At 68.7% G+C, this 41,600-nt stretch carries 43 protein-coding genes and 2 pseudogenes; 16 read left to right on the forward strand and 29 right to left on the reverse strand.

Annotation, left to right across the window (positions count from 1 at the left end):
* Positions 1 to 703, forward strand: a 703-nt coding sequence (locus J0695_RS03480) for a MaoC family dehydratase (protein ID WP_206960052.1), incomplete at its 5' end; no start/stop codon positions are given.
* Here J0695_RS03480 and J0695_RS03485 read toward each other — a convergent pair.
* The 3 genes and pseudogenes from J0695_RS03485 to J0695_RS03495 all read right to left on the reverse strand — a co-directional run.
* Positions 666 to 1,301, reverse strand: a complete 636-nt coding sequence (locus tag J0695_RS03485; protein WP_206960118.1) for a TetR/AcrR family transcriptional regulator — start codon at positions 1,299 to 1,301, stop codon at positions 666 to 668. The two genes, J0695_RS03480 and J0695_RS03485, sit on opposite strands and share 38 nt — an antisense overlap.
* Before the next feature lie 45 nt (positions 1,302 to 1,346).
* Positions 1,347 to 2,552 carry a sulfite oxidase gene (locus J0695_RS03490; RefSeq protein WP_206960054.1) on the reverse strand — a complete coding sequence of 402 codons (1,206 nt, stop codon included), beginning with the start codon at positions 2,550 to 2,552 and terminating at the stop codon, positions 1,347 to 1,349.
* Between the two features lie 219 nt (positions 2,553 to 2,771).
* A pseudogene (locus J0695_RS03495) lies at positions 2,772 to 2,930 on the reverse strand (dicarboxylate/amino acid:cation symporter); the annotation flags it as partial.
* A 57-nt stretch (positions 2,931 to 2,987) separates the two neighbouring features.
* Between J0695_RS03495 and J0695_RS03500 the strand changes: the two are divergent.
* Positions 2,988 to 4,427 carry a recombinase family protein gene (locus tag J0695_RS03500; protein ID WP_206960055.1) on the forward strand — a complete coding sequence of 480 codons (1,440 nt, stop codon included), beginning with the start codon at positions 2,988 to 2,990 and terminating at the stop codon, positions 4,425 to 4,427.
* Here J0695_RS03500 and J0695_RS03505 read toward each other — a convergent pair.
* The 5 genes and pseudogenes from J0695_RS03505 to J0695_RS43640 form a co-directional block, all read right to left on the reverse strand.
* Complete coding sequence (locus tag J0695_RS03505; RefSeq protein WP_206960057.1) at positions 4,424 to 5,032, reverse strand: hypothetical protein; 609 nt, start codon at positions 5,030 to 5,032, stop codon at positions 4,424 to 4,426. The genes J0695_RS03500 and J0695_RS03505 overlap by 4 nt on opposite strands.
* Before the next feature lie 182 nt (positions 5,033 to 5,214).
* A complete protein-coding gene (locus tag J0695_RS03510; protein ID WP_307798390.1) occupies positions 5,215 to 5,904 on the reverse strand; it encodes a replication initiator in 690 nt (229 codons plus the stop codon).
* A 468-nt stretch (positions 5,905 to 6,372) separates the two neighbouring features.
* Positions 6,373 to 6,570 (reverse strand): hypothetical protein, encoded by a 198-nt coding sequence (locus tag J0695_RS03515; RefSeq protein ID WP_206960059.1) that lies wholly within the window; start codon positions 6,568 to 6,570, stop codon positions 6,373 to 6,375.
* Positions 6,567 to 6,911, reverse strand: a pseudogene (locus tag J0695_RS03520) (FtsK/SpoIIIE domain-containing protein); the annotation flags it as partial. The pseudogene J0695_RS03520 and the gene J0695_RS03515, both read right to left, overlap by 4 nt.
* 7 nt (positions 6,912 to 6,918) lie before the next feature.
* Positions 6,919 to 7,101: a hypothetical protein gene (locus tag J0695_RS43640; protein ID WP_242552156.1), complete on the reverse strand. Its 183-nt coding sequence runs from the start codon at positions 7,099 to 7,101 to the stop codon at positions 6,919 to 6,921.
* Positions 7,102 to 7,355: 254 nt separating this feature from the next.
* Between J0695_RS43640 and J0695_RS43645 the strand changes: the two genes are divergently transcribed.
* Positions 7,356 to 7,874: a hypothetical protein gene (locus J0695_RS43645; protein WP_242552157.1), complete on the forward strand. Its 519-nt coding sequence runs from the start codon at positions 7,356 to 7,358 to the stop codon at positions 7,872 to 7,874.
* A gap of 123 nt (positions 7,875 to 7,997) precedes the next feature.
* A complete protein-coding gene (locus J0695_RS03530) occupies positions 7,998 to 8,582 on the forward strand; it encodes a GNAT family N-acetyltransferase (protein ID WP_206960061.1) in 585 nt (194 codons plus the stop codon).
* Positions 8,583 to 8,820: 238 nt separating this feature from the next.
* On the opposite strand, the gene J0695_RS03535 is transcribed toward J0695_RS03530, so the two are convergent.
* The 6 genes from J0695_RS03535 to J0695_RS03560 form a co-directional block, all read right to left on the reverse strand.
* Positions 8,821 to 10,149, reverse strand: coding sequence for a dicarboxylate/amino acid:cation symporter (locus J0695_RS03535; protein ID WP_206960062.1), 1,329 nt, complete (start codon positions 10,147 to 10,149; stop codon positions 8,821 to 8,823).
* Positions 10,150 to 10,423: 274 nt separating this feature from the next.
* On the reverse strand, positions 10,424 to 10,720 hold the full coding sequence (locus J0695_RS03540) for a DUF4229 domain-containing protein (RefSeq protein ID WP_307798394.1): 297 nt from the start codon (positions 10,718 to 10,720) through the stop codon (positions 10,424 to 10,426).
* Between the two features lie 72 nt (positions 10,721 to 10,792).
* Positions 10,793 to 11,314 carry a GNAT family N-acetyltransferase gene (locus J0695_RS03545; RefSeq protein WP_206960065.1) on the reverse strand — a complete coding sequence of 174 codons (522 nt, stop codon included), beginning with the start codon at positions 11,312 to 11,314 and terminating at the stop codon, positions 10,793 to 10,795.
* 127 nt (positions 11,315 to 11,441) lie between these two features.
* Positions 11,442 to 12,605, reverse strand: coding sequence for an aminofutalosine synthase MqnE (gene mqnE / locus J0695_RS03550; RefSeq protein ID WP_206960067.1), 1,164 nt, complete (start codon positions 12,603 to 12,605; stop codon positions 11,442 to 11,444).
* A 94-nt stretch (positions 12,606 to 12,699) separates the two neighbouring features.
* Positions 12,700 to 13,155: an Lrp/AsnC family transcriptional regulator gene (locus tag J0695_RS03555; protein WP_206960069.1), complete on the reverse strand. Its 456-nt coding sequence runs from the start codon at positions 13,153 to 13,155 to the stop codon at positions 12,700 to 12,702.
* A 64-nt stretch (positions 13,156 to 13,219) separates the two neighbouring features.
* On the reverse strand, positions 13,220 to 13,888 hold the full coding sequence (locus J0695_RS03560) for a UbiX family flavin prenyltransferase (protein WP_206960071.1): 669 nt from the start codon (positions 13,886 to 13,888) through the stop codon (positions 13,220 to 13,222).
* Between the two features lie 80 nt (positions 13,889 to 13,968).
* On the opposite strand from J0695_RS03560, the gene J0695_RS03565 reads away from it, so the two are divergent.
* Together J0695_RS03565 and J0695_RS03570 are read left to right on the forward strand one after the other, a co-directional pair.
* A complete protein-coding gene (locus J0695_RS03565) occupies positions 13,969 to 14,589 on the forward strand; it encodes a rhomboid family intramembrane serine protease (RefSeq protein ID WP_206960073.1) in 621 nt (206 codons plus the stop codon).
* A gap of 176 nt (positions 14,590 to 14,765) precedes the next feature.
* Entirely contained in the window at positions 14,766 to 15,719 is a 954-nt protein-coding gene (locus J0695_RS03570) for a hypothetical protein (RefSeq protein WP_206960075.1), read from the forward strand.
* A 97-nt stretch (positions 15,720 to 15,816) separates the two neighbouring features.
* Here J0695_RS03570 and mqnP read toward each other — a convergent pair whose 3' ends face one another.
* Both mqnP and J0695_RS03580 read right to left on the reverse strand, forming a co-directional pair.
* Complete coding sequence (gene mqnP, locus J0695_RS03575; protein ID WP_206960076.1) at positions 15,817 to 16,719, reverse strand: menaquinone biosynthesis prenyltransferase MqnP; 903 nt, start codon at positions 16,717 to 16,719, stop codon at positions 15,817 to 15,819.
* The gene (locus J0695_RS03580) at positions 16,716 to 18,176 is read right to left on the reverse strand and encodes a menaquinone biosynthesis decarboxylase (RefSeq protein ID WP_206960079.1); all 1,461 of its coding nucleotides are present in this window, start codon (positions 18,174 to 18,176) and stop codon (positions 16,716 to 16,718) included. The genes mqnP and J0695_RS03580 overlap by 4 nt, the downstream gene beginning before the upstream one ends.
* Before the next feature lie 204 nt (positions 18,177 to 18,380).
* On the opposite strand from J0695_RS03580, the gene J0695_RS03585 reads away from it, so the two are divergent.
* Entirely contained in the window at positions 18,381 to 18,767 is a 387-nt protein-coding gene (locus J0695_RS03585; protein WP_206960081.1) for a PLD nuclease N-terminal domain-containing protein, read from the forward strand.
* Between the two features lie 110 nt (positions 18,768 to 18,877).
* A complete protein-coding gene (locus tag J0695_RS03590; RefSeq protein WP_206960083.1) occupies positions 18,878 to 20,281 on the forward strand; it encodes a purine-cytosine permease family protein in 1,404 nt (467 codons plus the stop codon).
* Here the strand turns inward: J0695_RS03590 and J0695_RS03595 are convergent.
* The gene (locus J0695_RS03595) at positions 20,278 to 21,522 is read right to left on the reverse strand and encodes a PucR family transcriptional regulator (protein WP_206960084.1); all 1,245 of its coding nucleotides are present in this window, start codon (positions 21,520 to 21,522) and stop codon (positions 20,278 to 20,280) included. The two genes, J0695_RS03590 and J0695_RS03595, sit on opposite strands and share 4 nt — an antisense overlap.
* A gap of 94 nt (positions 21,523 to 21,616) precedes the next feature.
* On the opposite strand from J0695_RS03595, the gene J0695_RS03600 reads away from it, so the two are divergent.
* From J0695_RS03600 to J0695_RS03615, 4 genes are all read left to right on the forward strand, one after another.
* Entirely contained in the window at positions 21,617 to 22,588 is a 972-nt protein-coding gene (locus tag J0695_RS03600; RefSeq protein ID WP_206960085.1) for an isopenicillin N synthase family dioxygenase, read from the forward strand.
* Between the two features lie 101 nt (positions 22,589 to 22,689).
* A complete protein-coding gene (locus J0695_RS03605) occupies positions 22,690 to 23,304 on the forward strand; it encodes an ADP-ribosyltransferase (protein WP_206960086.1) in 615 nt (204 codons plus the stop codon).
* Positions 23,305 to 23,457: 153 nt separating this feature from the next.
* Positions 23,458 to 24,915: an argininosuccinate synthase gene (argG, locus tag J0695_RS03610; RefSeq protein ID WP_206960088.1), complete on the forward strand. Its 1,458-nt coding sequence runs from the start codon at positions 23,458 to 23,460 to the stop codon at positions 24,913 to 24,915.
* 98 nt (positions 24,916 to 25,013) lie between these two features.
* Complete coding sequence (locus J0695_RS03615; protein ID WP_206960089.1) at positions 25,014 to 25,538, forward strand: AAA family ATPase; 525 nt, start codon at positions 25,014 to 25,016, stop codon at positions 25,536 to 25,538.
* Positions 25,539 to 25,581: 43 nt separating this feature from the next.
* On the opposite strand, the gene J0695_RS03620 is transcribed toward J0695_RS03615, so the two are convergent.
* The gene (locus tag J0695_RS03620; RefSeq protein ID WP_206960090.1) at positions 25,582 to 26,157 is read right to left on the reverse strand and encodes a DinB family protein; all 576 of its coding nucleotides are present in this window, start codon (positions 26,155 to 26,157) and stop codon (positions 25,582 to 25,584) included.
* A 136-nt stretch (positions 26,158 to 26,293) separates the two neighbouring features.
* Between J0695_RS03620 and J0695_RS03625 the strand changes: the two genes are divergently transcribed.
* Both J0695_RS03625 and J0695_RS03630 read left to right on the forward strand, forming a co-directional pair.
* Complete coding sequence (locus J0695_RS03625; RefSeq protein WP_206960091.1) at positions 26,294 to 28,351, forward strand: hypothetical protein; 2,058 nt, start codon at positions 26,294 to 26,296, stop codon at positions 28,349 to 28,351.
* The gene (locus J0695_RS03630) at positions 28,348 to 29,883 is read left to right on the forward strand and encodes an ABC transporter substrate-binding protein (protein ID WP_206960093.1); all 1,536 of its coding nucleotides are present in this window, start codon (positions 28,348 to 28,350) and stop codon (positions 29,881 to 29,883) included. The genes J0695_RS03625 and J0695_RS03630 overlap by 4 nt, the downstream gene beginning before the upstream one ends.
* Here the strand turns inward: J0695_RS03630 and J0695_RS03635 are convergent.
* From J0695_RS03635 to hemL, 10 genes are all read right to left on the reverse strand, one after another.
* Positions 29,853 to 30,371, reverse strand: a complete 519-nt coding sequence (locus J0695_RS03635; RefSeq protein ID WP_206960101.1) for an SRPBCC domain-containing protein — start codon at positions 30,369 to 30,371, stop codon at positions 29,853 to 29,855. The two genes, J0695_RS03630 and J0695_RS03635, sit on opposite strands and share 31 nt — an antisense overlap.
* A gap of 47 nt (positions 30,372 to 30,418) precedes the next feature.
* Positions 30,419 to 31,342 (reverse strand): CU044_5270 family protein, encoded by a 924-nt coding sequence (locus J0695_RS03640; protein WP_206960103.1) that lies wholly within the window; start codon positions 31,340 to 31,342, stop codon positions 30,419 to 30,421.
* Positions 31,339 to 31,944, reverse strand: coding sequence for an RNA polymerase sigma factor (locus tag J0695_RS03645; RefSeq protein ID WP_206960104.1), 606 nt, complete (start codon positions 31,942 to 31,944; stop codon positions 31,339 to 31,341). Before J0695_RS03645 ends, J0695_RS03640 begins: the two co-directional genes overlap by 4 nt.
* Positions 31,945 to 32,027: 83 nt before the next feature.
* Complete coding sequence (ccsB, locus tag J0695_RS03650) at positions 32,028 to 33,113, reverse strand: c-type cytochrome biogenesis protein CcsB (RefSeq protein WP_206960106.1); 1,086 nt, start codon at positions 33,111 to 33,113, stop codon at positions 32,028 to 32,030.
* Positions 33,110 to 34,798, reverse strand: a complete 1,689-nt coding sequence (resB, locus tag J0695_RS03655) for a cytochrome c biogenesis protein ResB (protein ID WP_206960107.1) — start codon at positions 34,796 to 34,798, stop codon at positions 33,110 to 33,112. Before resB ends, ccsB begins: the two co-directional genes overlap by 4 nt.
* 4 nt (positions 34,799 to 34,802) lie before the next feature.
* Positions 34,803 to 35,576, reverse strand: a complete 774-nt coding sequence (locus J0695_RS03660; protein ID WP_307798398.1) for a cytochrome c biogenesis CcdA family protein — start codon at positions 35,574 to 35,576, stop codon at positions 34,803 to 34,805.
* A gap of 4 nt (positions 35,577 to 35,580) precedes the next feature.
* Positions 35,581 to 36,201: a TlpA family protein disulfide reductase gene (locus J0695_RS03665; RefSeq protein WP_206960108.1), complete on the reverse strand. Its 621-nt coding sequence runs from the start codon at positions 36,199 to 36,201 to the stop codon at positions 35,581 to 35,583.
* A gap of 67 nt (positions 36,202 to 36,268) precedes the next feature.
* Positions 36,269 to 37,519: a polysaccharide deacetylase family protein gene (locus J0695_RS03670; RefSeq protein WP_206960122.1), complete on the reverse strand. Its 1,251-nt coding sequence runs from the start codon at positions 37,517 to 37,519 to the stop codon at positions 36,269 to 36,271.
* Between the two features lie 108 nt (positions 37,520 to 37,627).
* Positions 37,628 to 38,344: a histidine phosphatase family protein gene (locus J0695_RS03675; protein WP_206960109.1), complete on the reverse strand. Its 717-nt coding sequence runs from the start codon at positions 38,342 to 38,344 to the stop codon at positions 37,628 to 37,630.
* Complete coding sequence (gene hemL / locus J0695_RS03680) at positions 38,341 to 39,663, reverse strand: glutamate-1-semialdehyde 2,1-aminomutase (protein WP_206960111.1); 1,323 nt, start codon at positions 39,661 to 39,663, stop codon at positions 38,341 to 38,343. The genes J0695_RS03675 and hemL overlap by 4 nt, the downstream gene beginning before the upstream one ends.
* Positions 39,664 to 39,917: 254 nt before the next feature.
* Here hemL and J0695_RS03685 point away from each other — a divergent pair, with 254 nt between their 5' ends.
* Complete coding sequence (locus J0695_RS03685; RefSeq protein ID WP_206960113.1) at positions 39,918 to 40,355, forward strand: hypothetical protein; 438 nt, start codon at positions 39,918 to 39,920, stop codon at positions 40,353 to 40,355.
* Between the two features lie 62 nt (positions 40,356 to 40,417).
* Entirely contained in the window at positions 40,418 to 41,008 is a 591-nt protein-coding gene (locus tag J0695_RS03690; RefSeq protein WP_242552160.1) for a GNAT family N-acetyltransferase, read from the forward strand.
* Positions 41,009 to 41,026: 18 nt separating this feature from the next.
* Here J0695_RS03690 and J0695_RS03695 read toward each other — a convergent pair whose 3' ends face one another.
* Positions 41,027 to 41,464 (reverse strand): GNAT family N-acetyltransferase, encoded by a 438-nt coding sequence (locus J0695_RS03695; protein ID WP_206960116.1) that lies wholly within the window; start codon positions 41,462 to 41,464, stop codon positions 41,027 to 41,029.
* Positions 41,465 to 41,600: the final 136 nt, after the last annotated feature.

Consider the following 41,600-nt stretch of genomic DNA (forward strand, 5'->3'; position numbering starts at 1 on the left):
CCCCTACCCCCACGTCCTCGCCTTCCCGCTCGCCATGCAGCTCATGGCAGGCCCCGGCTTCCCGCTCCCTCTCCTCGGCCTCGTACACACCCGCATAGAGATCACCGCCCACCAGCCCCTGCACCCCACCGACGAACTCGAACTCACCGTCTACGCAGCCGAGTTGAGCCCCCACCGCCGCGGCACAGAAGTCACCATGGTCACCGAGGCCCGCCGCACAGGCGACCTGGTCTGGGAGTCCCGCAGCAAATACCTCGCCCGGCACACCACCACCGGACAGCGGGACCAGGCCGCACTCCCGGAGTCCCTCCCCGCAACCGCAACCGCAACCGCAAGCACAACCGCAAGCACAACCGCAACCGCAACCACCACCTGGGAGCTCCCCGCCGGCCTCGGCCGCCGTTACGCCGCCGCCTCCGGCGACCGCAACCCCATCCATCTCCACCCGCTCACGGCCCGCCTCTTCGGCTTCCCGCGCGCGATAGCCCACGGCATGTGGACCTTCGCCCGCTGCCTGGCCGAACTGGAGACCCAACCCACCTACGTACGCGCCGAGTTCACATCCCCCGCGCTACTCCCCAGCACGGTCGCCTTCGCCACCGAAGGCACAACTTTCCAACTCCTCAGCGGCAACAACAGCGACAGCGGCGGCACCCGCATCCACCTCACCGGGCAGACGGCACCCACCGCACCCCACGCATAAGGTTCCCGAGCCCCGCCCACGCGAAGTTCATCAGCGTCGCGGCGGCCTCCTTCGCGGAGACGCCTTCCGTGTCGTTCGCCCAGCCCGCCAGCGACTCCGCCGCGCCCACCAGCGCCTGCGCAAGCCCCGCCACATCGCGATCGAGCAGCTCGGCATCCCGGTCCGAAGGGCCCCCGTGCGCCTCCCGCGCAGCCGCCCCGATCAGCCCCGTCACGAACTCCACGATCTCGTCCCGCATCACCGCGACCTCACCGGCGAACGGCTCCCCGTGCGTACGGGCCTGCCGGTGCAGCACCGCCCACCCGTCCGGGTTCGACGCCGTGTGCTCGAAGAAGGCACCGAGCCCCGACCACAGCTGCCGGTCCGCCGTCGCCCCGGACTCGACCCCCGCCTGCACCGCCGCCACCAACGCCGCCGCCTCGCGCCGGATGCACGCGGTGAAGAGCTCTTCCTTGGAGTTCAGGTACAGATACACCAGCGGCTTGGAGACCCCCGCCAGCTCGGCGATCTCGTCCATCGACGCGGCCCGGTACCCGAGCTGCCCAAAGGTCCGTACGGCAGCGTCCATCATCTGCTGCTCCCGTACGGCCCGCGGCATCCGCTTGCCCTTGGCAGTGCTCACGTGACAGCCCCTTCCGCCCGCTTACCCCCCGGTAAGGGTACGGACCGTCACCGGGTGCCTCACCACCGCATCGAAGAGATATCCCTGGGTGTTGGGCACGGCCCGCTCCGGCTGGGTGTTGCCCGCCGCGTCCGTCGCCCGTGCGAGCAGCTGCACCGAACCCGCCTCGCGGGGCCGCCACGGCACCGACCACCGCACCCAGCTGTCCCGCCGCGGCGCGTCCCGCAGCTGCACGCGCCGCCACCGCGCACCCCCGTCCGTACTGACCTCGACCCGCCGCACCGGAGCCTTCCCCGACCACGACCGCCCCGTCAGCTCATGCGTCTCGCCCGCCGTCAGTACGGCCCCCTGCGCCAGCTCGAAGGCGGACTTGATGGTCTGCCGGGTCAGCGGAGCGCTGCCCTCCGCCGGATAGCCGGACCCGAAGAGCCGGTAGAAGTCGGTGTTCCACGGCGAGTACAGCGGCTCGGCGCTCACCTCGATGTCGCCGACCCACTTCACGGAGGCGATCCCGATCCAGGAGGGCACGATGACGCGCACCGGGAAGCCGTGGTCGTACGGGAGGGGCTCGCCGTTCATCTCGTACGCGAGGATCACGTCGTCCAGCGCCTTCCTGACGGGCAGCGGCCGGCGCACATGGCCCAGGTTCACGCCCCCGGTGACGTACTCGTCGTCGAGACCGCGCGGCATCACATCCACCGCGTCCCGGCTTATCCCGGCCCGGCGGAGCACGTCCGAGAGCCGCACCCCGCGCCAGTGGGCCACACCGACGGCGCCCAGCGTCCATGCCGTACCGGTGACGGTGTCGCCCTGCTGGGAGGTGTAGAAGCTGCGGCCGTTGCCCGCGCATTCGACGGCGGCGGTGCGGGTGACGGAGGGGAGTCTGCGCAGCTGGTCGTAGGTGAAGCGGACGGGTGCACCGCGCAGACCGCTGCCCCAGACGGTGAGGCCCCAGGTCTTCTCGTCCAGCACCGGGGTCGAGGTGTGGTTGCGGACGAAGAAGCGGTCCACAGGGGTGTGCAGACCGGTGGAGCGGAGGGCGGCGAAGTTGGTCTCGGCGTTGGTGCCGCGGACGGTGAACAGCTCGGGCGGCAGTGGCTTCACAATGCCGGGGGCCGCGATGCCGGGAGCCGCAGTGGCGGCGAACGAAGGTGCCGCGTAGCCGAGTTGGGCGGCGACGGGGGCGGCTGCGAGCAGCTTCAGGACAGCACGACGGGCAGGGATCATCGCAGGACTCCTCAGCAGGAAAGGCTCAACGGAATTACCGGAACGCGAAAAGTGCAGGCGTCAGCGACAACAACAGCGGCGCGACAGAGGGCGCGACATGACAGCCATGCGGTGATCCTAGAGCGCGCCCCCGCACCGGGTCAGCTCTTCGCCCGCAAACGCAGGAGTGCCCCCGGCCGAGACGGCCGGGGGCACTCCTGTACTGATCTGGCGTTGCGGTTACGCGGCGACCGCGACCGGCGTCTTGTCCTCGACCGGCTCGGCCGAGCCGATGGAGTCGATCGGCGACGACGAGGCGGAGTTGTACGCGTCGAGGTCGAGGATCTTCTCGCGGGCCGAGACGATCACCGGGACCAGCGACTGGCCCACGACGTTCGTAACCCTACTGTCTGTATATACGTTGGCACTGCGGTGACACCGACAGAGGGGGCCAGCGTGGCCAAGCCGAAGCGCGTGGCGATCTACGTCCGCATCAGCAAGGACCGCAAGGGGCAGGAACTCGGCATCCAGCGCCAGGAGAAGGCATGCCGCGAACTCTGCGAACGGCTCGGGTGGGGCGTCTACAGGGTCTACCCAGAGAACGACGTATCAGCATCGACAACGAGCAAGCGCAAGCGCCCGGCGTACACGGAGATGATGCGTGACGCACGCGATGACCTGATCGACGGCATCGTCGTCTACTCCATCGACCGTCTGACGCGACGCATCACCGAGCTGACCAACTTCCTGGAAGAACAGAAGGAACACGGCTTCGCCTTCGCCACCACGGAGGGCGAGGACACTTCCTCAGCCAATGGCCGGATGATCCTGACGATCAAGGGCGCGGTGGCCCAGCAGGAGACCGAGCGCATGTCAGAGCGGATCAACAGTTCCTTGCTCCAGCGCCGGGAGAAGGGCAAGCCGCACGCAGGCGGCCCCCGCGTCTTCGGATTCGAGCCAGGCTCGAACTTCCAGCGGGTTGTTCCTGGCGAAGTCGAGCTGATCCGGCGCGGATACGAAATGCTCATGGGAGGCGAGAAGACCCCGGGCGATGTGGCGCGCCTCTGGACCGGGGCGGGGGCACAGACACCAGGGGCGACCGCTTGGACCATCCAGAAGGTCAAGCGCGTGTACCGGTCCGAGCGTGTCGGCGGCATCGTCACCTACAAGGGCCAGGACATCGGAGACAGCGTCTACCCCCACCCGCTGAACCGCGTGGAGTGGGAGAACATCCAGACCGTCCTGGACGAGCGGGCCACACCTGCCGCCCAAGGATCCGGCAAGCGGAAGCACGTCTATTCGGGCTTCCTGAAGTGCGGCAACTGCCAATCGAAGATGCGCGTGCAGTGGGCGACCGTACAAGGCCGAACCTTCCGCCGGACGCTCTGCCACTCCGGGCAGGTAGGCAAGGATGGCCAGCTTGGATGCGGGAAGGTCAGCCGCTCATACACATGGATAGAGGAGCGGTTGGACGAGGTAATCGAGGCCGCCATACGGAGGCGCCAGCCGCAGGCGCAGGCAGCCCCCACCGAGGATCTGACCGGAGCCATCTCCGTGCTGGAGGAGCGCATCCGAGGGCTGCAAGGCCGCTGGAAGAACGGCCAGATGGAGGACGAGGACTACTTCGACTCCCTGAAGCATCTACGGGCGGAGTTGACCGCTCTCGGTGCGCGGGAGGCGGCTCAGGCCGTCCGACGCTCGCGCACGACAGCCGACGCGCTCACGGTCTGGCTGGACAAGGACGCAGAGAACCTTGAGCGTCGCCGAGCCATCGTCGCGAGCGTGATCAAAGAGGTCGCGGTATTCAGTGTCGGTCGAGGGCGAAGGAAGCCCCCGGAGATCGATTCCATCAAGGTCACGCCGCTCGGGGACGAGAGTCAGACGGCGGAGAACTAGGCAGTTTCGTTTGGATCATCAGGCGGATCAGGGGCGGATGCCCGCGCATGAGTCGGGCTGGAGGGGGCCTCGGCGGGCCGGCACCAGACTTCTGCCTCGGCTATCGCAGCCGAGGAGTAGAGCGGATCCTGGGTGATCAGCGGCATGCCCTCGATGCGTTTCCCGTCGACCGTGATCGCTCCGGTGCGGCACGGCATCCACACTGTCGAAAGCACATGTGGCTCACCGCCGAGGTCGTACGCCTCGTTCCGAGTCAGTTGGCGGTCGAAGGGATCCGTCACCTCGACCTCGATGCCACCGGCCGCCGCACGCATTCCGGAGGCGAGGTCGAGGTCCCATTCCACCGGCGCCGTGGTCAGCTCCGGTTCGTGCCAGGGCAAGCCCGCCGTCACGTCGGCGAAGTGGCGGTTGAACGAAGTCGCCAGCCACTGGCTGAGTTCCGGATCGGGACCGACCACCCGGACCCGCTCAGCATCGCCGTACACGAGGGCATGGCCAGTGCCTCGCTCCGACCAGTCCACCCGCCAGACCGAGGCGTACGCGACAGCTTGTTCGCCGCAATAAAGCGTGAGGAACGGATTGGCACCGATCAATCGAACCCGCATGAGGCGACCCTACCCACCACACGCCTTCCGGCCCCCTCGATGATCCAAACGAGACCGACTAGTGCGACCAACGAGGCAGCTGTCCACCACGGCCGCCAGCCGTTGTTCGTAGTCAGCCGGAGGATGCCACCGATCAAGGATCTCAGCGATCCACTCCGGGACTTGAGGGGGAGGCCCGTCATTCAAGGGCTTCCCCCCTCTCGCTCGCGGAGCAGGGCTTCACGGGCAACCTCACGGTTGGCGTGCAGGTCGTCCGCGATACCAGCGGCGATTGCGGCGGCCCCAGGAGCGTGGCCGGAGCCGACGTAGCGCCACTGCACCTCGGTGATCAAACTCGGATCGTTGGCGCCCTGTTCACCGTGCCCAAGATGCTCCGCTCGGTCGGCACGCAGGGCCGCGTATGTCGTCGAGTAGGCGCGGGACTTGGTGAGGATGTGGCCCCGGTATCCAAGGGTGTGAGCCCAAGCCCGCAGGTGCAGGGGCGCGTACTCGGGCAGTCCGCCGAGGTTCCAGCAGGTCCGCATGAGCGTGCGCACGTGGTCCGTGACCGGAGCGGCGTCGATGTCGTCCGAGGTGGTGAGCCTGTGGTCGGTGCCGGCGCCGGTCTCGCTCGCTCCCTTGGTCACGCACTTCGCGACGTACGCGGCTACAGCTTCGTCATCCGGGCCAAGGCCGTCACCCCGCAGAGGACGGGCGTCGACCTGAACACCCCAGCGGAGGGCGAGTTCACCGACCGCGGGGCTGTAAGCCGTCCGGACCACGACCCGAGACGCGGACGCACGCACGGCGTCGGCCATCAATTCCGCGGTGCCCCATGCCGGGGGTTCGTCGTCCGGTCCGGCCGGGCCATCGAGGCGGACGACCGCATGCATAGTGGCGCAGGATCTCGCCCGTGGCCGCGTCTCGCGTGGTGGATGAGCCGGACAGGTGCACCGGGTGTGCGCATCCACCGGTGGCTGCGATCTGCTCCAACCAGCGGGAGAATTGGGGGTCTTGGGCAAGTCGGATCGCGTCGCGATCTGCTTCGGAGAGCTGACGCAGGCGCGTCGCGCGGTCGAGGGCGGCGCGCCTGTCAGCCGGAGCGGAGTTGGGTGTGATGGCGGGGACCTTCCGCGGTGGGCCGCCGAAGCGGCACGCTGGGTGGGTGGTGGCGCGCTGTCGTCCATGGCTTGTGCTCCTTTGCTTGTGTGGCCGGTCGTGTCGATCTCAGGTCAGCGGATGGTGCCGGTACCCCGGCAGACGCGGCAGCGGTGGCGCATTCCGGTCCAGGTCCTCCGGGCTCCTTCGCCCTTGCAGTGGGTGCACCTCACGCGACTCATGGGCATGTCTGTCCTTCCAGTTCAGGTGTGGGAGAAGCCGCTGATGACCCAGGTGACAAGGCCGTGGATGGTGAAGATCACGGGCGTCTGTCCGAGGTAGACCCCGAAGAGCCCGACGCAGACCGCTTCCCAGGGCCGTACCTCGCGGGAGCGGACGAGGAGGACGGTGATGATTCCGAAGATCACCGCGAGGCCGGACGCTGTACCTTCGTTGATCATTTGTCGTCTCCTTCCAGTGCCGCGAGTACGCGGTCTATGACGGGGAGTTCGGGGGTCATGGCCGAGTACTTCCGGGACATGGCCATGGCTTCGGCGGTCGTTGTCAGATGGGATCGCGCGCGGCTCCAACCGCCGTCCGACCCTGTGCAGACCGCCACGCCCTGTTCCTCAGCAGCGATCGACTGGGCCACGGCTACGGCGTCTTTGTTGAGGTCACCGAGCGCCATTTCCGCTGTGCCGGGGTCGTTGACCCGGTGGCAGACCCGGCCGCCGAGTTGGGCGCGCAGGGCGGTGACTCCGGGCCCGAGGTCGGAGCCGACGCGTTGCCCGGCAACGACCAGGTCCGAGCTACTGCGGCGGACGGATATGTCCAACATCAACAGCGCCGCTCTGGAGTCGATCGAGCAGGGCATCGACCAGTTGGCCCGCGCCTACCCGTACGCCGATGCCGACTACCTGCACCAGCGCACCCGGAACGGCTTGCAGTTCGTCACCAAACAGCTTGAAAGCCGGATGACGCTGCGCCAGCACCGAGAACTACTCGTTGACGCCGGGTGGTTGTTCCTCCTGAACGCATGTGTCCAGTACGACCGTGGCCAACGGGAGGCCGCTAACCTCAGCAAAGCCGCCGCGCTCAGGATCGGCGAAGATGCCGGGCACGGTGAGATCAAGGCTTGGGCGTGGGAGATCGAGGCATGGTTCTCCCTCACCCAGTGCCGATGGCAAGACATGCTCAACGCTGTGGAGGCCGGGCACGTCGCCGACCAGACGCACTCTCAGTCGGCGTGCAGTTGTATGCCCACAAGGCACGCGCCGCCGCCCGGATGGGAGACGCCCGCATGGTCCGCGACTCCTTGGACGCCGGGCGCGCACGGCTGGACCGGCTGCCCCGCCCGGATCACCCCGAACATCACTTCACCATCGACCCGGACAAGTGGGACTTCTACGAGATGGACGCGTACCGGCTCCTCGGAGACGACGAGCGCGCCGCCGGCCACGCCCGATCGGTCATCCGGATGAGTACCGGCCCCGACGGAACCGAGATCTCCCCCATGCGTGCCGCAGAAGCGCGGCTCACACTCGGAGTCGCCGCCGCCCGCACCGGTGAGATCGAAGAGGCCGTAGGCATGGGCACAGCAGCCCTCGCAGCCGATCGGAAGTCTCTGCCGTCCCTGCTCTTGGTCGCCAACGAGTTGGACAAGGAACTCCGCGCCCGCTTCCCCCGCGAGGCCTCCACTCGCGACTTCGACGAGCGGATCTTGACCATCACGCGTGGAGCGAGCTCGCCAGAACTCCCGTTCTGACCTGGCTACGCAGGTGAGTAGCCGCTCTGGTCCACTTCTTGTGGTGGAGTCGCAGTGCGTGATGGAGGCGGCATGTCTCCACCGAGGCTTTTGCGGTGGCGATCATGGGACTACGGTGCGGTGATGAGCAAGGACTCTCTCTCGGGCCGCGTTGTCCGCCTCATCCCGTTGTCCGCGGACCATGCGGAGGTGCTGTTCCCGTCGGCATCGGATCCCGAGGTCTGGCGTTGGATGCCTCGACCTCGCCCTGGCACCTCGGATGAGATGAGGGCGATGATCAGTCAGATGCTGGCGGATGGGGCCCGACGGTGTTTCACAGTCCAGCGTTTGGCAGACGGGGCGGTGGTCGGGTCAACCAGTCTGTATGAGCTGGACCTCCCCGAGGGCCGAGCTGAAGTCGGTGCCACCTGGTTCGACCGATCCTGTTGGGGCGGCCCCTTTAACGCCGAGTCCAAGCTCCTACTGTTTGGGCACGCCTTCGACGATCTGGGCCTTGCCCGGATCGCGTTGCGCACTGACAACCTCAACGTGCGGTCCCAACAGGCCCTGACCCGCCTGGGACTGGCTTATGAAGGAACGCTGCGCAGCCACATGTTGCGCCAGGACGGCACGCGTCGCGACTCGCTGTACTACAGCCTCCTTGCCGACGAATGGCCATCGGTGCGCGAATCGCTGCGCACCCGGGTCGCGACCAAGGCCGCTTCCTGACCTAGCGCCAGGCCGCGAGCGTGTCCGCCTCCCTTTTTCGGGCTACCGCAGCCACCATCACGAGAAGATCGGCAGTCACGCTGCGTACGCCACCACACGAAGTGGGCCAGAGCCCGCTTTCGCGTGCACGGCCACCGACCAACCACCTGCGGGATCAGGCCCATCTGCCGCCGGACGAACGACGCCGCCCGTACCCCCAGCTGACCGGGGACGCGGGCGGCGCTCATACGCGTGCCGCTTACGCAGCGACCGGAACGGATACCTTCTGCTCCGCCTCACGCACGTCGTACTCATCGTCAACCGGCGAGACCCGCACCGAGTTGAACATGTCTCGGTCCAAGATGTTCTCCCGAGCAGCCACAATCAACGGTGATACAACTTGTCCGGCGACGTTCGTGGCCGTACGCATCATGTCCAGGACCGGGTCGATCGCCATCAGCAGACCCACACCCTCAAGGGGCAGACCCAGCGTCGAGAGGGTCAGGGTGAGCATGACCGTCGCGCCGGTCAGACCGGCCGTGGCGGCCGAGCCGATCACCGAGACGAAGGCGATCAGGATGTAGTCGCCGATGGAGAGCTGCACGTCGAAGATCTGCGCGATGAAGATCGCGGCCAGCGCCGGGTAGATCGCGGCGCAGCCGTCCATCTTGGTCGTGGCGCCGAACGGGACGGCGAAGGAGGCGTACTCCTTCGGGACGCCGAGGCGCTCGGTGACCTTCTGGGTGACCGGCATCGTGCCGACCGAGGAGCGGGAGACGAAGGCGAGCTGGATCGCGGGCCAGGCGCCCTTGTAGAACTGCAGCGGGTTGACCTTGGCGACCGTGGCGAGCAGCAGCGGGTAGACGCCGAACATCACCAGGGCGCAACCGACGTAGACGTCGGCCGTGAAGGTCGCGTACTTGCCGATGAGGTCCCAGCCGTAGTCCGCGATGGCGAAGCCGATGAGGCCGAGCGTGCCGAGCGGGGCGAGGCGGATGACCCACCACAGCGCCTTCTGCAGGAGTTCGAGGATCGACTCCGAGAGGGTGAGGATCGGCTTGGCCTTCTCGCCGAGCTGGAGAGCGGCGATACCGGCGACCGCGGCCATGAAGACGATCTGCAGCACGTTCAGTTCGGTGAACGGCGTGATGATGTCGGTCGGGATGATGCCGGTGAGGAAGTCGATCCAGGAGCCGGCGTGCTCGGGGAGCTTGCCGTCCTTGGGGGTGAGTCCTGTGCCGGCGCCCGGGTTGGTGATCAGGCCGATCGCGAGGCCGATGGCGACCGCGATCAGCGACGTGATCATGAACCAGAGCAGCGTACGGGTGGCCAGCCTGGCAGCGTTGTTGACCTTACGCAGGTTGGTGATCGACACCAGGATGGCGAAGAAGACCAGCGGGGCGACGGCCAGCTTCAGCAGCTGGACGAAGATGTCGCCGATCTGGCCGAGGGTGGTGTGCAGCCAGCTGATGTCCTGGCTGCGGGCGAGCCAGCCGAGGAGCACGCCGAGGACCAGACCGATGAGGATCTGGGCCCAGAACGGGACCTTGGGTACTCGGACGCGGGAAGTTGACGTCACGGACGACACGTAAGTACTCCGGTGGGGACGGCGGGAGGGAAAAGACCGGGCCGGGTTCAGACGCGGCGGCAACAGACCGCGGACATGCAGCGGCAGAGATCGACATGCAGGCGCGCCACGAGCGCGGGGCTCATGGCATACGTGTGCGCAGCTGCAGTCTTCATGTCGAACACGTTAACACTTGCACTTTGAGAAGCTCAAAGCTTGTCTTGGGGTCTGAGACACAGAAACGCCGAAGCCCCTGGGCGGGACTTCGGCGTGTGTGACGAACCTTACGGCGCGCTTACTGCGTGATGCCGTCTTCCTGGGACCGGTTGGCCTCGAGCTTGGCCTTGGCACGGTCGACTCGGGAGACGAGCTGCTGGGACATCTGGTCACGCTGCCTGCGCAGCAGTACGAAGCTGAGCGGCGCGGAGATGACGAGCGCGAGCAGGATCGTCCAGACGAAGTCGGAGCCGCCGAGGCCCTTGGGGACGATGCCGAAGTGGACGAGGACAGCGACGAGGACGAGGCAGCCCATGAAGATGCCCACGCGCGCCATCGTGTACTGGATCGTGGCGCCGGGCTTGGCTACGGACACGGCTGAGGCCTCTCTCTTCGTACCGCTTCGGAACCTGCCCGACCAGTGAAGCATGCCCCACTATTGATCAGTTCAGAGGGGCAGCAGCATCGTGATGTCGTCGCGGTCGTCACCGGGGGCCACGCGGATGGCGTCGGGCACCCGTCCGTACTCCTTGTAACCGCAGGCGGCGTAGAAACTGTCGGCGCCCGTGCCGCCCCGGCAGGTGAGGCGGATGGCCTCGATCCCCTCGGAGGTGCGGGCCGCGTCGGCGGCGGCCGCCATCAGGTCGCGGCCGTACCCCTTGCCCTGGTGGGAGGGGTGGACCATCACCGTGTAGAGCCAGAGCCAGTGGGTCATCAGGCGGTGGCTGTTGTACGCGAGGAAGGCAGTGGCCGCCACGGTCCCGTCCGCGTCGCGCCCGACCAGCAGCCTGGTGCGGCCGTCGGCCATGGCGGCGAAGTGCTTGAGCAGCTCCGGGCGTATCGCCTCGGGGGTCACGGGCGGGACGAAACCGACGGCGCCGCCTGCGTTGGAGACATCGGCCCAGAGCGCGAGGACGCCGTCCCGCAGCTCGGGGTCGATGGACGGGTCCACCTCAAAAGTAAGGGTCATAGATAAAGATTAACTATTACTCTGCCTGGATATCAACCCCGTCTCGACACGCGAGAAGCCCCAGTGCACGGCAGGCACTGGGGCTTCTCGGGCGTTCGCTTCGCCGCGGTCGGCGCGTTCGCTTCGGTCAGAACCGCATGAGCTGCGGGGTCTCGCGGCGGGCCGCGTCCGGGCCCTCGAATTCGCGGACGATCTCGTAGTGGGTGTTCCGCTCCACCGGGCGGAAGCCCGCGTCACGGATCAGCTCCAGAAGGTCCTCACGGCTGAGCTTGTTGGGCGTGCCGTAGTTGTCCGCGTCGTGCGTGATCTTGTACTCGACGACCGAGCCGTCCATGTCGTCCGCGCCGTGCTGGAGCGCGAGCTGCGACGTCTGGACGCCGTGCATCGGCCAGAAGACCTTCACGTGCGGGACGTTGTCGAAGAGGAGACGCGAGACCGCGAAGGTCTTCAGCGCGTCGACACCGCTCGCCATCGTCGTCCGCGCCTGGAGCCTGTTGCGGATCTTGCCGTCCTTCATGTCCTCGAAGTCGTGCTGGTAGCGCAGCGGGATGAAGACCTGGAAACCGCCGGTCTCGTCCTGCAGCTCACGCAGCCGCAGTACGTGGTCCACCCGGTGGCGGGGCTCCTCGATGTGTCCGTACAGCATCGTGCACGGGGTCTTGAGACCCTTCGCGTGCGCGAGGCGGTGGATGCGCGACCAGTCCTCCCAGTGGGTGGCGTGGTCGACGATGTGCTGCCGGACCTCCCAGTCGAAGATCTCGGCGCCGCCGCCGGTGAGCGATTCGAGACCTGCCTCGATCAGCTCGTCGAGGATCTCGGAGGCGGACATCCCCGAGATGGTCTCGAAGTGGTGGATCTCGGTGGCCGTGAACGCCTTCAGGGCGACCTGCGGGAGGGCTTCCTTCAGGGCACTGAGCGAGCGCGGGTAGTAGCGCCAGGGCAGCGTGGGGTGCAGGCCGTTGACGATGTGCAGCTCGGTGAGGTTCTCGCCCTCCATCGCCTTCGCGAGGCGGACGGCCTCCTCGATGCGCATCGTGTACGCGTCCTTCTCGCCCGGCTTGCGCTGGAACGAGCAGTACGCGCAGGACGCGGTGCACACGTTGGTCATGTTGAGGTGGCGGTTGACGTTGAAGTGGACGACGTCGCCGTTCTTGCGCGTCCGCACCTCGTGCGCGAGGCCGCCGAGCCAGGCCAGGTCATCGGACTCGTAGAGTGCGATGCCGTCCTCGCGGGACAGCCGCTCGCCGTCCCGGACCTTCTGCTCCAGCTCGCGCTTGAGTCCCGCGTCCATCGTCGGCCGCCTCCCATTTCTCCACGTATTTCAGGCTCCGCCCACGGTACTCCCCCACCTTTCGGGCGAGCGGGGCCCCCTTTGACGCTCCGCGTCAGCTTTCTTCGGGCAGCTCCCCGACCCGGTTCTCCCACTTCGTGGAGAGCACGATGGTCGTACGGGTCCGCGAGACGCCCCGTGTCCCGCTCAGCCGGCGGATCGTCTTCTCCAGGCCGTCCACGTCACTGGCGCGGACCTTGAGCATGAACGAGTCGTCGCCCGCGATGAACCAGCAGTCCTCGATCTCGGCCAGGTCCTTCAGCCGCCGCGCGACGTCCTCGTGGTCGGCCGCGTCCGAGAGCGAGATCCCGATCAGTGCCGTCACCCCGAGCCCCAGCGACTTGGCGTCGACGGTGGCGCGGTAGCCGGTGATGACACCTGCCGACTCAAGGCGGTTGATGCGGTCGGTGACACTGGGGCCGGAGAGCCCGACGAGCCGGCCGAGCTCCGCGTAGGAGGCCCTGCCGTTCTCTCTGAGGGCCTGGATGAGCTGCCTGTCCACCGCGTCCATGTGCCTGAAGCCTTCCTTTGTCCACCCGTAAAGCGCCTGAGTAACTTAACCGGAGCCCGCTATGTCAGCTCCTGCGGGAGCCCCCGCCGAGCTCGCCCTCCCAGCGGCGGTACAGCTGGTGCTCCACCCCCGCCGCGTCCAGTACGCGCCCGGCGACGAAGTCCACCAGGTCCTGGATGTGCGTCGCTCCCGCGTAGAAGGCGGGTGAGGCGGGCAGCACCACGGCGCCCGCCTCGTCCAGCGCCACCATGTGCTTGAGCGTCTGGCCGCTGAGCGGTGTCTCGCGCACGACGACGACCAGCTTCCGCCGCTCCTTGAGCGTCACGCTCGCGGCCCGCTGCAGCAGGTCCTTCGACAGCCCGAGCGCGACCCCGGCCACCGAGGCCGTCGACGCGGGCACGATCAGCATTCCCCTGACGGGGTACGAACCGGACGACGGGCCTGCGGCGAGGTCGCCGGCGGCCCAGTGCCGTACACCCGAGATGTCCACGTCGAAGGTGCCCGGCTTGCCGTCCGCGCCCCTGGCCAGCCACTGGGCCAGATCGTCCTGCCAGTGCGCGTCCCGAAAAGCGATCCCGGTCTCGTCGAGCAGCGTCAGCCGCGAGGCCCGGCTGACCACCAGGTCCACCGTCTCGCCCGCATCGATCAACCCGCGTACGACGGCCGCCGCATACGGGGTCCCGGACGCCCCGGAGACCCCGACGACCCAGGGGATGCGCTTACCGTCGTTCATGGGTCCGAGCCTATCCGGCGCCTGTCCCCGGGAACCGACCACGGTGTGCCGCACGTTCTAAGGAACAAGGGGGGCCTGTGATGGGGAACAACGGGTGGGAGAAGCGGTGGGACGGCCGGGCCAAGGCCGCCGCCCTGTTGATGGCGGGCTGGGTGGCGCTGCTCTGGCTGCTCGAAGTGATCGACGTGTCGACGGGACACGCGCTGGACGCGGGCGGCATCACCCCGCGCAGGGCCGACGAGCTGCCTGACATCCTGTCGGCGCCGTTCCTGCACGGCAGCTTCGGCCATCTCGCGGGGAATACGGTGCCGCTGCTGATCCTCGGTTTCGTATCGGCGCTCTCCGGCATCCGGCGCTTCGCCTCCGTCGTGCTGACCGTGATCCTCGTCAGCGGCCTCGGCGTCTGGCTCATATCCCCCGCGAACTCCATCACGCTGGGCGCGTCCGGGGTCGTCTTCGGCCTCTTCGGGTATCTCCTCGTGCGCGGCTTCGTGAACCGCTCCCCGGTGGACGTGGTGGTGGGTGTGGTCGTGGCCGCGGTGTACGGCTCGATCCTGTGGGGCGTACTGCCCACCGACGCCGGCATCAGCTGGCAGGCGCATCTCTTCGGGCTCGTCGGGGGCGTGTCGGCGGCATTCGTCTTCCGGCGCCCGACCACCCGCGCGGCAGTGACCAACAGCACCTCGCCGCACCGCTTTTAACCATTTCACGGGTTGAACCTTCACAGATACTTTTCATCTGCATCTGTATCTCCATTCCGCCTGACGAGGAGCCAGACATCAACACGAAGCGCAGGGGCCTTGCCGCCGCCGGTTGCATAGCCCTGATCACCTCTCTGTCCGCCGCCTGCGGCACCGCTGAGAACATCAGCGCGGGCATGAAGGTGCAGAACGCCTTCGACAAGCTGAGCGAGCAGAAGTCGTTCAGCGCCGAGCTGGGCTTCGCCGGCAGCGCCGACGACATCTACGCCGCCATGAAGAACGAGGACGACTTCGAGCGCGCGGACGCCACGATGCTGGCGGGCCTCAAGGTCAAGTTCAGCGCCGCGTCCGACACACAGCTCAAGGACACCAAGAACCTGGGGAAGGGCTCCGTCAGCTTCGCGCTGAGCAACGGCTCGGCGGACCTGATCGAGGTCCGTTCGGTCGGTCAGATGGTGTATCTGCGCGCGGACCTCAAGGCGGTCAGCGCCCTGGACACGAGCAGCAAGGGCTCCGACTCCAAGGAGCTCGACACCATGCTCAAGCAGGCCGACCAGCTGCCGGCCTCGATGTCCGCCGTGAAGAACGCCCTCAAGGGCAAGTGGATCGGGCTCGACCCGAAGACCTTCGCCGCGTTCATCAAGCAGAGCGGCCTCGACAAGGAGGCCGGACTGCCCGACACGGGCTCGGCGCTCGACCCCGCTCAGCAGAAGAAGGCGATCGAGGCCGTCAAGAAGGCGCTCGGCGAGAACGCGAAGTTCAAGGACGCCCCGGGCAAGGACGGCGTCGACCATGTGACGGTCACCGTGGCCGGGCGCAAGGCGGCCCAGGACCTGGTGGACGCGCTGAAGCCGTTCCCGCAGTTCAAGGACGCCTTCAAGGACTTCAAGCCGTCCGACGTACCGGACAAGGACATCGCGATCGACCTCGCGGTCAAGGACGGCATGCTCTCGGGCATCTCCCTGGACGTCGCCCAGTTCGACACGAAGTCCACGGGCAAGCTCCCGCTCTCGATCACGATCGACGGCAAGGCCGACCCGGTCACGGCCCCGTCCGGTTCGGTGGAGCTGAAGCCGCAGGACCTGATGAGCGCGATGATGTTCCTGGTCGCGGGCCAGGAAAAGGCGTAAGCAGCAGACAGACGACGAAGCGGGGCCCGCACCTTTCGGTGCGGGCCCCGCTTCATGTCCGTAACGGCGTCGGAAACAGTGTCAGACCGTCAGACCGTCAGACCGTCAGCCCGCGCACCAGCAGGTCGAGCAGGGCGCAGACGAAGAGCGCGATCCCGATGAAGCCGTTGACCTGGAAGAACGCCCGGTTGAGGCGGGAGAGGTCATGGGGCTTGACGATCTGGTGCTCGTAGAGGAAGGCGGCTGCGACGATCAGCAGGCCCAGCCAGAGGAAGAATCCGCCGTCGGTGGCCAGGGCGTACCAGACGAGCAGGGCCATGGTGATCGCGTGGCAGGTACGGGCGCCGTAGATGGCGGCCGGGATGCCGAAGCGGGCCGGCACCGACTTCACGCCTTCGCCGCGGTCCGCCTCCACGTCCTGGCAGGCGTAGATCAGGTCGAAGCCGCCGATCCAGATGCCGACGGCGAGGCCGAGGAGAACCGCGTCCCACGACCAGCTGCCGGTGATCGCGAGCCAGGCGCCGATGGGGCCCATGGCCTGGGCGATGCCGAGGATCGCCTGCGGGAAGTTCGTGAACCGCTTTCCGTAGGGGTAGACGACCATCGGGATGACCGCGATGGGCGCGAGTGCCAGACAGAGCGGGTTGAGCGCGGCTGCCGCGCCCAGGAAGACCACCAGTGCGACGCCGGCGCCGGTCCACGCGGACCGTACCGAGACGGCACCGGTGACCATCTCGCGGTTCGCCGTCCGCGGATTACGGGCGTCGATCTCGCGGTCGATGATCCGGTTGCACGCCATCGCGAAGGTGCGCAGGCCCACCATGGCGATCGTGACCAGGAGGAGCCGGCCCCAGTGGATGTTGCCGTCCATCAGGAACATCGCGGTGAGGGCCGCGGTGTAGGCGAAGGGCAGCGCGAAGACCGAGTGCTCGATCATCACGAGCCGCATGAACGCCTTGGTCCGTCCGGGCTGCGGCACTGCTGCTGCGGCGCTGCTCACGAGAGTCCGTACTCCTTCCAACGGCGGTCGACCTTCGCCGCCGTCCGCGGGTCGGACTCGACCATGTTCGGCCAGCCGCCGTCCCGCGTGTAGCCCTCCTCGGGCCACTTCTTCGTCGCGTCGATTCCCGCCTTGCCGCCCCAGAACTGCTGGTAGGACGCATGGTCGAGATGGTCGACCGGACCCTCGACGACCGTGAGGTCGCGCGAGTAGTCCGTATTGCCGAGGGCCCGCCAGGAGACCTCGTGGAGATTGTGGACGTCGCAGTCGGCGTCCACGATCACGATCAGTTTCGTCAGGGACATCATGTGCGCGCCCCAGATCGCGTGCATCACCTTCTGCGCGTGCTTGGGGTACTTCTTCTCGATCGAGACGATCGCGCAGTTGTGGAAACCGCCCGACTCGGGGAGGTGGTAGTCCACGATGTCCGGGACGATGATCTTGAGGAGGGGGAGGAAGAACCGCTCGGTGGCGCGGCCGAGAGGTCCGTCCTCGGTGGGCGGCCGGCCGACGACGATCGACTGGATCAGCGGGCGCTTGCGCATCGTGATGCAGTCGATGGTGAGCGCGGGGAACGGCTCCTGCGGCGTGTAGAAGCCGGTGTGGTCGCCGAAGGGACCCTCGGGGAGCGTCTCGCCCGGCTCCAGCCAGCCCTCGATGACGACTTCGGCGTTGGCCGGGACCTGGAGCGGGACCGTCTTGCAGTCGACCATCTCGATCCGCTTGCCCTGCACGAAGCCGGCGAACAGGTACTCGTCGATCTCCTCGGGGAGCGGCGCGGTGGAGGCGTACGTCACGGCGGGCGGCGCCCCGAAGGCGATCGCGACGGGCAGCCGCTCGCCGCGCTTGGCGGCCACCGCGTAGTGGTTGCGGCTGTCCTTGTGGATCTGCCAGTGCATGCCGATGGTGCGCTTGTCGTGGCGCTGGAGGCGGTAGAGGCCGAGGTTGCGGATGCCGGTCTCGGGGTGCTTGGTGTGCGTGAGGCCGAGGTTGAAGAAGGAGCCGCCGTCCTCGGGCCAGGTGAAGAGGGCCGGGAGCTTGTCGAGGTCGACGTCGTCACCGGTGAGGACGACCTCCTGGACGGGGGCGTTCTCCGACTTCACCTTCTTCGGCGGTACGTGCACCATCGTGCCGAGCTTGCCGAAGGCCTCGCGGACCCCGACGAAACCCTGGGGGAGCTCGGGCCGGAGCAGGCCACCGATCTTGTCGCTGATCTCTTCGTACGACTTGAGGCCGAGCGCCTTCAGGAGGCGCCGGTCCGTCCCGAAGACGTTCATCGCGAGCGGCATCGAGGCGCCCTTGACGTTCTCGAAGAGGAGGGCGGGGCCGCCGGCCTTGTTCACCCGGTCGACGATCTCCCCGACCTCCAGGTGCGGGTCGACTTCGGCCTTGATGCGCTTGAGGTCGCCCTCGCGTTCCAGGGCGCGGAGCAGCGAGCGGAGATCGTCGTAAGCCATGGTGTCCAGTCTGTCATCCCCGGCGTACGCGACCTTCGGCCGCGTGTCCTCAATCGCCGGACGGGCTTGTTTTCCGAGCCCCTCCGGCGATTGAGGAGCGGGGGTCCGGGGGCGGAGCCCCCGAGAAGGCGGGGACCGCTACCCTGGCCGCGTCACCGGGGCGCTCACGCGTCCCGCCACCATCCCCGGGGGGATCGCTCGACCATGCTCAGGTACATCCCGTTTCTGCTGGTCCTCGCGCTCTGGATCTACGCGTTCATCGACTGTCTGAACACCCCGGAGGAGGAGGTCCGCGGCCTCCCCAAGGTGATCTGGGTCATCATCATCCTGCTCTTCGGCGAGGTCCTGATCGGCCCGATCGCCTGGCTCGTCGCGGGCCGCAACCGCCGCGCCCCGGCCGGCGGGTCGACCCCGTCCGAGTGGCACCGCAATCAGCGTCACACCATGACCGCCCCCGACGACGACCCCGAGTTCCTGCAGTCCCTCAAGTCCGACAACAAAAAGGACGAGGCGCTCCTCAAGGACTGGGAGGCGGACCTGCGCCGCCGCGAGGACGAGCTCAAGCGCCGTGAGGACGGCGACCAGAGCTGACGGAGGGCGGGACAGGGCACGACGGCGTACACCCTGTACGCCCTCGTGCCCCCGGAAGCGGACACTGCGCCCCTGTCCCCCGCCGCGGCACAGCCGGACACTTACGGGGCATGACGACCCTTCCCACCAGCGCTCCGGCGCCCACCACCGCCACCGACTACGGCGACAAGGTCATCGCCGTGGAGACGGCGGGCTCCGATCCCATCCCGCTCACCGAGCGGCACGGGCATCCGCGCCAGCTGCTGTGGACCTGGGCCTCGCCCAACATCGAGTTCGCGACCGTCTACATCGGCGTCATCTCGGTCCTCTTCTTCGGCCTCAGCTTCTGGCAGGCCGCGGCCGCGATCGTCCTCGGCACGGCGGTCGGCTCGCTCACCCAGGGCATCCTCTCCACGGACGGCCCGCGCTTCGGCGTCCCGCAGATGGTGGTGGGCCGCCTCTCCTTCGGCCACCGCGGCAACGTGCTCCCCGCCGGAGTGAACGCGCTGGTGGCGGGCGTCGGCTGGTTCGCGGTCAACAGCGTCAGCGCCGCCTTCGCCCTCAACACCCTCACCGGCCTGCGCCCCCTCCCGAGCCTCCTCGTCGTGGTGGTCGCGGAGATCGCGATCGGCTTCATCGGCCACAACTTCGTCCATGTCTTCGAGCGGTACGCGCTCCCGCTGCTCGCCGCCGTCTTCGTCCTGGCCGGCTTCTGGACCTTCGACCACGCGCACCTGTCCGCCCCCGCGTCCGGCGGCGGCTCCCTCGGCGGTTTCCTCCTGGCGACGAGCACCGCCTTCGGTTACGCGGCGGGCTGGAACACCTATGCCTCGGACTACACGCGCTATCTCCCGAAGTCCGCATCGCGCCTCAAGACAGGCCTCTACCCGGCGCTCGGCCTCTTCGTCTCGATCTCGGTCGTCGCCCTGATCGGCGCGGCCTCGGCGACGATCGTCGCCCCCAAGGACGCGACCCCGACGGCCGCCTTCACCGGCCATCTCCCGGACTGGCTCGGCAACCTGACGCTGCTCGCGATCATCCTGGGCGGCATCTCGGCGAACGCGCTCAACATCTACTCCTCGTCGATGTCCCTGACGTCCCTCGGCCTGAACCTCCCGCGCTGGCTGGGCCGCTCCACGCTGGTGGTGGTGTCTGGCGTGGCAGGTACGGCGGCAGCCTGGGCGTCGCTGTCGGACGCGGGCCATGCGTACGAGGCGTTCCTGCTGGTCATCGCGTACTGGGTGGGGCCGTGGCTCGGTGTCGTACTCCTGGAGCGGTGGCTGTCGGCGCGCACGACGCCGGACGAGGAGCTGGCGCTCCGTATCGTCGACCGCAATGCCGCCAACTGGCCTGGTGTGGCAGCCCTGTTGGCGGGCGTGGCCATCTCGGTCCCGCTCTTCTCGAACCAGGAGAAGTACGTCGGCTGGGCGGCCGAGCAGTGGCCGTCGCTGGGTGACATCACATGCGCGGTGGGCTTCGTGGTGAGCGCGCTCGTGTACGTGGGGACGACGACGCTGCTACGACGCCGCGCCTAGGCCACGGACCGCACGGCCCGCACCCGTGCCGCCCCCACCCCCTGCACGATGCGCTGCGCGCAGGCCGCGGCGAGCAGCTCACCCAGCAACTCAGGGTCCGCGACCTCAAGACCGAGCAGCGACTCGATGCGCTCAAGGCGCTGGTAGAGCGACTGCCGCCCGATGTGCAGCAGGGCGGCGGTCCGCGTGGGGCTGCACCCGTTCCGCAGGTGCACCTCCAGCGTCCGTACGAGATCCGACCCGTGCGCCGCCTCCCACGCCAGCAGCGCGCCCAGCGTGTCCTGCGCCAGATGCGCGAGCCGGTCGCGGTTGGCCTCGATGCCGCCCCTGGTGAGCTCCCGCTCCAGCGCGAGGGCGCGCGACGACGTGATCAATGCCCCCTGTACGACGCCCTGTTCGGCAGGAGCGACCGTCAGCGCCAGCTCCAGCGCGACCCGCGCGGCCCGCAGCGTATCGCTCCACCGCAGCCACCCGGCGTCCCCCGCCACGGCAGGCCCGACGGCGGCGACCACACCCGCCCCGCAGTCTCCCAGTGCCTCCTGCACGGCCCGCACCGGATCGCGCCGCCCGCCGGGGACGGCGACGAGCGCCAGCGTGTCCCCGGGAAAGGCGGCACACATCGCCGCATGCACGCCGAGCCGCCGCACCGCGCCCCCGAGCCCCGCGTCGACGCCCTGCGCGGACACCCCGACCAGTCGCGCACCGGCCCCAGGACGGAACCCGGCCAGCGCCGAACGCGCGGAAACCTCGGGCTGGTTGAGTGCCCGCCCGTCCGCCAGATCGGCGAGCAGCCCCGCTCCATGGTCGCCGCCCCAGGGCCGTACGGCAGGACCCGTCAGCCCTTGCGCGACGATGGCCCGGTTGGCGGCCTCGGTGATCCGTACGAAGGGAACGACGCGCCGCAGCGCCACGAGCGGAAGCCCCACTTTCCCCGCCTCGTCGACGACTTCGCCCGGCATGACGGCGAGCGCCCGCCCCACCTCGACGACGAGCCCGACCGCACCCCGGGCCGCGAGTTCGCGCACGTACCGCCGCCGGAACTCCTCGCCCACGTCGGCGAGTCCGAAGCCGTTGGTGAACAGGAGCTCGCCCCCGTCGAGGAAGTTCGCGCCTTCGTACACCTCACTGGAGTGCACCCACCGGACGGGCCGGTCCAGCGCGTCGGCCCCGGCGAGCAGCATCGGCGAGGCGTCGCGCACCGCGTCGAGGGACAGAATCTCGCGGAGGGTGAGCGCAGGCATTCGGGGCCTCCCGACAGTTCGTCCGGCTTCCGGCTGCCCGGAGAGTACTTTCCGCACGTTGCCCCGGTGTTTCCCCGCCAGGAGAGTGAGAGGCATGGCCCACACAGAACCCCGTATCCCCACGATCGACCTGAAGCCCTGGCTCTCCGGCGACGAGACCGCCCGCGCGGAGATCGCCGCGACCGTCGACAGGGCGCTCCAGACGGCCGGCTTCCTCCTGGTGACAGGGCACGGGGTCGACCCGTCCCTGCGTACCCTGATCCGCGAAACCGCCCGCGAGTTCTTCCGCCTCCCGCCCGCCACGAAGCAGCCGTACGCGGTCCAGGTCGGCGGCCGGGGCTGGCTGGGCCCTGGCGCGGAGGCCAACGGCTACTCGGAGGGCACCCCGACGCCGCCCGACCTGAAGGAGTCGATCTCCTTCGCGGCGGAGGAGGAGACGGGTGACGCGGAGATCGACGCGGAGTGGTTCGCCCCGAACACCTGGCCGACGGAGTCCCCGGCGCTGAAGCCCCTGGTCGATGCGTACCTGACCCGGATGCGCGCGCTCTCGGACCAGCTCCTGGAGCTCCTGGGCGTGGCCCTGGGCCAGGAACCCGACTTCTTCACACGCCACACGGCCCACCCCACCTGGGGTTTCAACATCAACTGGTACCCGGGCACGGAGGTGACCGGCACCCCGGAGCCGGGTCAGTTCCGTATCGGCCCGCACACGGACTTCGGGACGGTGACGGTCCTGGACCGGCAGGCGGGCAAGGGCGGCCTGCAGGTCTTCACGGACGAGGGGGGCTGGGAGGACGCCCCGTACGACCCGGACGCGTTCACGATCAACATCGGCGATCTGATGGCCCGCTGGACGGGCGACCGCTGGCGCTCGGGCCGCCACCGGGTGCTGCCCCCGCCGGCGGACGTACCGGCGGAGGAGCTGATGTCCCTCGTCTACTTCTACGAGTGCGACCCGCGCACGACGGTCGCCCCGGTCCCGGCGCCGACGGGCCGGGTGGCGCACGAGCCGGTGGACAGCCATGTGTACCTGCGGTCGAAGCTGGACGCGATCACGGTCGTCTGATGCGTCCGAGCCGTCTGATGCGTCCGAGCCCCGGCCCGGACACGCCGCCGATCGAGTGACGGTGCCGTTCCTGGGCGCCCGGATCCTTGATCGTGAGCCGCATGATCACGTCTCGCATCAGGCTCCGGTTCACGGCCGCCGCACTGACCATCGGCGCCCTGCTCGCCACCGCATCGACCACGGCCACGGCCACGACCACGACAGGTGCGGCGGCCGGGGCTCCTTCGGCTTCGTCGGAGTGTCCGGCGCCGCAGCCGCTCTACGCCGCCGCCGACAGCCGTGTCGACCTCGGCGCGCTCAGCCCCGAGCCCTCGTACCGCGTCAACTGCGCGCCGCTCTACCGCGCCGACGGCCGCGCCCCCGAGGTCGTCTTCGATCAGGGCTTCCGGCCCAAGGACGTGGTGCACGGGCAGTACGACCTGGCCGCCTACGTCGACAGGAACCAGCCCTCGCCGTTCGTCTCCACCTCGTACGACCACGACCTCTACAAGCAGTGGAGGTCGGCGTACAACTACTACATCGACGCCCCCGGCGGCATCGACGTCAACGAGACGATCGGTTTCACCCACCGCTGGGCGGACCAGGTGGAGGTCGCCTTCCCCGGCGGGGTGGCCCGTACCTTCATCGTCAAGGCGTGCCCGATCGACAAGCCCACCAAGACCGAGATCCTCGCCAAGTGCGTCGACAACCCGAACTACACGCCCTGGCGCGACTGACCTTCCCGGCAGATCGCCGGAAGCGAGGCCGCCGTGGAACCACACGGGCGTCCCGCACCACTCGGCACCGAGGGCCGCTTCCCCATACGGAGGCGGCCTTTTCGTCGCCCACCCCGAGTTGCATAATCATGTGGAGTCTTGCATAATATTGCCATGTCCAAGGTCCTCACCTCCCTCCCCGCCGGCGAGCGCGTCGGCATCGCCTTCTCCGGCGGCCTCGACACCTCTGTCGCCGTCGCCTGGATGCGTGACAAGGGCGCCGTCCCGTGCACGTACACCGCCGACATCGGCCAGTACGACGAGCCGGACATCGAGTCCGTGCCCGGCCGTGCCTCCGCGTACGGCGCCGAGATCGCGCGCCTCGTCGACTGCCGCGCCGCGCTGGTCGAGGAAGGCCTTGCCGCCCTCGCGTGCGGTGCCTTCCACATCAGGTCGGGCGGGCGTCCGTACTTCAACACCACCCCGCTGGGGCGCGCCGTGACCGGCACGCTCCTGGTGCGCGCCATGCGTGAGGACGGCGTCCAGATCTGGGGCGACGGCTCCACGTTCAAGGGCAACGACATCGAGCGGTTCTACCGGTACGGGCTGCTCGCCAACCCGCACCTGCGGATCTACAAGCCCTGGCTGGACGCGGACTTCGTCACGGAGCTCGGCGGCCGCAAGGAGATGTCGGAGTGGCTCGTCGCGCACGAGCTGCCGTACCGGGACTCGACCGAGAAGGCGTACTCCACGGACGCCAACATCTGGGGCGCCACGCACGAGGCCAAGACCCTGGAGCACCTCGACACCGGTGTCGAGACGGTCGACCCGATCATGGGCGTCAAGTTCTGGGACCCCTCGGTGGAGATCGACACCGAGGACGTGACGATCGGCTTCGACCAGGGCCGCCCGGTCACGGTCAACGGCAAGGAGTTCTCGTCCCCGGTCGACCTCGTCATGGAGGTCAACGCGATCGGCGGCCGGCACGGCCTGGGCATGTCCGACCAGATCGAGAACCGGATCATCGAGGCCAAGAGCCGCGGTATCTACGAGGCGCCCGGCATGTCGCTCCTGCACATCGCCTACGAACGCCTCGTCAACGCGATCCACAACGAGGACACCCTCGCCGCGTACCACAACGAGGGCCGCAGGCTCGGCCGCCTCATGTACGAGGGCCGCTGGCTGGACCCGCAGGCGCTGATGATCCGCGAGTCCCTGCAGCGCTGGGTCGGCGCGGCCGTCACCGGCGAGGTGACCGTACGGCTGCGGCGCGGCGAGGACTACTCGATCCTCGACACCAAGGGCCCGGCGTTCAGCTACCACCCGGACAAGCTCTCCATGGAGCGCACCGAGGACTCGGCGTTCGGCCCGGTGGACCGCATCGGCCAGCTCACCATGCGGAACCTGGACATCGCCGACTCGCGTGCACGCCTTGAGCAGTACGCGGCTCTCGGCCTGGTCGGCGGCGGCAGCGGCAACCACCCGACTCCGATCGGCGCCGCGCAGGCGGCCTCGACCGGCCTGATCGGCGCCATGGACCAGGGCGGCGCCGAGGCGATCGCCTCGCGCGGCGAGGCCACGGCCGAGGAGACGATGCTGGACCGCGCCGCGATGGAGTCCGGCACGGACTAGGACCGGTCACTGGTCGTACGCACCTGAGCGGCGGGCCCCGGCGGATTCACTTCCGCCGGGGCCCGCCGCGCTCCCGGGCGACTGCGTATCCTGCCCCGGTGCAACGCATCCTCGTCGTCGGCAGCACCGGTGCGGGCAAGTCCACGATGGCGCGTGGGATCGCCCGCCGGCTCGGCCTGCCCTTCCACGAGATGGACGCGCTGCACTTCATCGGCCCGGACTGGCAGGAGAATCCCGACCTCGTGGAGCAGGTCACGGGGATCGTCCGCGGCCCGGACGGCTGGGTCTTCGACTCCATCGGCCATCCCCGCGTACGGGACCTGCTCTGGGAGCACGCCGACACCGTGGTGTGGCTGGACTATTCGCGCCACGTCGTCCTGGCCCGGGTGCTGCGGCGGTCGCTCCGGCGGACCCTGCTCAGGGAGCGCATCTTCGGGGGCAACCGTGAGGGGGTGGCCGAGTGGTTCCGGGCGGACCACCCCGTGTGGTGGGCCATGTCCCAGTACAACGGCCGCCGCACGGAGATCCTCCGGCGCACCCGCGACCCGCGGTTCGCGCCACTGCGGGTGATCCGTTATGGAAGCCCGCGCTCCGTCCGCCGACCGGCCGACGCACTCCTCTGAGCTACGTCTTCCGAGCTACGTCCTCTGAGCTAAGTCCTCTGAGCTAAGCCTCCTTCGCCGCGCGCTCCACCCGGCTGCGGTACTCCGCCCACCAACCCGCGTCACCGGCCGCCATGTTGTCGCTCCCGGTGCGCAGACCCGTGGTCCCGTCGATGAGTTCGCGGACGATGTCCGCGTGGCCGGCGTGCCGGTCCGTCTCGGCGATCATGTGGACGAGGCTGCGGTGGAGCGTCACCTCCGCGCCGCTCCCCCAGGCGATCCGGCCGATCGCGTCGAGCGGGAGCGAGTCGATCGTCTCGTCCGAGTGGGCGCACACCCGGCGGTACGCACCGACGATCTGCTCACGCGTCTCGTCGGCCCTCGCCCACAGATCCGCGTTCGGCTCGGCGGCTCCCGTGATCCAGAGCGGCGGCGCCTCGACCGGGCGGCCGTAGGTCTCGCCGAAGTACATCGCCTCGGCACCCGTCAGGTGCTTGACCAGCCCCAGCAGGTTGGTGCCGGTCGGGGTCATAGGGCGGCGGATGTCGTACTCCGCCAGGCCCTCCAGCTTCCAGATCAGGGAGTCGCGGGCGTCCTGAAGGTAGAGATGAAGGTCGGCCTTGGGATCCGTTCCGGTCATTCGGTCAGTCTGCCGATCGATCGATTCCTGTCCACCGGATTTTGGATGATCCGAAAGCATGTACTGATCGCAACATCCCCCCGATAAAGTGATGTTGACGCAGCGACAGCTGCCTACCCCTGGCACGGGAGGTGCTGTGGACAGAGAGCTGTTCGGCCGCGAGGCCGTGCTCGAAGGGCTCGCGCCACGGCTCGTCGGGCTGCCGTCCAGCGGGTTTCAGCAGGTCAGGACCGAGCATGCGGAGGATCTGCCCGTCGTCGTCCTCACCGGAGGACGCGGTACGGGCAAGACCGTTCTGCTCAAGCAGCTGCGCACCCACTACCGCGGGCGCACCCCCGTCGCCCTCATCGACTGCGAGCACCGCGACTTCGCCGGGCTGCCCTCAGGGGATCCGCGCGCCCCGTACTGGTCGCCCGTGACCGAGGCGCTCTCCGTGCTCGGTGAGCAGCTCGGGCCGCCCGTGCACGGAGCCGGGCACATCGAATTCCCGCGGCTGGCCGCCGGGTTGGTGGCCATCGCCTCCACCGGGTGGGACCCGAACAACGGGCAGCGCGTACGCGACGAGGCGCTGCGGCTCGGGATGCTCGTCGAGTCCGGGTCGCGGCTCAAGAGCACGGGGCGCGGCTGGGTAGTCAAGGTCGCGGCCAAGTTCGCCGCGCTGTGGACCGGGGTGCCGCCGGGGCTCGACGTCATCGTCGAGTCCACCGTCGAATCCCTCCTGGAGGACCTCTTCAACCGGGGGCAGCGGCAGGCCGCCAACTGGTACGGGGAGTATCCCGGCGCCGGCGGCAACGCCAAACGCGGCCTCAATCTCCTGGCGCTCCAATTCCACCGCGAGCGGGACGCCGACGCCCGCGCCCTCGCCGAGCGGCATCTCGTCGGGGCGCTGCGCGCCGATCTGAAGTCCGCCTACGCGGGGATGGGCAAGCTGCGGCACGTCGGGCGGCCCCTCGTACTGCTCGACAACGTCCAGGCGCCCCTGGGGCGGCGCCTGTTGGAGCCCGTGCTCAGGGACCGCGCCGAAGGCCGGCTCGATCAGGCCGTCGTCATCGCCGCGTTCCGGGGTTACGACCATCCGGCACTCCGCGCCGCACGCCGCTGCCTCCTGCCCCAGGTCACCAACGCCACCCCCTGGACGCGCTCCACCGAGGTCGCCTCCGGTGCGCTCGCCGTGGAACTCACCGGGCTCGAACCCGAACACGTACGGCAGATGCTCGACCGCGAGGACCCCGGGATGCGCACCCCGCCGCTGCTCGCGCGCGGGATCCACCGGCTGACCGAAGGGCGGCCGCTCGGGGTCGCACTGCTGACGAAGGCGGCCGGGCAGGCGATCAGTCCGCAGGCCGCGCCGTCCATTCCCGTACCCGTACCCGTACAGAGCAGCTCTGTTGACCTCACCCCCGGCACGCTCCTCGGGCTGCCCGTCGCACTGCGCGAGGACACCCCGGGGCGCGAGAGCGCCGCCGAACTGCTCGGGCAGCTCGTCCACCCAGCACGCCTCGACCGCCTCACCGTGCTCGCCGCCGCGCACGACACCGCCGACGCCGAGGCGCTCGCCGCCGCCCGCCTCGACCACGACGGCGGCGCGGCCGGTGTACTGCCGATGCGCGCCCTGCTCGCGGAGGAGTACTGGGGCACGTCCCCCGACCACTTCATCGGCGACCCCTTCCTGCGGACCCTCCTCCTGCACCGGCTGCACGCCGACAGCCCGCGCTGGCGCGACGTACAGCAGACGATGGCCGCCCACTACCCGGACGGGCATCCACGCCGCCTCCACCACGAACTCGCCCTCGGACAGACCGCGTTCACCGTCGCCCGACTGCGCGACACCTTCCGCACCTCCGATGCCGCCGACTGGCTCCGCGCGCTGCGCTTCATCGCCTCCGCGCCGCTCTTCGGACCGTCCGACACGCGTCGCGCCGTCGCGCTCGGGCGGACCGACGCCGAGCAGGTCGCGCCCGACGGCACGGACCGCGTCTTCCACCTCCGCATCCGCCGACTGCTCTACTGCGTATGGCAGTTGACCGACCTGCTGACGCTCCCCGACGAGGACGTCACCGAGAAGATGGGCGACGAACTCGGGCAGCTCTCCGCCCTCCACCCCACCGGCAACGAAGTGCTCTGGCAGGCCTCCCGGAGCTGGCCGCAGGCCGTCCGCGAGTGGCGGGCACCGCAGACGGGAGACGGTTCGTGAACAATCGATTCCGCGAGATCTTCTGGTTCACGCGGCTGAGGCGGCTGCTCACCTCGGTCCTCGCCCTGGCGCTCCTCGCAGCCGCCGGGATCGGCGCGTACATCGTCTACACGCCCGATCTGCGCTGCGCGAAGGGCGTCGAACGCCCCGAGAAGGGCGCCGAGTGCATAGGCGTATCGGGCGAGGGTTACGACTTCGGGGTCCCCGCGCTGCACGCCGTCGCGCAGGCCGTCGCCCGCGAGAACAGGACCCTCAAGACCGGCGAGTACGCGACCGTCGCCCTGCTCCTCCCCCTGACCTCCACCGACAGCGGCACCGCGACCAAGGTCCTCAACGAGGTGCAGGGCGCATTCCTGGAGCAGTACCGGGCCAACCACGACAACAACGGCCAGGTCCCCAAGATCCGCCTCGTCCTCGCCAACTCGGGTCGTGGCAGCGAACAGTGGCGTCCCACGGTCGACCGGATCAAGTCCATGACCGGCGCCCCCGACAACCTCCGCGCCGTCTCCGGAATCGCCATCAGCAGCCCCAGCACCAAGGCCGCGGTGAAGGAGCTGACCGCCTCCCACATCCCTGTCATCGGTACCACCATCACCGCCGACGACATCGCCAACAGCCCCTCGGGCGACCCCTATCCGGGCCTCGCCCGCGTCTCGCCGACCAACCGGGACGAGGCCCGAGCGCTCGCCCAGTTCGGCAAGGTCGACGCCAAGAAGGCGCTGATCGTCCAGGACACTCGCACCAGTGACTACTACACCTCCACCCTCAAGGCGGCGTTCTCGACGCTGCTCAAGGGCGCCCCGTACGCACCGAATCTCTTCACCTCGCCGTCCGACTCGACCCAGGACGGCACCACCGCGAACACCTTCGACCAGATGAAATTCCTGATCTGCGACACCCGGGCCGACACGATCTTCTTCGCCGGACGCCACACCCAGCTGCGGCAGTTCATCAACGCACTGGGCTCGCGCGGCTGCCAGGATCGCTCGTTCACGATTCTCACCGGGGACGAGGCCTCGTACCTCGGCCGGGACGCGAAGCTCGACAAGAGCGCCCTCGCGAAGAAGATCACCGTCCGGTACGCCTCGCTCGCGCACCCCGACGCCTGGACCACGGGGACCCCGCCGAAGACCGGCGGCAGCGCGGCGGACTACAAGACGTTCACGGATCTGCTGGCGAAGGCGGCGGGCAAGGACATCGGCCCGATCGGCCCGTCCCAGCTCGCGGACGGCCAGGCGATCGTCGCGTACGACGCGATGACGCTCGCCGTGCACGGCATCCGCAAGGCCACGGTCAAGGGGAGGACGCTCCCCGAACTGGCCGATGTGGGGACCCAGTGGACGCTGGTCAAGGGCCAGCTGAGGATTTACGGCGCCAGCGGCTGGATCTGCCTGGACAACCACGGCAACCCGTACAACAAGGCCGTCCCGATCGTGGAGCTCACCCCGCAGGGCACCCAGCGCTTCGTGAAGATCGCCTGGCCGGAGGGGAAGCCTCCGGCTCAGGCGTGCTTGCCCCCGGCGGTCTCGTAGGCGGCGCGGAGCTCCTGCCAGCGGTCCGTGCTCCAGGTGGACCAGTCCTTGGGGCTGCCTTCGAGGGCGTCGTAGAGGAACTCGAAGTGGTCGTGCCAGCCGGCCAGGCAGTCCAGGCGCAGGCTGTCGGGCCCCTGGAACTCGTTGGTGAAGCGGACGACGGCGGCCTGCGCGCCGACCGGCTCCAGATGGAAGCGGACCCGCCCGTGCAGATCGACCGTGTACTCGGCGACGCGCTGCACCTCCCACGCGGTGACCGTGCCGCTGTGCACGTTGTCGCTCTCGCCGTTCAGCCACCGCAGCTTGACCGCCCCGCCGAGCCGCGGCTCCAGCACATCGGCCGCCGCCAGCCACCCCGGCAGCCCGCGCGGGGTGGCCACGGCCGACCAGACCTGCTCCAGTGAGTGGGGCAGATGCAGGGCGAAACGGAGCACGTGGGTGGTGCCGTGGGTGGTGCTGGTGCCATGGGCGAGCGCATCGGACGTCATGGCACCAGCCTCACCCGGACAGGGCGGTTCTGCACCCCAAAGGGGCGCTACGGCTGTTGTCCCGGCCTGTCGACCACCGTGCGGTTCATGATCGCGCTGGTGCCCGCGAGGTCGCCCTTCTTCAGACCGTTCGGGAGATCGCGCACCGCGACCTCACGCTCACCCAGATAGGTCTTGGTGTTCTTGTCGAAGATGAGCTGTTCCAGGATCCCGTCGTCCTCCCGTGCGATCGCGATCCCGTGCCGTCCGGCCGCGTCCACCACGTCGTCGACGACGGTCACACCGGAGATCTTCGCGGCGGCCCGGTAGAGCGCCGCACTCACCTTGGGCGGCATCAGCGACTCGCCCACGAGGTCACCGACGAGCACAAAGGTGTTCTGGTCCTCGCTCTTGCCGCCGCCGCTCGTCCTGTGGAGCCAGTCGAGCATCTTGGCGGGATCGGTGGGCAGCGTCTGGAGGTTGCGGTAGTTGGTGTTGGAGTCGAGGCCGGGCGTATCGGGATCGAGCTTGGTGGTGTCCGAGCCGGGACCGATCTCCTTCAGCAAACCCCACTTGGTGCCGTCCACCGAATGCCAGACCTCACGCCGGTGCACGGGGGTGAGTTTCGTCTTCATGCCCTCCCCGACCCGGATGTAGCCGCCCTTGCTCTCGATGTACACGAACTGGTCGTCGCGGATCTCCCCCGGCACCTCCGACTTCTCGGCAGCCAGCGCGATGTCGTTGAGCAGGCGTACCGCCTCGGGCGACGCGGTCTTGACACCACCCCCGTCCGGCCCGGTCACCGCGAGCCCTGCGACGACCGCCGCGGCGGCCAGGACGGCGACCGCGGGCACAGCGATGGACGGGCGCAGCCACCTCCGCCTTGCGGGTACGGAATCTTCGGTACGGATCTCACGCATCAGATGCTCCTTCAGGACACGGTGGCGGCCCGTCGGGAGCTCCCTCTCGGGGAGTTCGGGAAGATCGTTCATCGGTTTCCCTCCTTGACGGTCCCGGCCGCAGCAGTGCGGTCCTCTCTGATCTGTCCGCGCCCGCCGCCCGGTTCCAGTGCGCGCGCGAGTTTCGTACGCGCCCTGGAAAGCCGGGATCTGACGGTCCCGACCGGCACTCCGAGGGCCTGCGCGGCCGCCGCGTAGTCGAGCCCCGACCAGACGCACAGGGCCAGCACCTCGCGCTCCGGCCTGCGCAGGGCGGCGAGTCCTGCCCGTACGAGAGCGAGCTGCCGTGCGTCGTCGATCCGCGCCACGACCTCGTCGGCGAAGTCCCGCACCCCCTCATCGCGCGGCAGCCGGGACACGGCGGCCGCATGGCGGCGCGCGGCGCGGCGGGTGTTGCGGGCGACGTTGGTGGCCACGCCCAGGAGCCAGGGGCGCAGCGAACCGCCCTCCTCCCCGACCTTTCCGCGCAGCCGCCACGCCTCCAGGAAGGTCAGCGAGACGATGTCCTCGGCGAGCGCCCAGTCGCCCGTCAGCCGGAAGGCGTGGTTGTACACGGAGCGGGAGCAGGCGTCGAAGAGCACGCCGAAGGCATCGTGATCGCCGGCTCTTATACGGGCCCTGAGTTGTGTGTCCACACACTCCAACTGTCCGTACGGCAAAGGCCGGTTCCCGTGACCTGAGTCACAGGAACCGGCCCCGGCCGTTCAGCGCGCGGTGCTCACACTCCGGCGTAGGAGTGCTTTCCGTTGATGAAGATGTTCACGCCGTAGTAGTTCCAGATCCAGCAGCCGAAGGCGAAGAGCGCCAGGTACGCGGCCTTGCGGCCCTTCCACCCGGCGGTCGCACGGGCGTGCAGGTAGCAGGCGTAGACGACCCAGGTGATGAACGACCAGGTCTCCTTGGGGTCCCAGCCCCAGTAACGGCCCCAGGCGTCGCCGGCCCAGATCGCGCCCGCGATGATCGTGAACGTCCAGAGCGGGAAGACGGCGGCGTTGATGCGGTACGAGAACTTGTCGAGCGAGGCCGCCGAGGGGAGCCGCTCCATGACCGAGGTCATGGTCGCGCCGGGCTGCTTGCCCGCCGCGACCTTCGCCTCGTAATTGTCACGGAAGAGGTAGAGCAGCGTGCCCGCGCCGCCGATGAAGAACGTCGCACCGCAGATGATCGCGCACGAGACGTGGATCCACAGCCAGTACGAGTGCAGCGCCGGGACCAGCTGGTCGCTGGAGGTGTAGAGGACCGTGGTGGCGATGCCGAGGTCGAGCAGGACCGCGGTGACCAGCGGCAGGCCCAGCCAGCGGACCTTCACCTTCGTGGCCAGGAGCACCAGGTAGGCGGCGACCACGACCGTGGAGAAGGTGATCGAGAACTCGTACATGTTGCCCCACGGCGCCCGCTGCACGGACGTGGCGCGGGTGACCACACCACCCACCGCGAGGAGGAAGCCGAGGACGGTGAGCGAGATGGCGATCCGCCCGTACAGGTCGCCCTGCTCCGTGCCGCCGGCCGCACCCGGGCCGTCGGGGACGTCGCGCGACCCGGCGGCCGAGCGCGTGACGATCTTCGGCCGTTCCAGTACGGCGGTTCCGCCGCCCGCCTTCTTGACCTGCACCTTCGGTGCGGAAGCGGTGGCGGCGGCCGGGGCCGTCAGCGCGGCGGCCGTACGCCCCACCTTGGAGCGCGCCCCGAAGGTCCACTCCGCGATGTGCGCGAAGAAGGCCAGCATGTAGATGGCCATCGCGGAGTAGATGAGCACATTGCTCATGTGCGCGAGATTCTCATTGGTTCCGGCGGCGAGATTCACTTCTCGGCCCCTTCGGCTGTCTCTGCGGATTCGTTCGAGGGCACAGCAGGCGCGGAGGGCGCCACTGAATGGAGCGTTTCGGCCAGTCGGCCCAGTTCCTCGGGGAGCTTCGCGGACTCGCTGCGGCCGAGCCCCGCCATCTCGACGACGGTGGTCCCGTCCTCGCCCCGTACGGCACGCACCCACACCCGGCGGCGCTGGATGAACAGCGATCCCGCCAGACCGAGGATCGCCGTGATCGCGCCGATCAGCGCGAAGTCGTTGCCGGGCTGCTGCGAGATCTGGAAGCTCGCCCACTGCTTGACGCCCACGAACTGGATCGAGCCCGCGCCGTTCGGCAGCTTCATCGTCTCGCCGGGCAGCAGCAGCTTCTTGAGCAGATCGCCCTTGCTGTCCTTGAACTTGGTCATCTTGGAGGAGTCGAGCTGGTACACGCTCTGCGGAAGCCCCGCGTCGACACCCAGGCTGCCGTGGTACCCGGAGAGCGCGAGGACGGGGAAGTCCAGGCCCGGGTACTGCGACATCATCGTGCCGTGCCCCTTGAAGGTCGGCACGAACATCGCGTTGAAGCCGAGCTGCTCCTTCTTGCCCTTGGGGTCCTTGTAGCCGTCCATGACCTTGATCGCACCGGTCGATGTGACGTTGGAGTCGAGCGGCAGCAGCGGTACGGCCTCGCGGTAGATCTCCTTGCCGCTGCCGTCCTTGACGGAGACGACCGGGGCGTAGCCGTGCGAGATCAGATAGACCTTGGTGCCATCGACGATCAACGGCTCGTTGACCTTGATGACGCCCTTCTGGTCCTTGCCGTCGACGCCCTTGGAGTACGTGACGTGGGCTTCGTACTTCCGCGGGGTGCCGCGGTTGGGTCCCGTCCTCTCGTACGTACCGACGAACTGGTCCAGCGTGAAGCTGAACGGCTTGAGCTCGTCGGAGTCGAAGAGGGTCCCCGGCTTGAAGTCGTCGTACTGGGAGAGCGTGTTGGAGAACCCGTCACCGGTGTCCTCCACCATCAGCTTCCCGCCCTCGGACTTCCACAGCTGCCCGGCGGCGAACGCCAGGAGCAGCACGATCAGCGCGATGTGGAAGAGAAGGTTCCCGGTCTCGCGGAGATAGCCCTTCTCGGCGGCGACCGCGTCCCCGGCCGTATGGGCCCGGAAGCGCCGCTTCCTCATCATCGCGAGCGCGGCCTCGCGCACCTGCTCGGGCGAGGACTCGGTGCGCCAGGTCGTGTACGCGGGGAGGCGGGCGAGGTTGCGGGGGGCGCCCGGCGGGCGGCTGCGGAGCTGGCCGACGAAGGTCCAGGTGCGCGGCACGATGCAGCCGACGAGCGAGATGAACAGCAGGATGTAGATCGCGGAGAACCACACCGAGCTGTAGACGTGGAACATGCCGATCTTCTCGTAGATCGGCGTGAGGAAGCTGTGCGCGGACTTGAAGAGGTCGACCTTGTTCTGGTCGATGCTGGCCTGCGGGATCAGGGATCCGGGGATCGCGCCGAGCGACAGCAGGAGCAGCAGGAGCAGCGCGACGCGCATGGAGGTCAGCTGGCGCCAGAACCAGCGGATCCAGCCGAAGACTCCCATCGCGGGCAGCGAGGAGGGCGACTCCTCCCTGGGGGCGGTCGACAGCTGCGACCCGGCTGCGCCGAGGTCGTCCTCTGTCGTCTTGGTCTCGGTCTCGCTCATGAAACTAGATCCCTACCGTGAAGCCGCCGGACCAGACCTGCATCTGCTGGATGATGCGGTCCCAGACGCCGGTGACCAGCAGCAGCCCGGTCGCGATCATCATGATCCCGCCGATCCGCATCACCCACGCGTAGTGCTGCTTGACCCAGCCGAAGGCGCCGAGCGCCTTGCGGAAGGCGATGGCCGCCAGCACGAACGGGACACCGAGACCGAGGCAGTACGCGACCGTCAGTATGGCCCCGCGGCCCGCGGTCGCCTCCGTCATCGCCAGGCTGTTCACGGAGGCGAGAGTGGGCCCCAGGCACGGCGTCCAGCCGACCGCGAAGAGCGCACCGAGCAGCGGGGCCCCGGCGAGGCCGGTCACCGGCCGCTTGTGAATGCGGAATTCGCGCTGGGTGAGCCAGGGCATCATCCCCATGAAGAAGAAGCCGAGCACGATCATCACGGCGCCGAGGGACTTGGTGATGACGGAGCTGTAGTCCTGGAGGTTCTGGCCGAAGTAGCCGAAAAGCGCGCCGGTGGAGACGAAGACGGCCGTGAAGCCGAGAACGAAGAGGGAGGCCCCGGCGGCCATCCGCCCCCGCTTGGCATTCGCCAGGTCGGTGCCGGACACCCCGGTGACGTAACTCAGATAGCCGGGGACCAGCGGGAGTACGCACGGCGAGAAGAAGGAGACGAGACCGCCGAGGACCGCGATCGGGACGGACACCAGCAGGGCACCGCTGAAGACCGTGTGGTTCAGACCGTCGGAGGCTGCCGCGTCGGCAAGAGCGATCACGCGGTCACTTCTCCGCAACCAGCGGGTCGAGCATCTTGTGCAGATCCTCCTCGGACATCGCGGCGGCCTTGCGCGCGGCGATCTTTCCGTCCCGGTCGAAGACGATCGTCGACGGAATGGCCACCGGATTCAGATTGCCCTTGGGGAAGCGGAGAATGAGCTTGCCGGCCGGGTCGTAGAGGCTCGGGTACTCGACACCGAAATCCTTCTCGAACGCCTTTGCCGGGCCCATCGACGCGTCACGGGTGTTGATCCCCACGAACTCGACCCCCTTGGGCTTGAGCTCCTTGGCGACCTTCGCCAAATTCGCGGCCTCGGCGCGGCACGGACTGCACCAGGAGCCCCAGACATTCAGCACGACGATCTTGCCCTTGTAGGCGGAGTTGACGTCGAGCTTGGTGCCTTCGAGGGTTTCACCGGAGATGTCGGGGGCGGCCTTGCGCTCCGCCTTGGGAACGGTGGAGATCCCGCTGCTGCTCGTCACGAATCGGGAGCCCGACGAGCTGCTCACCTGGGTGCCCGAGCTGCACGCCGACAGCGTCAGCGCACCGGCCGCGGCCACAACGCCCAACTGGGCGGCGCGACGGCGGACGATGCGGCGGGGCAGGGCATACGTAAGTGCCATGTGAAAAGTTTCGCATGGCCCATTCCGGGATCTTGGGCACCCCCCTCACTGCCCGGAACGCCCGTTGTCAGACCGCCTTAAGGAAAGTGTTCCAGCCGCCCTCGGGGCGCTGGCCGACATCGAGCGTGCGCAGCTTGGCGAGCACCTTCGGGTCCTGGACGTCGAGCCAGTCGACGTACTGCTTGAAGGAGACCAGGCGCACACCGGGGCGGCCCGCGATCTTCTTGAACGCGTCCTCGACGGCGTCCATATAGATGCCGCCGTTCCACTGCTCGAAGTGGTTGCCGATGTACATGGGGGCGCGATTGCCCTCGTACGCCCTCTTGAATCCCGCGAAATACGACTCGGCCGCCTGCGTGCGCCAGCCCTCATAACGCGAGGTCATGCCCTTGGTCGAATTCCCCGACTGATTGGCGAGGATGTTGTAGTCCATCGAGAGCACCTCGAAGGAATGACCCGGGAACGGCATGGCCTGCAGCGGCAGGTCCCACACCCCACCGCGCTTGACGGGCCAGGTCTGGCGGCCGCCGGGCGAGCTCGCGTCGTACCGCCAGCCGAGCTTCTTCGCCGTCGGCAGCAGGTTGTCCTGGCCGAGCAGGCACGGGGTGCGGCCGCCGACGAGCTCCTTGCGGTAGTCGAAGGGCAGCGGGTCCTCGTCGTGCCAGCCGGTGTTGGTGCGCCACTCCGTGACGAAGGACACAGCCTGGTCGATCTCGCTCTGCCACTGCTCCGGCGTCCAGTGCGCCACCGAGCCGGAGGAGGTGCCGCAGAAGTGGCCGTTGAAGTGGGTGCCGATCTCATGTCCGTCGAGCCACGCCTGACGCGTATTGGTCAGCGTCATTTTGACGTGCTCGTCGGTGAGGTACCCGATGTCGCTGGCGCCGGTGGGGTTGTTCGGCGGACGGTAGAGGGACTTCTTCGACTCCGGGAGCAGATAGAGCCCGGAGAGGAAGAAGGTCATCTTCGCGTCGTGCTCCTTGGCAAGCTTCAGGAAGCGCGGGTACAGGCCGTTGCCGACCTCGCCCGCCCCGTCCCAGGAGAAGATCACGAACTGCGGGGGCGTCTCGCCCGGCTGCAGCGGTACGGGCCTGGCCGGCTGATGCGGCTGCTTGCCCGTGTCCGAGGTCGACCCGTCACCGATCGGGCGGCCCGCCGGCGCCTTGCTCGCCGCCGACCCCTTGCCCTTGCCGATGTGCCCCGGATCGGTCGTGTCCGACGTACCGGACGAACCGGAGCCGGAACTGCAGCCGGCGAGCCCCGCCGCGGCCGCAGCCCCAACCCCCAGTCCCAGCAGACCCCTTCGGCTCATGTTGCGCATTGCGCCACCCATCCCAGCTCGATTCCTTGACAGCCTATTCACAGCTGACAACGAGTGAGATGCAGGGAGGAACACGAGGGTTCCGGCTAATCTGCACAAATTTTGTGCTTATGCACCAAAAGCTTTTGCTTTACCTTTCACAGGCTTCGCGCCTGCCAACAGATGGGACGGCACCAGATCCCTCGCCGGTTCCGAATATCCCACGGAGACAATTTTGTCCCCCTGGTACGTGAAGGATGTCAGCGAGGCCAGCGTGCACTGCCGCTTCCGCGGGTCGTGCCACAGGCGCCGCCGCTCGGCGAAGCTCCGTACGATCCAGATCGGCAGCTGGTGGCTGACGCAGACCGCCTCGTGCCCGCGGGCCGCGTCGCGCGCCGCACCGAGCGCGCCCATCATCCGGACGACCTGCTCGATGTACGGCTCGCCCCAGGACGGCTGGAAGGGGTTGGTCAGGTACTTCCAGTTGGCGGGCTTGCGCAGGGCGCCGTCGCCGACCCCGAAGGTCTTGCCCTCGAAGACGTTGCCCGCCTCGATCAGCCGCTCGTCGGTGGCCAGGTCCAGGCTGTGCGCCTTGGCGACCGGCGTCGCCGTCTCCTGGGCGCGCTCCAGCGGGGAGGCGACGACATGCGTGATGTCGCGGCCCGAGAGGTGCTCGGCGACCCGGTCGGCCATCTGCCGGCCGAGCTCGGAGAGGTGGTAGCCGGGCCTGCGGCCGTACAGCACGCCCTCCGGGTTGTGGACCTCGCCGTGGCGCATCAGGTGGACGACGGTGATGTCCGTGTCTCTGGTGCTACTGCTGTCACTGCTGTTACTGCTGGTGCTCATGCGGTCGCCTCCGCGGCGGCTCGGGCGGCGGCGGGGAGCGCGGCCGCGATGCGCTCGACAGCGCGCTCGTCGTGGGCGGTCGAGACGAACCAGGACTCGAAGGCCGACGGCGGGAGATAGACGCCCTGCGCCAGCATCGAGTGGAAGAACGGGGTGAAGCGGAAGGACTCCTGCGCCTTGGCGCCGTCGTAGTCGCGGACGTCGCTGTCGGTGAAGAAGACGGAGAACATGCTGGACGCCGTCTGCACCCGGTGCGCGACACCCTCCTTGGAGAGCGCGGCGGTCACCAGACCGCGGATCTCGCGGGAGACCGCGTCGATCTTCGCGTACGCGGCATCGTCGAGCAGCCTCAGCTGCGCCAGACCCGCTGCGGTGGCGACCGGGTTACCGGAGAGCGTGCCCGCCTGGTAGACGGGGCCGATGGGCGCCAGGTGCCCCATGACGTCACCGCGACCGCCGAAGGCAGCGGCCGGGAAGCCGCCGCCCATGACCTTGCCGAACGTCATCAGGTCGGGCTTGACGCCGTCGATTCCGTACCAGCCGGCCTTGGAGGTACGGAAGCCGGTCATCACCTCGTCGGAGATGTAGAGGGCGCCGTTGGCGGTGCAGAGCTCGGCGAGCCCGGCGTTGAAGCCGTCCAGGGGCGGGACCACACCCATGTTGCCGGGCGAGGCCTCGGTGATCACACAGGCGATCTCGCCGGGGTACGCGGCGAAAGCGGCACGGACCGCCTCGATGTCGTTGTACGGAATGACGATCGTGTCCCCCGCCTGCGCGCCCGTGACACCCGGGGTGTCGGGCAGCCCGAGGGTCGCGACCCCGGAGCCCGCGGCGGCGAGCAGCGCGTCCACGTGGCCGTGGTAGCAGCCGGCGAACTTCACCACCTTCGCGCGGCCGGTGAAGCCGCGGGCGAGGCGGATCGCGGACATGGTCGCCTCGGTGCCGGAGGAGACCAGGCGGACCTGCTCGACCGGCTCGATGCGGGAGACGATCTCCTCGGCGAGCGCGACCTCTCCCTCACCGGGCGTACCGAAGGAGGTGCCACGGGCGACCGCGGCCTGGACGGCGGCGATCACCTCGGGGTGGGAATGGCCGAGGATCATCGGCCCCCACGAGCACACGAGGTCGACGTACTCGCGTCCGTCGGCGTCGGTCAGGTACGGACCGGTACCGGACACCATGAAACGGGGCGTACCGCCCACCGCGCGGAAGGCGCGGACGGGCGAGTTCACCCCGCCGGGTGTCACGAGGGACGCACGGTCGAAGAGCGTCTGCGAAACTGGGGCGTCGTATTCGTACGGATAGCTCACACAAGCCATGGTGTCAGAGCCCCGAGCACTCTTGCGGACAGGTGTTTCACCGCACGCACGTGGGGGAGGTCACTGACACGATGATCGGGTTGCGCGGCGGGGGCCGCGAGTGGTCGGGTGGAGATATGCATCGCGGTGGCGGACTGGGCGAGGGTACGGACGACCTCGATCCCGAGCGCGTGCCCAAGGGGAAACACCGGCGCGCGCGGGAGAGAGCTGCCTCGAAGCAGCCGGCCGCGCACTCGGGAAACAGGGCGGGCTCCATGGGGGTGACGTACAAGTACTTCGGTGCGCCCGACGGCGCCACCGCCGCGCGCGTGCCCGTCACCATGCGCCCCGAGGAGCTGGGCGGCGACGAGCTCGGCATGGGCGGGATGTTCACCAAGATCAAGCCGGAGACGATGGCCGCCATGGTCCTGACCGGCATACAGGGCATACCCCTGCACAAGGTCCCGCCGCTCGAACTGGTGGTGCTCCACCCCGACTATGCGGTGGTCAAGCTTCCGATGACGGTCGTGGACCCGCTGCGGGGGGTCGGCGAGGAGTCGGTGGGGGCCGCGGCTTTCATCTGGTCGACCGTGCCGGACCGGGGCGGGCCCCGGGATGCGTTCAATGTGTACCAACTCCTGCATGAATGGCAGGATTTCAGCCACCGGCTGCATGATGCGGGGCACCAGGCGTACTGCCTGGTCTGGCCGTAGTCCGGAATCCGGTGTCGGCGTGCTGACGCCGGTTGTCAGACCCCCCGCCTATGGTCGGATCCATGGGAAGCAATGTGCGGATCGTGCAGTGGTCGGAGGGCGACCTCGACCTGCTGCGGCGCGCCAATGCGCCGGAGATGATGGACCACTTGGGCGGGCCGGAGACCGAGGAGAAGCTCGCCGTCCGGCATGCGCGGTATGTGGCGATGAAGGACCCTGCGGCGGGCCGGATGTACCGGATCGTGCTGGAGCCGGACGGCGAGCAGGACGGCGAGCAGGACGGCGATGCGCCTGGTGACGCGTCTGGTGATGCGCTCGGTGAGGCGGCCGGTGAGGCGGCCGGTGAGGCGGCCGGCACGATCGGGTACTGGCAGCGCGACTGGCAGGGCGAGAGGGTGTACGAGACCGGGTGGGCGGTGCTGACCGCCTTCCAGGGTCTGGGCATCGCCTCCGCCGCGGCCCGCGCGGTGGCGGCCGAGGCCGCGGAGCTGGGCCGCAACCGCTATCTGCACGCGTTTCCCTCCACGGACCACCCCGGGTCCAACGGGGTCTGCCGCAAGGCGGGTTTCGAGCTGGTGGCGGAGTGCGACTTCGAATACCCGCCGGGCCACTCCCTCCGCACGAACGACTGGCGCCGGGACCTCCGCCCCTGAACTCCTCCTCTCAGCCCCTCAGTCGAGGTCCAGGTGCCGGTCGAAGTGAAAGGCGGTGACAGCCATCCGCTCCCGGAAGTAGAACCGGTGGGCTTCGACCCGCTGCGTACCGGAGTCCAGACTGAGCTGAGTGCAGCCCGCCTCCCTGGCCCGCCCTTCCAGGTACGCGAGCAGCTGCCGCCCCACCCCGCCGGACCGCGCGGCGGCGGAGGTGACCAGGTCGTCGACGTACAGCTTCCGCAGCGCACTGGTGTTGACGACGACGCGCCACCCGGCGGCGCCCACACACACCCCGTCGTCGCTGTACGCGACGGTGAAGCGCAGCCCCTGGCCGTGCCCCTCGGCGTACACCTCTCCCAGCAGTTCCTCGGTGAGATGCGGGCGGAGCTCGCGCAGGACGGGGAGGAGGTCGGTGGCGAGCCGTTCGTCGCCGGGCTCAAGGTCGATGATTTTCATGCGGGCACTGTACGAGCAACGACCAAAGCGTGCCCCGCCCACACCAGGCAAAATCAAGCCCCTCAAGGGGGTCCCCCCTGCTCCTTAAGAGCTTGGGGGAGATTGAGGAGCAGGGGTCCGGGGGCGGAGCCCCCAG

Origin of the sequence: Streptomyces beijiangensis, assembly GCF_017315755.1 — a bacterium.
Lineage (GTDB): Bacteria > Actinomycetota > Actinomycetes > Streptomycetales > Streptomycetaceae > Streptomyces > Streptomyces beijiangensis.

What these genes read in the sequence shown, in the direction of transcription:
- J0695_RS03485 (WP_206960118.1), bottom strand. Translation starts at nt 1,301, where the DNA reads ATGCCGCGGGCCGTACGGGAGCAGCAGATGATGGACGCTGCCGTACGG.
- J0695_RS03490 (WP_206960054.1), bottom strand. Translation starts at nt 2,552, where the DNA reads ATGATCCCTGCCCGTCGTGCTGTCCTGAAGCTGCTCGCAGCCGCCCCC.
- J0695_RS03505 (WP_206960057.1), bottom strand. Translation starts at nt 5,032, where the DNA reads ATGCGGGTTCGATTGATCGGTGCCAATCCGTTCCTCACGCTTTATTGC.
- J0695_RS03510 (WP_307798390.1), bottom strand. Translation starts at nt 5,904, where the DNA reads ATGCATGCGGTCGTCCGCCTCGATGGCCCGGCCGGACCGGACGACGAA.
- J0695_RS03515 (WP_206960059.1), bottom strand. Translation starts at nt 6,570, where the DNA reads ATGATCAACGAAGGTACAGCGTCCGGCCTCGCGGTGATCTTCGGAATC.
- J0695_RS03530 (WP_206960061.1), top strand. Translation starts at nt 7,998, where the DNA reads ATGAGCAAGGACTCTCTCTCGGGCCGCGTTGTCCGCCTCATCCCGTTG.
- J0695_RS03545 (WP_206960065.1), bottom strand. Translation starts at nt 11,314, where the DNA reads ATGACCCTTACTTTTGAGGTGGACCCGTCCATCGACCCCGAGCTGCGG.
- mqnE (WP_206960067.1), bottom strand. Translation starts at nt 12,605, where the DNA reads ATGGACGCGGGACTCAAGCGCGAGCTGGAGCAGAAGGTCCGGGACGGC.
- J0695_RS03555 (WP_206960069.1), bottom strand. Translation starts at nt 13,155, where the DNA reads ATGGACGCGGTGGACAGGCAGCTCATCCAGGCCCTCAGAGAGAACGGC.
- J0695_RS03560 (WP_206960071.1), bottom strand. Translation starts at nt 13,888, where the DNA reads ATGAACGACGGTAAGCGCATCCCCTGGGTCGTCGGGGTCTCCGGGGCG.
- J0695_RS03565 (WP_206960073.1), top strand. Translation starts at nt 13,969, where the DNA reads ATGGGGAACAACGGGTGGGAGAAGCGGTGGGACGGCCGGGCCAAGGCC.
- J0695_RS03570 (WP_206960075.1), top strand. Translation starts at nt 14,766, where the DNA reads ATGAAGGTGCAGAACGCCTTCGACAAGCTGAGCGAGCAGAAGTCGTTC.
- J0695_RS03580 (WP_206960079.1), bottom strand. Translation starts at nt 18,176, where the DNA reads ATGGCTTACGACGATCTCCGCTCGCTGCTCCGCGCCCTGGAACGCGAG.
- J0695_RS03585 (WP_206960081.1), top strand. Translation starts at nt 18,381, where the DNA reads ATGCTCAGGTACATCCCGTTTCTGCTGGTCCTCGCGCTCTGGATCTAC.
- J0695_RS03590 (WP_206960083.1), top strand. Translation starts at nt 18,878, where the DNA reads ATGACGACCCTTCCCACCAGCGCTCCGGCGCCCACCACCGCCACCGAC.
- J0695_RS03595 (WP_206960084.1), bottom strand. Translation starts at nt 21,522, where the DNA reads ATGCCTGCGCTCACCCTCCGCGAGATTCTGTCCCTCGACGCGGTGCGC.
- J0695_RS03600 (WP_206960085.1), top strand. Translation starts at nt 21,617, where the DNA reads ATGGCCCACACAGAACCCCGTATCCCCACGATCGACCTGAAGCCCTGG.
- J0695_RS03605 (WP_206960086.1), top strand. Translation starts at nt 22,690, where the DNA reads ATGATCACGTCTCGCATCAGGCTCCGGTTCACGGCCGCCGCACTGACC.
- argG (WP_206960088.1), top strand. Translation starts at nt 23,458, where the DNA reads ATGTCCAAGGTCCTCACCTCCCTCCCCGCCGGCGAGCGCGTCGGCATC.
- J0695_RS03620 (WP_206960090.1), bottom strand. Translation starts at nt 26,157, where the DNA reads ATGACCGGAACGGATCCCAAGGCCGACCTTCATCTCTACCTTCAGGAC.
- J0695_RS03635 (WP_206960101.1), bottom strand. Translation starts at nt 30,371, where the DNA reads ATGACGTCCGATGCGCTCGCCCATGGCACCAGCACCACCCACGGCACC.
- J0695_RS03640 (WP_206960103.1), bottom strand. Translation starts at nt 31,342, where the DNA reads ATGAACGATCTTCCCGAACTCCCCGAGAGGGAGCTCCCGACGGGCCGC.
- resB (WP_206960107.1), bottom strand. Translation starts at nt 34,798, where the DNA reads ATGAGCGAGACCGAGACCAAGACGACAGAGGACGACCTCGGCGCAGCC.
- J0695_RS03665 (WP_206960108.1), bottom strand. Translation starts at nt 36,201, where the DNA reads ATGGCACTTACGTATGCCCTGCCCCGCCGCATCGTCCGCCGTCGCGCC.
- J0695_RS03670 (WP_206960122.1), bottom strand. Translation starts at nt 37,519, where the DNA reads ATGCGCAACATGAGCCGAAGGGGTCTGCTGGGACTGGGGGTTGGGGCT.
- J0695_RS03675 (WP_206960109.1), bottom strand. Translation starts at nt 38,344, where the DNA reads ATGAGCACCAGCAGTAACAGCAGTGACAGCAGTAGCACCAGAGACACG.
- hemL (WP_206960111.1), bottom strand. Translation starts at nt 39,663, where the DNA reads ATGGCTTGTGTGAGCTATCCGTACGAATACGACGCCCCAGTTTCGCAG.
- J0695_RS03685 (WP_206960113.1), top strand. Translation starts at nt 39,918, where the DNA reads ATGGGGGTGACGTACAAGTACTTCGGTGCGCCCGACGGCGCCACCGCC.
- J0695_RS03690 (WP_242552160.1), top strand. Translation starts at nt 40,418, where the DNA reads ATGGGAAGCAATGTGCGGATCGTGCAGTGGTCGGAGGGCGACCTCGAC.
- J0695_RS03695 (WP_206960116.1), bottom strand. Translation starts at nt 41,464, where the DNA reads ATGAAAATCATCGACCTTGAGCCCGGCGACGAACGGCTCGCCACCGAC.